Genomic DNA, 56,779 nt, shown 5'->3' with positions numbered 1-56,779 from the left:
CGTCCATGAACTTCTTCCACATCTGACCGGGCAGGCCACTACCGAAGATGGCCTTGCCCTCCTTGTTCTTGATGGCCACGTTGCCCTGGTCCTTGCCGACCCACACGGAGGTGGACAGCTGCGGCGTGTAGCCGACCATCCAGGCCTTCGAGTTCTGGTCGAGGCTGCCGGGGAGCTCGTGCGTACCGGTCTTGCCCGCGCACTCGCGGTTGCCGGCACAGCCGATCCTCGAGTAGGCGGGGATCTCCTTCAGCGACTCGGTGACGTTGTCCGCGATGTCGCGGCTCTTCTCCTCGACCGGGTCGAACGCCGGCACCGGCTGATCGACGTGCTGGTAGAGGACGTCACCGGTCGGGCCGGTGATCTTCGTGACGAAGAACGGGGCGCGGTACACGCCGCGGGCCGCGAAGGTCGCGAACGCCGAGGCCATGTCGAACGGCCGCACCTGGGCGCTGTCGGCGCCGATGGCGATACCGGCGGTGGGCGGGTTGCCGCCCTCACCGACGAGGGTCTGCTTGTCCTGGCCGCCGACCCGGACGGTCTTCGGGATGCCGGCCGCGTGGGCCGCGTCGGCCACGGCCTTCGTGCCCGTGCCCTGGGGACCCGCCACCATCTCGTAGAAGACGGTGTTGAGGGACTCCTTCATGGCCTGCTTGACCGGGCATTCCTTGCCGCAGGTGCTGTTGCCGGCGTTGCGGATCTCGACGCCGGCGATCTTGCGGGGCGTGGCGTCGTAGGTGTCGCCGATGCCCTTGCCGCGCTTCAGGTCCGCCACCAGGTCGAACGGCTTGAACGACGAGCCGGCCTCCTGGATCGTGCCCTTGGCGTAGTCGATGCCCTTCAAGCCGTCCTTGCCCGGGTAGTACGCCCTGACGGCGCCGGACTGCGGTTCGATCGCGCTGAGCGACGTGCGCAGCTCCGGGTCCTGGCCGTTCATGACGGAGTCCACGGCGTCGGTCGCGGCCTTCTGCATCTTCGAGTCGATCGTCGTGGTGACGGTGACGCCGACCTTCTGCGCCTTCTCCATCGTCATGCCGACGAGCTCGCCGTCGATCTCGTTCTGCACCTGCTGGCTGATGCGGGCGAGCGGGCCCTCGAGGCTCGCGGGCTGCGTCTGCTCGAACGGCAGCGGCGCCGGGTACTGGCGGGCGTCGTAGTCGGCCTGGCTGATCCACTTCTTCTGGACCATCTGGCCCATCACGAACTCCCAGCGCTTCTTCGCGTGCTCCTCGTCCTCGGACCAGGAGGGGATCTGGATCATGCCCGCGATGAAAGCGGCCTCGGAAGGCGTGAGGTCCTTCATCTGCTTGTTGTAGTAGACCTGCGCGGCGGCCTTCATGCCGTTCGCGCCACGACCGAAGTACACCGTGTTCATGTACGCGGTGAGGATCGTGTTGTGGTCCGACTCGTTGCTCATCTTGTAGGCCTTGACGAGCTCGGTGAACTTACGAGTCAGCGTCGCGTCCTCTTTGCCGGTCGCCTTCTTGATGTACTGCTGCGTCAGACCGGAACCACCCGAGCTGCCGCCGGTCGCCTGGATCCAGACGGCGCGGGCGATGGCCTTCACGTCGAAGCCGGGGTTGTCGTAGAAGTTCGCGTCCTCAGCGGCCATGACGGCCTGCTTGACGGGCTCCGGGAGCTCCTCGTACGTGAGCAGCGTGCGGTTCTCACCGGGTGAGGTGATCTTGCCCATCTCGGTGCCGTCCGAGTAGAGCAGGGTGATCGTCTTGTCCTGGTCGGCCGCGATCTCGTTCGGGCGCGGCCACTCGACGAGCGGGTACGCGACCGCGATGGCGATCACCGGACCCAGGAGCATCATGCCGATCGCGACGAACGCACCGATCCGGACGCGCTTCCAGATCCTCTTCTTGCGCAGACGACGCTCCTCCTCTTCGGTGAGCTCCGGCTCGTCGTCGTCGTAATAGTCGTCGTCGTCACTCACACCGGCCATGAGGAACTCGTCGTCAGGCTCGCGGTGGGTGATGAGCTCGGGCTCGCGCTGAGTCGGCCGGTTGACCGGCGGCATCTGCGTGGTGCGGTCCTCACCGGGGTTGCGCGGGGGCATACCGGGACGGCCGGGGCCACCGGGACCGCCCTGCGGGCCACCGGGACCGCCAGGACCACCGGGGCGGCGAGCACCGGGAGGCGGGGCGATCGGCATGCCGCCGGGAGGCGTCGGAGGACGGCCACCCGGACCGCCGGGGCCGCCGGGACCGCCCTGCGGCCCACCGGGACCGTTCACGGGCGGACGGCCGGGACCGCCAGGAGGCATCCCAGGACCACCCTGCGGACCGCCTGGTCCGTTCGGGCGGCGTGGGGGCTGCTGCTGTGGGAAACCACCAGGTGGCGTGCCACCCTGGGGAGGGCGCGCGAAACCGCCGGGTGGGGTGCCCGGTCGTGGCTGATTCGGGACATCGCGCCTCGTGCCGCCGCCGTCCGGGTCGTCCCCGGTCGGCCACTGCGGCTCGCCTCCGCGCTGCCGGTCATCATGCTGGTCGTTCACGTGAAAAGGCCTCCCAGACCGGCGTGCATCAGCACACGGTTCGGTGGTCGTACTTCATTCGGAGCAGTGTCACCTGTGGGTCATTCCGCCGCAGTCCTCCTGCGTGGCTTTTCCAGCCCACGCTTCCCCAGGACGTATGACTGCACCAGGTGGTTCCAACTGCACGTGCGACAAACTTCAACTAGGTACACGGAGAACTCGTCGAAGAGGTTCGCCATCTTCACCAGTTCTTCAGGTGTGCGCGCCGAGCCGGCCGCGTGCTTGAGCTCGTCACCGTAGACCCACGACACGTGGGTGAGCGGTTCCTTGCGGCACACGGGGCAGGGCACTTCGGTCGCCGTCCCGTGGAACTTCGCAGCTCGCAGCAGGTACGGGTTCGCGTCGCAGACCTCCATGGTGCCCGTGCGACCGGCATGGACCTCCGCCAGCAGCGCACGCCGCTGCAGCGAGTAGTCCACCACCTGCCGTTGGGTCAACACGTGACCAGAGTACGTGCCGACCGCTTTCCGATGGTGGGCCGTTCAGGGCAGCGAGGTCCGGCGCGGTATCACGGTGTGCCACATCCCACAGTTGCGAGGAGCCATCGATGTATCGAGCCGATATAATCGCCTCACCTATCGGTGCAGGTGCGAGGAGGTGACTCGTGTTCGAGTTCGCGCTGCTCGGCCTGCTGCACGAGGCGCCCATGCACGGCTACGAGCTGCGCAAGCGCTTGCATGACCTGCTCGGAGCGTTTCGCGCGTTCTCCTACGGATCGCTGTACCCAACATTGCGGCGACTCCAGCGGGCGGGCCTGATCGTGGAGGAGGGGCCGGAGGAGTCGGCTCTTTCTTGGGGACGTCGGGCTCGCAAGGTCTACGAGCTGACTCCCGAAGGCAAGGAGCGGTTCGCCGATCTCCTGGCCAACGCGGGTCCTCAGACCTGGGACGACGACTCGTTCGGGGTCCATCTGGCGTTCTTCTCGCGCACGCCGGCCGACGTCAGGATGCGCATCCTGGAAGGCCGCCGGCGGTGTGTCGAAGAACGCAGGGAAGGACTTCGCGAGCGGCTCACGCGCACGGGTGAGCAGATCGACCGCTACACCCGTGAGCTGCACAGCCAAGGCCTGGAGAGCACGGAGCGCGAGGTGCGGTGGCTCAACGAGCTCATCGCGCACGAAAGGTCCGAGCAGGACGACTAGCTTTTCATCGTTGATCAAGGAGGACTCGGCAATGGGCGAAAACCGCCGCACCGTTCGAGTGGCCATCGTCGGGGTTGGCAACTGCGCGGCGTCGCTGGTGCAGGGCGTCCACTTCTACCGCGACGCCGACCCGAGCACCCGCGTGCCCGGTCTGATGCACGTGCAGTTCGGTGACTACCACGTGCGCGATGTCGAGTTCGTCGCAGCGTTCGACGTGGACGCGAAGAAGGTCGGCACCGACCTCTCCGAGGCCATCGGGGCCAGCGAGAACAACACGATCAAGATCGCGGACGTGCCGCCGCTCGGCGTCGTCGTCCAGCGCGGGCACACCCTCGACGGCCTCGGGAAGTTCTACCGGGAGACGATCGAGGAGTCCGACGCGGAGCCGGTCGACGTCGTGGCCGCGCTGCGCGACGCCGAGGTCGACGTGCTGGTCTCGTACCTGCCGGTGGGTTCGGAGGACGCGGACCGCTTCTACGCCCAGGCCGCGATCGACGCCGGTGTGGCGTTCGTCAACGCCCTGCCCGTCTTCATCGCGTCGGACCCGGAGTGGGCGGAGAAGTTCCGCGCCGCCGGCGTCCCGATCGTCGGTGACGACATCAAGTCCCAGGTCGGCGCCACCATCACGCACCGCGTGCTGGCGAAGCTGTTCGAGGACCGCGGTGTCCAGCTCGACCGCACCATGCAGCTGAACGTCGGCGGCAACATGGACTTCCTGAACATGAAGGAACTGGAGCGACTGGAGTCCAAGAAGGTCTCCAAGACCCAGGCCGTCACGTCCCAGGTGGACCGCGAGATGGGCAAGCGCAACGTCCACATCGGCCCGTCGGACTACGTGGCGTGGCTCGACGACCGCAAGTGGGCCTACGTGCGTCTCGAGGGCCGCGCGTTCGGCGACGTGCCGCTGAACCTCGAGTACAAGCTGGAGGTCTGGGACTCCCCGAACTCCGCGGGCATCATCATCGACGCCGTCCGTGCGGCGAAGATCGCCCTCGACCGCGGCATCGGCGGCCCGATCCTCTCGGCGTCGTCGTACTTCATGAAGTCCCCGCCCGTGCAGTACTCGGACTCCGAGGCGCACGAGGCCGTCGAGAAGTTCATTCGCGGCGAAGCCTGATCCCGTGAAGGGCCGCTCTCCTTCCCGGAGGGCGGCCCTTCACGTTCAGCGCTTCGAGAGCCGCAGCTTCTGCCAGCTGCCGTCCGCGGTCCACCCGCCGTCGACGGGCAGCGCGACCCCGTTGATGTACCGCGCGTTGTCGCTCGCCAGGAACCGCACGGCCTGCGCGATGTCGTCGGGCGCCGCGAACCGGTTCATCGGCACGTGGTCGGTGATGTCCTCGTCGACGTAGTACCCGCCGGCCTGCGACTCGACGTCCATCTCGGTCTTGACCCAGCCGGGACACACGGCGTTGACCCTGATCCCCCGCCCGCCCCACTCGACGGCGAGCGTGCGCGTCAACCCGATCAGCCCGTGCTTCGTCGTGTTGTACGCGGCCCGGTCCGCCACCCCCTGCAGCCCGGCGACGGACGCGATGTTGACGACACTGCCGCTGCCCTGCCCGAGCATGACCTTGCCCAGCGCCTGGGTGAGCAGGAACGGCCCGGTCAGGTTGACCGCCATGATCCGTTCCCACTGCTCCAGCGTGGTGTCCTCGAACGGCACGATGCCGGCGATCCCCGCGTTGTTGACCAGCACGTCCACCCGGCCGTAGGTGCTGGTCACGTGATCGGTCAGGCGCTGGACGTCGGCGGCGCTCGCGACGTTGCCGACGATCCCGTCCTTGCTCTCCCGCAGGTCGAAGCCGACGACGGCGAACCCGTCCTCGCGCAGGACGTCCGCGATCCGCAGACCCATGCCCTGCGCCGTGCCGGTGACCACGGCAACTCGTTGCGTCATGCCCGCCACGCTAGGCAGCGACGGCCGTTCAGGCACAGACGCGTTCGTGTGTTCGGAGTCTCAGCGCCAGCTCGGCTTCCGCTAGGTTCGCCCGGTGCGCACCCTGCTCGTCGCCCTCCCCGGCCTGGTCCTCGCCGGCATCGGGCTGACCCACCCGCACCACCTCGACGCGTCGACCGCCGAGTGGTGGCAGAACATGCACGTCATCCTGGCGGTGATCTTCCCGCTCCTCGGTGCTGCGCAATGGGTCCTGCTCGACGACAGCCCGAGGTACGTCCGCTACCCGGCCCGCGCGGCGACCTTCGGTTATGTCGTCTTCTACGGCGCCCTGGACGCGCTGGCCGGCATCGGTGGCGGGGCGATGACGCTGGCGAACGGCGGCCGCACCGCCGCCGACGAGCCGTTGTTCAAGATCGGCAACCAGCTCGGCACCGTGGGCGCGTGGTGCTTCTTCGCGGCCAGCCTCGCGATCGCGGTGTGCGCGCTGCTCAAGGACCGCCTCAAGGCGATCCCGGGCGCGGTGTTCCTGCTGTTCGGCAGCTACCTGTTCCTCAGCAGCCACATCTACTGGCCGAAGGGCGTTCTCGCCTGCACGTGCCTCGCGATCGGCATGGCCGCGACGAGCTACGCCAGCGCGTCCGGCAGGTCGGCGATCGAGGACAGCACCGTCACCTGAGCCAGCACGTCCGCGGCGGGCGGGAAGTGCGGGTTCGGCACGGCCAGCACGGTCATGCCCGCCGCCAGCGCTGCCTTCAGGCCGTTCGTCGAGTCCTCGACGGCGTAACAGGACGCCGGTGAGACCCCGAGCTGCGCGGCCGCCGCGAGGTAGACGTCCGGCGACGGTTTCCCGGCGGCGCACGACTCCGAGGACACGGCGACGGGCACGGGCAGCCCGGTCACGTCCAGGAACACCTTGATCAGCACAGCGGGTGCGGACGACGCGATCGCCACCGGGAAGCGTGACGCCACGGCACGCACCGCGTCCACGGCGCCGGGAAGCACGGGCAGGTGTGCGGCGTAGGCCTTCTCCATCTCGGCGATCACGCCGGCGGACGCCTCGGAGGCCGACAGCCGCACGCCGACCGAGGAGACCAGGTACTCGCCCCACTCGGGCGTCGACATCCCCTGCATGTCACGGGTGGCGGTCGGCGTCCACGTGCCGCCGTGGGCAGCGGCGAACGCCTGGCGCACCTCGTCCCACACCTGCTCCGAGTCGATCAGCACGCCGTCGAGGTCGAAGATCACCGCATTCACGCCGTGAACCGTACCTTGTGGCGCATGATACTTCGCTATGCTAAGCAAAATCGGTTAGGATGGCGAAGTGAATTTCAAGGCTCAGCCCAAGCAGGTGTGGATCACGGCGTTCGCCGCGGTCATCGCCTTCATGGGGATCGGGCTCGTGGACCCGATCCTGTTGTCCATCGCGGAGGGTCTGCACGCGACACCCGCGCAGGTCACCCTCCTCTTCTCCTCCTACCTGGGTGTCCAGGTCGTGGCGATGCTCTTCACGGGTGCCGCGACGGCGCGGTTCGGGGCCAAGCGCACGCTCGTCGGCGGGCTCGCGCTGATCGTCGTCGCGACGCTGTTGTGCTCCGCGGCAGGCAGCATCGGGCAGCTCGTCGGACTGCGGGCCGTGTGGGGGCTCGGCAACGCGTTCTTCATCGCGACCGCGCTCAGCGTCATCGTCGGCGCGGCCAGCGGCGGGCAGAAGGCCGCGATCCTGCTCTACGAGGCCGCGCTCGGTCTCGGTCTGAGCGTGGGGCCGCTGCTCGGCGCGTTGCTCGGCAGCTTCTCGTGGCGCGGGCCGTTCCTCGGCACCGCGATCCTCATGGCCGCCGCTCTGATCCTTTGTGCAACGTTCCTGGCCAAGGACTCGCACCTGGAACGTCCGAGGATCAGCCTGCTCGACCCGCTCAAGGCGCTCAAGAACCCCGTCCTGTTGCGCACCTCGATCGGAGCGGCGCTCTACACGGCCGCGTTCTTCACAGTTCTCGCCTGGTCGCCGTTCGTCCTGCGGTGGGGTGCCGTCGAGATCGGACTGATCTTCTTCGGCTGGGGCGTGTGCGTCGCCGTGTCGAGCGTTTTCCTCGCTCCGCGGCTCGCGGACCGCGTCGGCGAGAAGAGCGCAATCATCGGATCTGTGCTGGCGTTCGCGGTGCTCATGCTGCTGATGGCGGTGCCCAGCAAGCCGTTGCTGGTGGTCGCGGTCATCGTGAGCGGCCTGGTGAGCGGCCTGCTCAACACCCTGTTCACCGGGACCGCGATGAGCGTCAGCGACGCGCCGCGGCCCGTGGCGAGTGCCGGGTACAACTTCCTGCGCTGGCTCGGTGGGGCTCTGGCCGCGACGTTCGTCAGTCACCTGGCGCAGCCGTTCGTCGTCGCCGCGGTCCTCTGCCTCGTCGCCGCCGGCCTGCTCACGTTCAACAGGACGGACACAAGGGACGTTCCGTCCGAAGCTGTCCTCGCGGGTGAACAACTTGTGGGTTAACAAAGCATGAACGGCGGCCTACGGTCGGTGGCGGTTCCCGCACCGACCGTAGGAGGCCACCACCATGATCCCTCTGCCACTCGTCAACCACCGCGTCGGCAGAGCGGCGGTGACATGCGAGTACCGCTGCGGGGACGCGTGCTTCCACGACGTCCCGAACACCTCCGACAACCCCTACTTCGGCGATCTGATCAGCCGCCGCACCGCCCTCAAGGCCGGTGCCGTGGTCGCTGCCGCCGCGACGGTCGCACTGCCCACGACCGCTGCCGCCGCCGAGCCGGAGGCTCAGGGCCACCGTCCGCCCAAGGGCCTCGACTTCAAGCCCGTCCAGGTCAACACCAAGGACGAGGTCGTCGTCCCCGAGGGGTACGAGCAGGGGATCGTGATCCGCTGGGGTGACCCGCTCTTCCCCGGTGTCCCCGAGTTCGACTTCGACAACCAGACCGCCGCGAAGCAGGAGAAGCAGTTCGGCTTCAACTGCGACTTCGCCGCGATCCTGCCGCTGGACCCGTTGGAACTGACCGGCATCATGGTCACCAACCACGAGTACACCAGCGAGACGTTCATGTTCCGCGGCTACGACCCCGCGAACCCGACCGAGGAGCAGGTGAAGATCGGCTGGGCCGCGCACGGCCTGTCGGTGTTCATGATCAAGCGCTCGCTGTTCTCCGGCCACTACAAGGCGAAGTTCAGCAAGTACAACCGCCGCATCACCCTGCACACGCCGTTCGAGGTGCGTGGTCCTGCCGCGGGCAGCGACCTGCTGAAGACCTCCGTCGACCCGACGGGCAAGCGGGTCCTGGGCACGATCAACAACTGTGCCGGCGGTGTCACGCCGTGGGGCACGATCCTGTCCGGCGAGGAGAACTTCAACCAGTACTTCGCGAACGCCGCCGGCCGCAACGACCCGAGGCTCACGCGGTACGGCGTCACCGGCAACGCGACCACCCGCAAGTGGGAACGCTTCGACAAGCGCTGGGACCTCGCCCAGGAACCCAACGAGGTCAACAGGTTCGGCTGGGTCATCGAGCTCGACCCCAACGACCCGGACTCGACGCCGGTCAAGCACACGCACCTGGGCCGCTTCAAGCACGAGACCGCGAACATCCGCATCGCCGACGACGGCAGGGTGGTCGCGTACTCCGGTGACGACGAGCGGTTCGAGTACATCTACAAGTTCATCTCGAACGGCAAGGTCAAGAAGGGCAACAGCAAGGCCGCGCGTCGCCACAACATGACGCTGCTCGACGACGGCACGCTGTACGTGGGCCGGTTCACCGGCGACAGTCCCGTGTCCGAGATCGACGGCACCGGAAAGCTGCCCAGCGACGGCAAGTTCGACGGCACCGGTGAGTGGATCCCGCTGGCGGCGGGCAAGAAGTCGTTCGTGCCGGGCATGACCGCCGAAGAGGTCTACGTCTTCACGCGCATCGCGGCGGACAAGGTCGGCGCGACCAAGATGGACCGTCCCGAGGACATCCAGTGCCACCCGCGCACCGGCACGGTCTACTGCGCGCTCAGCAACAACGTCGAGCGCGGTGTCACGGCGGGCAAGGAAGGCGCGACCGAGCCGAACCCGAGGGTGAACAACCGGCACGGGCAGGTGCTGGAGCTGACCGAACGCCGCGGCGACGCGCTCGCGCTCACGTTCAACTGGGGCCTGTTCCTGGTGTGCGGTTTCCCGGAGGACCCGAACACCTACTTCGGCGGCTACGACAAGTCGCAGGTCAGCCCGATCTCCAGTCCGGACAACGTCGCGTTCGACCGGCACGGCAACCTGTGGATCTCCACGGACGCCGACGGCAAGCTCGACGGGCTCAACGACGGCCTCTACGGCGTGCCGCTGGAAGGGCCGGAACGCGGGCACCTCAAGCTGTTCCTCACGGTCCCGCGCGGCGGCGAGACGTGCGGCCCGGTGATCGGCGAGCGGGTGATCACCGTGTGCGTCCAGCACCCCGGCGAGGTGGACGGCGCGAGTGCCGACAAGCCCGTCTCGAACTGGCCGGACAGGGGGACCGCGAGGCCTCGTCCGTCGGTCGTCGCGGTCTGGCGCAAGGGGCGTCGTCAACTGGGAGAGATCGGATGATCACGGCGCGTGCTGTGATCGTTCGGGAGTAGTACGAGTTCGCCTGTCGTTCACCTTCTGGACGGCAGGCGATCTCGTTGGGCTCTTAGGTTCGGCCAGTTCCCACACTGACCGATCTCGGAGGCCTGCGTGTCCTCACCCACCGATCGGGGCCGCCGCATGCTGCCCCTGCTCCCGACGAACCACCCGCTCGGACGTCAGGCTGTCACCTGCGAGTTCCGCTGCGGCAACGCCTGCGCGCACGAGGCGCCCAACTCGTCCGCGAACGCGTACTTCGGCGACGTCGTCAAGGAGGTCGTGAGCCGCCGCGGCATGCTGAAGGCAGGTGCGGTCTTCGCCGCCGCCGGTGCCGGTGCGCTCGCGTTCTCCGGTTCGGCCGCCGCCGCTCCGGCGCACCCCGACGCCGAGGCCCTCGGCCGCGGTGGCAAGGACCCCGGTGGTCTGAACTTCGAGCCGGTGGCGCCCAACACCCTCGACCAGATCTCCGTGCCGAAGGGTTTCCAGCAGGACGTCGTCATCCGCTGGGGTGACGGGGTGCTGGACGACGCGCCGGAGTTCGACTTCGACAACCAGACGCCTGAGGCGCAGGCCAAGCAGTTCGGTTTCAACAACGACTTCTGCGGACTCGTCCCGGTGCCGGGCTACCACGACAGCTGGCTCATGGTGAGCAACCACGAGTACACGACCGAGTCGTTCATGTTCAAGGACTGGTCGCCCACCACGATCACCGAGAAGCACGCCAAGATCGCGTGGGCCGCGCACGGCCTGTCGGTCGTGATGGTCGACCGCGACCCCCGCACGGGCAAGCTCTTCGTCTGCCCGGACGACAAGAAGAAGTACAACCGCCGGATCACGCTCACCACGCCGTTCGAGGTGAAGGGCCCGGCCGCCGGGTCGAAGTTCCTCAAGACCTCGGCCGACCCGACGGGCCGCAAGGTCCTGGGCACGCAGAACAACTGCGCCGGCGGCGTCACGCCGTGGGGCACGATCCTGTCCGGCGAGGAGAACTTCAACCAGTACTTCGCCAACGCGAGCCAGGTCACCGACCCGGACACGAAGGCCAAGTTCGCCCGCTACGGCATCAGCGGCGGCGCGTCGCTGCGCCAGTGGGAGCGCTTCGACAAGCGCTTCGACCTGGCCCAGGAGCCCAACGAGGCCAACCGCTTCGGCTGGATCGTCGAGATCGACCCGCTGGACAAGAAGTCGACGCCGGTCAAGCACACCGCGCTCGGCCGCTTCAAGCACGAGGGCGCGAACATCATCGTGGCCAAGGACGGCCGCGTGGTCGCGTACATGGGCGACGACGAGCGCTTCGACTACATGTACAAGTTCGTCTCGGACGAGAAGATGCAGAAGGGCGACTCGAAGCGCGCCCGCGAGCACAACAAGCAGCTGCTGGACAAGGGAACGCTCTACGTCGCCCGCTTCACGGGTGACAGCCCGGCCGCCGAGATCGACGGCACCGGCAAGCTGCCCGCCGACGGTGAGTTCGACGGCTCCGGCGAGTGGATCGCGTTGGCGCACAACGACAAGTCGTTCGTCCCGGGCTTCACCGCAGAAGAGGTCTACGTCTTCACGCGCCTGGCCGCGGACAAGGTGGGCGCCACGAAGATGGACCGCCCGGAGGACGTCGAGCCCTCGACCCACAACCGCCGGATCTACGCCGCGCTGACCAACAACACCGACCGCGGCAAGGCCGGCAAGGAAGGCCCGACCGAGATCAACCCGCGCAACGCCAACAAGCACGGCCACGTGCTGGAGATCGAGGAGCGCCGCAGCGACAACACGGCGACCACGTTCTCCTGGAAGCTGCTGCTGGTCTGCGGTGACCCGAAGGATCCCGGCACGTACTTCGGCGGCTTCGACAAGTCGCAGGTCAGTGCGATCTCCTGCCCGGACAACGTCGCGTTCGACACGCACGGCAACCTGTGGATCTCCACGGACGGCAACGCGCTGGCCTCCAACGACGGCCTGTTCGCGGTGCCGGTCGCCGGTCCTCGCCGCGGCCAGGTGAAGCAGTTCCTCACCGTGCCCAGGGGCGCGGAGACCTGCGGCCCTGTCATCACCGAGGACTTCGTGCTGGTGTCCGTGCAGCACCCCGGTGAGATCGACGGCGCGTCGGCGAACAACCCGCTCTCGCACTGGCCGGACGGTGGCACCTCGCAGCCGCGTCCGTCCGTCGCGGTGGTGTGGCGCAAGGACCGCAGGAAGATCTGCGACTGATCGTGTGGTCCGGCTCACTTTGATCTTGTGAACCGGTGCGGCCGCCCGTCCGTGTGATGGGTGGCTGCACCGCGGACAGCCGAAAACGGAAATAGTCCACTTTGGCTGTCCACTTTGGAGTGAGTCGTGAATGTTCGTCTTGTCGTTGGTGCTGCTGCTCTTCTGGGTCTTGCTGCGTGTGGCACCCCCACCGCCGGCACCGCGACCCCCACTCCCGTCGCTCAGGTCGAGGACGCGCCCGTCGCGGCTGCCGTCCAGGTCCCGGCGGGTCAGAAGCTGGTCGGCAAATACCAGGCCACGGGCGTCCAGACGTACTCGTGCACTGGCAACGCGTGGAAGGGTCTAGAGCCCACCGCGACCCTCGTGGACAAGAACGACAAGCCGATCATCATCCACTCCCGCGGTCCCGTCTGGATCTCCACCGTGGACGGCAGTGCGGTCGAGGCGACGCCGGTCGACGGTGCCAAGAACGACGTCAAGGGCGCTGTGCCCGAGCTCCTGCTCAAGACCAAGACCGCACGCGGCGACGGCCTGTTCGGCAAGGTCTCCTACGTCCAGCGCCTCGCCACCGAGGGCGGCGTCGCCCCGGCGGGCGGCTGCAAGGCCGGCGCCCAGACCTCCGTCGCGTACAAGGCGCTCTACACGTTCTACGCGCCCGCCAACTGAGACGGTACTGAACCGGTCCGATTCTCGGCCCGTACGCCCTGGCGTGATGAAACGTGCTGGCTTAGTCCTTGTCTCATCAACCCTTCTGGGCATCCTCGCGGGAGGCGCCGGCTCCACCGCCGCGCCGACCGCGGAGTCCCTGAACGGATCCGACGCGAGGGTCGCACCCGCTGTCGAGGTCCCGTCCGGCCACAAGGTCGTCACGAAGCTGCAAGCAAAGGGCGTGCAGACCTACACCTGCACGGCAGGAGCGTGGAAGGGCCTGGAGCCCGCCGCAACGCTGTCGGACAGGCTCGGCCGGGCCGTCGGCCTGCACTCGCGCGGCCCGATCTGGGTCTCCACCGTCGACGGCAGCGCGGTCGAGGCCGCACCGGTCGACGGTGCGCGCAACGAGGTTCCCGGAGCCGTTCCGGAGCTTCTGCTCAAGGCCAAGTCCACCAGGGGCGAGGGAACGTTCGCCGGCGTCAGCTACGTGCAGCGGCTCAACACCAAGGGCGGCGTCGCACCCGCCGGTGGCTGCACCGAAGGCGCCCAGACCTCCGTCCGCTACGAAGCCCTCTACACCTTCTCCGTGCCCGCCCTCTGAACCAGAGCGACGACCGCGGCGCTGACCATCGTGACGCCGACGACCCAGAGGCCGGTCTTCTGGGTGCCGGTGATGTCACGCAGCCAACCGGTCACGTAAGGGGCGACGAACCCGCTCACGTTGCCCAGTGAGTTGATCAACGCGATGCCGCCCGCCGCCGCTGTACCGCCGAGGAAACTCGTGGGAAGTGCCCAGAAGGTGGGCAGCGCGGCACAGACACCGATCGCGCAGACCGAGACCGCGACCATCGCGGCCACGGGGTTCTCCAGGTAGAGCGCGACGGGGATCGCTGCTCCACCCAGCAACATCGGCGCGGCGACGTGCCACTTCCGTTCTCCGGTGCGGTCGCCGTGCCTCGCCCACAGGATCATGGCGACCGCGCCGAGGACGTACGGAATCGCGTTGATCAGCCCGCGCTCGACGACACCCGCGTCGGGCGCCAGTCCCTTGATGATCGTCGGCAGGAAGAACCCCAGCGTGTACAGCCCGTACACGATCCCGAAGTACACGAAGCTCAGCGCCAGGATCCGCGGGTGCGTAAGGGCTTTCTTGAGCGGCCAGTGCTCTTCCTTCGGCTGCTCAACGGCTTCCGCGGGCTTGTCCGGCAGCCAGAACCACGTCACGAACGCGAGCCCGATCGCCGGCAGTCCCTCGACCAGGAACATCGTGCGCCAGTCCGTCCACTGGATCAGCATGCCGCTGAACGTGGCCCCGAGCGCCGTCGAGATCGGCACCGCCACCATGAACAGCGCGACGATCCGCGCCCGGTCCTTCTGCGGGTACCAGTACGTCAGGTACAGGATGATCCCGGGGAAGAACCCCGCCTCCGCCACACCCAGCAGGAACCGCAGCGCGATCAGCACGGTCCCGTTGGGCACGAACGCCATGGCCGTGGCGACGATCCCCCAGCTGAGCATGATCCGCGCGATCCACTTGCGCGCACCGAACCTGTGCAGCGCCAGGTTGCTCGGCACCTCGAGCAGCAGGTAGCCGATGAAGAACACCCCGGACGCGAACCCGAACACCGTCGCGGAGAGCTTGAGCTCCTCGGACATCCCGTTCGGCCCGGCGAACCCGATGTTGACCCGGTCGAGGTAGTTGATGAAGTAGAGCAGGCAGAGGTACGGCAGGATCAACTTCCTGGGCACTATGGTCCCCCCATGACTGATCGTCCGGTCGCCCTGGTCACCGGGGCATCCAGCGGAATCGGCTCGGCCATCGCCCGAAGTCTGGCGTCCACCCACGACCTGCTGCTGGGCGGGCGGGACGAGACATCACTCTCCGTCCTCGCCGCCGAACTGCCGGGCTCGCAGGCCTGGCCGTTCGACCTCGAGAACGTCGCGTCGTCGGACCTGGGCAGCGTCTCGCGCCTGGACGTGCTCGTCCACAGCGCCGGCATCGCGCTGCTCGGCCCGTTGGCCGACGCGACCCAGGCGGACTGGCGCAGAACCTTCGACGTCAACGTCTTCGCGGTCGCCGAACTCACCAACCTGCTCCTGCCGCAGCTGCGCACGGCCAACGGCCACGTCGTGCTGATCAACTCGGGCGCGGGCCTGAACGCCAACCCGGGCTGGGGCGTCTACGCGGCGTCGAAGTTCGCGCTGCGGGCCTACGCGGATGCGTTGCGCGGCGACGAGCCGGCGTTGCGCGTGACCACGGTGTACCCCGGCCGGACCGCGACGCGGATGCAGGAGGACGTGCGCCGCCAGGAGGGCGGCGACTACGACCCGTCCAAGTACATCGACCCGGCCTCGGTGGGGCGCGCCGTGGCGTCCGCCGTGCTGGCGACGCCCGACGCGCACATCACCGAGATCAACGTCCGGTCCCGGCCGCACTGAAGTTGTCCACAGGCTTGTCAACAGCCTGTGGCTAGAGGTTGACGCTCCGTGAGTAGTCGCGTGTATTGACTCTTTCATCAAGTGATTGAGGGCATGGGAGATGCCGCGAAGAGACCCTCTTCGCGGCATCTCCCAACTTTATTAGTGTCTGTCTTTAAGCTATACTGATGTCAGCTGTTGCGTTGGGATGATTCAACTGTTCGCGCAGTTGAATCATCCATTGAAGATGAACTCCGCCAGTCTCGTTAATCTGTCGAAGATCCAGCGTCCTGCTCCATGACTCAGGCCGCTGAGCAGTCCTGCGAGCGCCCAAGTTCTAGCTTTGGGCTGCTGACTTGGTGGTTTTAATCTTAGTCTCTTGTTGTTATTGATGATTTTTAACATTATATCTCCTAGTTTATTAATGCGCAGAGAGCGTGGACACGAGATTGTGTCCACGCTCTCTGCGGTATGTACTCAGTTTATCACGAAATGGCGTCGATCGCAACGCTTTTCGTTGTCCTGCATGCATTCTTCTGTGCATGCCAGGTGAACAGCGGAAATGGTGAATGTGTCAGACGCTCCGCAGTCGCCGCGCCACCGCGGCGACTCCGGCCTGAGCCTCCTGCCGATCCACCCTGGTCGACTCGCCACCCGCGACGACGTGGTCACCGGCGACCCACACGTCGGTGACCCGGCGCGACCCGGACCCCCACACGAGGTTCGCCAGCAGCTGCGAGTCCGGCGCGTCCAGCCCGGTGGCGAACGCGGGGTCGTCCGCGGCGACGTGCACGACATCGCCCCAGCGACCGGCCTCCAGCGCGCCGATGTCGTCGCGTCCCAGCGCGTCGGCACCGCCGCGAGTGGCCATCAGCAACGCCTGCGCGGCACCGAGCACCGTCGCGTCCATCTTGGAGACGCGGGCCAGGAGTCCGGCCAGCCGCGCCTCTTCCAGCAGGTCCAGGTCGTCGTTGGACGCCGGCCCGTCGGTGCCCAGCCCGACCGATACGCCCGCGGCCAGCATCTCGGGCACGCGCGCGATCCCCGAAGCGAGCTTCGTGTTGGAGCCGGGGCAGTGCGCGACGCCGACGCCGTACGCCGCGTAGAGCGCGATGTCGTCGTCGGACAGGTGCACGGAGTGTGCGGACAGCACGCGCCCACCCAGCACGTCCGACGCCTTCATCAGCGCGGGCACCGAACCGAACTCGGCGCGGGCGGCCTCGTCCTCGAACGGCGACTCGGCGACGTGCACCATGAACAGCGCGCCACGGGCCCGCGCCTCCGCTGCGATGGCCGTCAGCTGAGGAGCCGAGAGCGTGTAGGCGGAGTGCGGCCCGTAGGCCAGCTCGACCCGCTCACCAGGGCCGAAGCGCAGCCCGTCCGAGTCGATCCACGACGAGAGCTCGTCGGTCTGCGACTTCCAGTTCATGCCCGGCACGTCGAGGATCGCCCCGCCGAACACCACCCGGGAGCCGGCTTCGAGGACGGCGGCCGTCAGCTCGCGGCCGTGGAAGTACATCTCGGTGGACGTGGTGACGCCGTGCCGCAGCATCTCGACGGCGCCCAGCAGCATGCCCGTGCCGATGTCGGCGGGCGTCATCTGCGCCTCGTTCGGCCACATCTGCTCCTGCAGCCACCGCAGCAAAGGCAGGTCGGAGCCCAGGCCGCGCAGGACCGTCATCGGGCTGTGCGCGTGGGTGTTGACCAGGCCGGGCATCAGGATCCCCGACAGCGAGCGGACCTCGCCGTCGAAGTCGGGGGCATCGGAGAGGGCACCCACGTAGGTGATCCGGCCGTCGACGACGTCCACGACCGCGTCGCGCAACACGGCGCAGGACGGGTCGCAGGGCAGGACCACCGGGGCGTGCAGACGCAGTGACATGCGGAGAATCCTGCCACTGTGATGCCGATCACATGCATGCATACATCCGGACGGGATGGGAATCCCCGTTCTGTCGGGCGCGGGCCGACCCCCAGGGTCCGCCCCGGCCTAAAACTTCTCCCCAACCAAGGGGCCCGTTGCGTGCTGCGACGGGCCCTTTGTGCATCCACGAGCAACCAACGACTGGACAGGGACGTCACTTGATCATGTCGAAGAAGCCGTGCACGTCCAGTGGACAGTTCCGCCGCGCGCAGAAGCCCTCCACCCCCAAGCCGCCGACCCGGCGCTGAGTTGGCATGATCACACTCCACGGTACGGGCGTGATCATGCGGAGGCTTCAGTGGCCGATATCGACCCTCAGAACGACGACCAGTTCAGTGATGCCGAGATGACTCAGGAGTTCGAAGTCATCCGCGACGACATGTGAACTAGGAGATCGGCAGATCGGCGCGGACCGTCCACCCGGTTGGTTCGCGTCGGCCTGCGGAGAACGTCCCGCCCAGCAGCTCCGCGCGTTCGCGCATGCCGACGAGCCCGTAGCCTCCCGATCCGCCGACGGGCACGCCGGAAGCGACACCGTCGTCGAGCACGGCCAGGTGCAGCACACCGTCGCTTGAGGACAGTGACACGTCCACTGAGGACACAGCGGCTGCGTGCTTCTGGGTGTTCGTCAGCGATTCCTGCACCAGCCGCAGCACCGAACGGGCCAGTTCCTGCGGCACCGCGTCCTGCAGGTCGAACGAGAGCCGCACCGGCAGCCCGGATTCCGCGGCCAGCGCGCGCACGTCGTCCATCAACGACGAGGACGCGGCAGGGCCTGCGGACTCGCCATCTCGCATCGTGCCCACGAGTCGCCGCATCGCCGTCAGCGCCTCGGTGCCGGACGCGGCGATCGACGGCAGCACGTCCACGTCGCGGTTGAGCTGCCCGGCCTGCGCGTGCACGACGATCGCCGTCACGTAGTGGGCCACGACGTCGTGCAGTTCGCGCGCCAACGCCATCCGTTCGGAGTTCTGGGCCGCCGCGACGGAAGCAGCCAGCTGGGACGCGCGTTCGTTGTCCCTGGCACGGAAGTACAGCCCGGTGCCGACCGCCAGCACGAGCATGATGCACGCCCCGAACAGGTACGACGTGGCGTCCGGCTCCCATTCGCGGTACTCGACCGCCGACACGACGGGCCAGCCGAGGACCTCCGCGGTGACCATCGCCGCCACCACCAGCAGCGTGCCGGCGACCGCGCGCCCGTGCGAGGACTCCCGCACCAGGACCGCGATGGTCGCCATGGCGGCGCCGGTGATCGAGACGGTGACACCGCTGAGGAAGAAGTGCGGCTCGAACGCGACGCCGAGCAGCCGCATGTAGAGCGCCGCGCAGACGATCGCGAACGACGCTGCCAGCGCCGCGTCGAACGGCCGGCGCGGTGCCAGCACCGAGATGGCGCAGATCACCAGCGCACCGGGGATCTGCCACCAGCCGGCCGTGGTGCTGATGGACCCGGTCTCCGCGATGACGATGCCGGTGAGCGAGAGCGCCAGCGGCCACTGACGCTTGGCGAGCAGCCGCCAGTTCAAGTCCGTGCTCTCCACCCGAGCAACAGTAGGGCCGAAAGTGAGACCCCGCGTCCGACCGGGGGCTACCCCGGCATCAGCCAGAAGGCTGAGGGAGCGACCTGCGGAAACACCCTCACGGCGGATGCCGGATGACGGCGCGGTAACGGACTCTGGAGGAGCTGAAGTCGGGGAATGGAGGACGCCATGTTGTCAGTCGTGTTCACGTGGGCCGCCGCGGTGGTCGGCCTGTTGGTCCTTGCGTTGATGGCTCTCTCGGGCGTGATGATCGACTCGAAGAACTAGGCCCGAACCAGCGTGTGATGGGGAAGTCAGACGCTGGTCAGGGAGTGTTGCTGGCGGAGCAGCTCCGCCAGCCTGCTCGTCGGTTGGGGACGGGTCTCGTCCAACGCGGCCGTGAAACGCGCCGGAGAACCGTTCCGTGCGCGTGCCGCGGCTGCGGTGTCCAGCCGGAACGCGGGACGCGCCGCCGAAGGCCGTTGGCGCGAACGCAGCCAGGCGAGGCGGTGCAACGCCTCCGCGTGGTGGTCCGTGATGGTGACGGCCGCCTTGTCGAACGAGTGCAGCACTGCCGCGTTCAGGTGAACGGTCGCGAGGTCCCGCCACAGCGTGCGTTCGGACGAGGTGTCCAGACCCAGCGCCTCGGCGACCTCACGGGCAACGCCGTAGGCACCTTCCTCTGCCAGTGACCGCGTGCCGATCTCGGCGCCGACGAACCACGAGTTGAACGGGGCCGCGGGGTAGTGCACGCCACCGATCGACAGCCGCATGTTCGAGATGACCGGAACCGCGTGCCAGCGCAGGCCCATCTCGCCGAACCACGGCAGGGTCGGGTGCTCCAGGGGAACTTCGTGCACGATCTCGGACGGCAGCGTGAACAGCCGCGGTCCCTCGTGCTGCGTCTCCACCACCAACGGCAGCAGGTCGAAGCGTGAGCGCCGCACCGGCGGACGCCACCCCATGCCCTGCATGGTCTCGGTGAACTGGGTGTACCGCCGGTCCCCCATGCCGTCGGCGTACCCGGCGTACCGGATCAGCTGCTCGTTCCAGATCACCGGGCCGGGCGAACCGGGCGCGTCCGGCGCGAAAACCGTTACCAGCGGCCGAATTTCGCCGCCGTTCGTCGCGAGCCGCAGGTGCTCGACGCATTCGCCGGCCACCGCGGCGGCGTTGCGATAGCCGCGCAGATCGCGGACTTTCAGTCGGCGCCAGGGCACACCTGAGGTGCACCAGCCGGAATCTCGCAGCGCGATCCGCGCGCCGTACGCGAGTTCGTTGGTGGTGTGGCGGTAGGTTCCGGTCTCGGCGATCTCGGCGCGCACCTGGGCGATGCGGGCGGAGAGCGAGCCTGCGTCGGAGTGCGCCGCGTGGAACATGCGGACGAACTCCTCCGCGACGGGGAGGACGTCGGGGGTCACGCAGCGAGACGCTAAGGCCGGAAGAGCCTCACGCGTCACTGCCACTCGGGGCATTTCGGGTGATCAACACCGGCCACTCCAACGAGTGAAGGCTAGACCCACGGTGTTCACCCGATGGGCTTGAGGCCTCGATCAGGTGAGGTCGTTCCGCCTGAACATCAGGTCGTGCGAGACCCGATCCTCGTTCACGGCACGCTGCTCGAACTTGGTGATCGGACGCCAGTCCGGCCGCGGCGCCCAGCCGTCGTGGACGTTCGTCAGCAGGCGCTCGCCGGAGCAGACCTCCAGCATCTGGTCCGCGTAGTGCTCCCAGTCCGTCGCGAGGTGCAGCACGCCGCCGGGCTCGAGCCGCGACGCGACCAGCGACACGAACTCGGGCTGCACGAGCCGGCGCTTGTGGTGCTTCTTCTTCGGCCACGGGTCCGGGAAGAAGATCCGCACGCCGTGCAGCGACGCGGATGCGATGTGCTCGGTCAGCAGGTCGACGGCGTCACCGCGCAGCACGCGCAGGTTGTCGAGCCCACCGAGGTGCTCGCCGCGCAGCAGCAGCTGGGCCAGGCCCGGCTTGTAGACCTCGACGGCGACGTAGTTGAGCTCCGGTGCGGCGGCCACGAGCTGCGAGGTGGTCTCGCCCATGCCGGACCCGATCTCCAGCAGCACGGGAGCGGAGCGGCCGAACCACGAGTCGAAGTCCAGCGGCCCCTCGGGCAACGACTTCACGTCGTTGCCCATCTTCTCCCAGTACGTGTCCCAGGCGCGCTCCTGTCCCACGGTCATGCGCTCGCCGCGCTGGACGAAGCTGACGATGGAACGGGGGAACTCAGGCCTGGTCACGACCGGAGAGTCTAAGCAATCAGTTCGATGTCCTCGATCTGAGTACGCAGGTCATCGACCGTGAAGTCGATGGGCTGGGAGTGACCGGGTCCGTGGTGGGCGGGAACCAGGTGGATCCAGCCGCGGTGAGCCGCCGTGAACTGCACGGTCGTCGGAGTGGCCGGACCGTAGACACCGCTCTCGGACGGGACGAACTCCCAGTAGCCGACCTCGCCGTGGTCGACCCACGGCACGAAGACCCAACCGGGACGGGACGCCAGCAGTTCGGTCACCGCGTCCTCGACGGCGTGACCTTCTGCGCGGGAGGAGAGCTTTCCGCGATCTAGCGCACGAAGCCACCACGGCGCGGGCGCGTCGCCCACGGCGTTGACGGCGCGGTAGGTCGCGAGGACCTGCTTCTCGTCCGCCTTGTTCACCCAGGACCGACGAAGTTCTGCCGGTGCGTTGGCCAGTTCAGAGGAGTTCGGAACTTCGAGCGCATCAGACCACTCGAGGCTGAGCATTGCTTCGACACGGACCGCCACAGGCCACCTCCGGCACGGGGATAACCCCATTGAACGCGACGTCAAACGCCGAAGTTGTCCAATTCGCCCCTTTTCACGGGTTGTTAACAGCGTCCTTACGCACAGTGTGACGCCAGGCACGTTGCGCCGTGAGGTGGAAACACGATGTAGCTGACGTGCCCCTGCTCCAAGCGCTCACCGTCGCGCTGCCGTTGCTGCTCGCCGCGCAGTCGATCGAGGAGCAGGAGTGGCACCTCGACGCGCTCGACGTCTACTCGGCGCAGGCCCAGGCGCGTGGTGACGGCGTGGTCGTCGCGGTGATCGACTCCGGGGTCGACGCCAAGCACCCCGATCTCGCCGGGCAGGTCCTGCCGGGAGCGGGCTTCGGCAGTTCCAAGGGCACCGACGGCACGACCGACACCGACGGCCACGGCACCGGGATGGCCGGGATCATCGCCGCGTCCGGCAAGGGCGGTGGGGCGCTCGGCATCGCGCCGGGAGCCAGGATCCTGCCGATCGCCAGTGCCGACGAGAAGGAGCAGTTCGGGCTCGACGTCGTCGCCGAGAGCATCAGGTGGGCGGCCGACCACGGCGCCAAGGTCGTCAACATGTCGCTGGGCTTCTCGAGCTCGATGACGCCGACGCTGGTCAAGGCCGTGAACTACGCGATCGAGAAGGACGTCGTCCTCGTCGCCGCCACCGGCAACGAGGGCAAGGAGGTCTCCGCGCCCGCCAACATCAACGGCGTGATCGCGGTCGCCGGCACGAACAGGGCGGGCAAGCCGTGGGCGTCGTCCAACGTCGGCGCGGACACGGTGCTCGCGGCCCCGGCGGAGGGCATCGTGACGGTCGCGCCGGTGAGCGTCTACGCCAGCGGGTACGCCGAGATGGACGGCACGAGCGCGGCGTCGGCGATCGTGTCCGGGGTCGCGGCGCTGGTCCGCGCGAAGCACCCGGACATGCCGGCGAAGGACGTCGTCAACGCGTTGGTGAAGACCGCGACGGACCTGGCGGAACCCGGCCGTGACGCGACGACCGGGTTCGGCATGGTCAACCCGATGGGCGCGCTGACCGCACAACTCCCGCCGGTGGAACGCAATCCGCTGCTGCCACCGCCGAAACCCTCGACGGCACAACCGACTCCGACGCTCGCGGCCCAGCGTCCCCAGCAGCCGGCCGCGCAGGACCGGCTGCCGTTCATCGCCGCCGTCTCCGGCGGCACCGCGCTGATGACCGGGCTGCTGATCGCGTTGCCCGCCATCAGGTCACGGCGCCCCAAACCCGTTGTCAGTGCGCGTGATACTCCACAGATTCCTTGGTGAGCTGCATGAAGGCCTCCTCCAGCGAACCGCGCTGAGGGCTGAGCTCGTGCAGCACGATCTGGTGCTCCGCCGCGAGCTCACCGATCTGCTGCGCCGCGATCCCCTGCACCACCAGGCTTCCGCTCACCGAGTCCTCGGTCACCGTCGCGTGCGCGGCGAGGATCTCGCGCAGCTTCGCGGCGTGCGGTGACCGCACCCGGACGGTGTCCTGGGTGGCGTCGGCGATGAACTGCTCGGTGGTGGTCTGCGAGATCAGCTGGCCCTTGCCGATCACGATGAGGTCCTGGGCGGTCTGCGCCATCTCCGAGAGCAGGTGGCTCGACACGAACACCGTGCGGCCCTCCTGCGCGAGCCGGTGCATGAACTGCCGGATCCAGAGGATGCCCTCGGGGTCGAGGCCGTTGACCGGCTCGTCGAACAGCAGCACCTCGGGGTCGCCGAGCAGCGCGCCGGCGATGCCGAGCCGCTGCGACATGCCGAGCGAGAACCCGCCGGCGTTCTTGTGCGCGACCTCGGTGAGGCCGACGATCTCGAGCACTTCCTGCACCCGGCTGACCGGGATCTTGTTCGAGACCGCGAGCCACTTGAGGTGCGAACGCGCGGAACGGTTGGGGTGCACCCACTTCGCGTCGAGCAGCGCGCCGACCTTGCGCAGCGGCTGCTTGAGCTCGACGTAGTGCTTCCCGTCGATCTTGACGTCTCCGCCGGTGGGCGTGTCGAGGCCGAGGATCATCCGCATGGTCGTGGACTTGCCGGCGCCGTTCGGGCCGAGGAACCCGGTCACGCGTCCAGGCCGGACGGTGAACGACAGGTCGTCGACTGCCTTCGTCTTGCCGTAGTGCTTCTGCAACCGCACTGCTTCGATCATGACCTCTCCCGGTTCGCTCGAAAGAACTGACAGGGACCTGGGTCACCCCCCGACGGATGACCCAGGTCCCTCTCCCCCTTTATTCGGAACAGGTCACGCGTCCCGCCGCTTCGCGACGATCAGTGCGACCACCAGCAGTGCGACCGCGATGCCGGCGAAGTAGGCCAGCGATCCCCACTGGCTCAGCTTGAAGTCGACGCCTGCCCCCGCCTGTTCGGCCGCGTTGTCGCCGCCGAGCTGGAGGAAGTGGTTGGCGTTCATGAACGGCAGCCACGCCTGGATCTTCACGCCGGCCTTGGGGATGATCCCGATCAGGCCTTCGAGCAGCATGTTCCAGACCAGCAGGATCGCCACGGCGCCGGCGGTCTGGCGGACCAGGATGCCGACCGCGATCGCGATGATCGCGCCGATCCCGTAGAGCAGGCCGACGCCCGCCACGTGCCGCCACTCGCCGCTCGTGTTGATCGCGAGGTCGGAGGCGGGCGACAGCAGCTTCGCCATGCCGACAGAGCCGAACGCGATGATCTCGCCGAGGACACCGGCGATGAACGCCACCACGACGGTCTTCGCGAGCAGCGCGGACGTCCGGTTCGGCACCGCGAGGAACGTGGCGCGGATCGTGCTGAAGCGGTACTCGGTCGTGACCGCGAGGGCCGCCATCACCAGCACGACGGACAGCGCGAGCTGGCTGCTGCCGAACTGCGTGACGCCGAGGGTGAGCTGGCCGTTGTCGGTGGAGGCCGCGATGATCGCGGTGAGGCCGACACCCAGGACCAGGGCGAGCGCGCTGCACCAGTACGGCGAGCGGGTCGAGAAGAGCTTGATTCTCTCAACTGCCAACAGGGTCATCAGACTCACTTCCCGATCTCTGCGTGGTACTCGACAGCATCGCCGGTCAGCTGCATGAACGCCTCTTCGAGCGAACCGCGCTGGGGGCTCAGCTCGTGCAGGACGACACCGTTCGCAGCCGCGATGTCCCCGATCTGGTCGCTGGTGGCACCCGATACGGACAATGCGCCGTCCGCGCCGTCACGAACCGTGAAGCCCTTGTCGACGAGCAACGGGCCGAGCTTGAACAACTGAGGGCTGCGCACGAGAACGGAGTTGCCCGTCGCGCCGTCGATGAACTCCTGCGTGGTGCTCTGCGTGATCAGCTTCCCCCGGCCGATCACCACGAGCTCGCTGGCCGTGAGCGCCATCTCCGACAGCAGGTGGCTCGACACCAGGACCGTGCGGCCCTCGGCGGCGAGGTTCTGCATGAACGTGCGGATCCAGAGGATGCCCTCCGGGTCGAGGCCGTTGACCGGCTCGTCGAACAGCAGCACCTTCGGGTCGCCGAGCAGTGCCGCGGCGATCCCCAGCCGCTGCGACATGCCGAGCGAGAACCCGCCCGCGTTCTTGCCGGCGACCTGCGTGAGCCCGACGGCCTCCAGCACCGCGTCCACGCGGGCCTTCGGCAGGTTGTTGGACTTCGCGAGCCAGCGCAGGTGAGCACGGGCGGAACGGTTCGGGTGCACCCACTTGGCGTCGAGCAGCGCACCCACGGTCTGAAGTGGACGGTTCAGCTCGGTGTAGGGCTTGCCGTCGATCAGCACGCGGCCTGCCGTCGGACGGTCGAGCCCCAGGATCATCCGCATGGTGGTGGACTTACCGGCGCCGTTCGGACCGAGGAACCCGGTCACTCGTCCAGGTTGGACGGTGAACGACAGGTCGTCGACCGCGACCGTCCTGCCGTATCTCTTGGTGAGGCCGACTGCCTCGATCATTGGCTTTCCCCTCTCGGTGATGTGATTACTCTGCGGCTTCGAGGGGTCCTGCCACATCGGCCTGGGGTCTGCGCTCTGCGTCAACTTCCGTCGCCAGGTGCCGCTACCTCCGTCGTAGTTGAATGAGCCACATGGGATACACGGAAGCCCCGGACGGCTGGTGGCGCGAGTTCGTCCTGGCCAAACCAGCCAGGACCGGCAAGCTCGCGGTCACCCGCAAGGACGGATCACCGCACGTCGCCCCGGTCTGGGTGGACGTCGACGGCCCGGACGTCGTCTTCCTGACCGCGCGCGACACGGTCAAGGGCAAGTCGATCCTGCGCGACGGCCGAGTGGCCCTGTGCTTCGACGACGAGACGCCGCCGTTCAACTTCGTCACCATCACCGGCCAGGCCGTGGTGGACGAGGACCCCGAGCAGCTGAAGTACTGGGCGGGCCGCACCGCCGCGCGCTACATGGGCGACGACCGCGCCGACGAGTACGCCGAGCGCAACGGCGTGCCCGGCGAGATGGTCGTGCGGGTGAAGGTCGACAAGGTCGTCGCCGTGCAGAACGTCTCGGACTAGACCTCGATGGTGGCGAGCGGGTCGACGCCGTAGTTGCGCGCGTACCCGTTCTCCACCCCCACCAGCAGGTCGACCACCTCGAAGTAGGTGTCCCAGAACGGGGACTCGCGCAGCGCTTCCACGAGCAGTTGCCACGCCTCGTGGTCGCGTGCCTCCCACACCCACACGTCGGTGACGCGCGTCGAGTAGAACTCGGTGTCGTAGAAGCGCGACCGCACGCCCTCGGCCTTCCCCTCGATGACGGGGAGGATCTCGGTCTCGAACGCCTCCATGCGCTGCGGGACGGTCAGGGTGAGCCACTTCGGGGTGGTCTTGACGAGCATGAACGCGGTGATGCCTGCTTCGAATGTCATGCCACGACGGTAGAAATGCGCGAGGGTTGCTCGCCACGCAACTTTGACAAGTCAGAGTTGCATACCATGCAAAGATGCCTGATCAGCTCGATCTGAACCTGTTGCGGGTGTTCGACGCTCTTCTCCAGGACGGCAGCGTCACGGCAGCAGCCGAGCGGTTGCACCTGTCCATCCCGGCGACCAGCAGGGCCCTGGCGCGGTTGCGGCGGGCGATGGGCGACCCGGTCCTGGTCCGCGCGGGGCGCGGGCTGGTTCCGACACCGTTCGCGCAACGCATCGCGCCGCGGGTCCGTTCGCTGCTGGACGAGGCTTCCGCGCTGATCAACGCCAGGGACCTCGACCTCGCCGAGCTGCGCAGAACGTTCACCATCCGCGTCGCGGACGGGGTGGTGGCGCCGCTGGTCAACGCCGTTGCCGCGCAGGCACCCGGCGTGGTGCTGCGGTTCGTGCCCGAAGGCGACGAGAGCGTCGAAGCGCTGCGGGACGGGTCGGTCGATCTCGACATCGGTGCGGGCAACGACACCGAGACCGACATCCGCTCCGTCGTGCTGTTCCGGGAGAAGCTCGTCGGCATCGTGCGCACCGACCACCCGTTGAAGAACCGGCCGACTCTCAGGCAGCTCTGCCGCCACCCGCACGTCTCGGTGTCCCGCCGAGGTCGGTCGAGTGGCCCCATCGACACGTCGTTGCAGGCCGCCGGTCTGCGACGACACGTCGCCGCGGTGGTCCCGTTCTTCTCCGCCGCGGCCCAGCTGGTGGCGTCGAGCGACCACATCGGCCTGGTCCCGCAACGCCTCGCCGAGCACTACCCGGGTGGCCTGCGCTGGTTCCCGATCAACGCCGACCTCCCGGAGATCGAGGTGCGCATGCGCTGGCACGCGCGGCTCGACGCCGACCCGGCCCAGCGCTGGCTGCGCGAGACCATCCAGTCCTGCGTCTAGGGGAAGTAGCGGTTCAGCACCTGGGCGGCGCCGTCCTCCAGCACGGTCGGCGCCACCTCGTCGGCGGTCGCCTGCACGTGCGCCGGCGCCTGTCCCATCGCGACTCCGAGTCCTGCCCACGTGAGCATCTCGACGTCGTTCGAACCGTCGCCGATCGCGAGCGCGTCCGCGGCCTTGATGCCGAGCGAAGCACTGAGCTCGTCCAGCGCCGTGCCCTTCGAGACGTTCGGCGGCACCGCGGTCAGCCAGGCCTCGGTGTGGTCGACGGACCACTCGACCCCCGGCAGCTCCAGCTCCCTGACGGCGAACGACAGCTCGGCCGGCGTGCGGTCGAGCCACCGCATGACCAGCCGCGAGGTGGGCACGGACGCCAGCTCCTCGAACGTCACCTGCGTCGTCACGCCCCACAGGTCGCCCGGCAGGAACGCGCCCAGCGACAGGTTGCCGACGCCGAGCTGCTCGACGGCGAACACGGACTCCGGCAGCAACGCCTGCAGCGCCCTGACGGTCGGGCCGGGGTCGAACGTCACCCGCCTGGTCACCTCGGCGACGGCCGGGTCCCACCACACGGCGCCGTTCGAGCAGACGGCGAACGAGACGGGCAGCTGCGGGACGATCTCGCGGATGCCGATGAGGCTGCGGCCGGTGCAAAGCACGACGTGAGCGCCGTGCTCGCGTGCGCGTGCAACGGCGGCCTTCACCGCGGGCGAGATGTCGTTCGAGCCGACGGCGGTCAGGGTTCCGTCGATGTCCAGCGCCACGAGACGCGGTCTCCAGTTCACGTGGTGCCACACTATGCGAAGGTTAGTGAACTATGGTTCACTAACTGGGTGGCACGACCTCGCACGATCACCGACGAACGGATCCTGAACGCCGTCGCGGCCGTCATCGACCGGCGCGGACCGGAGTTCACCGTCGCGGACGTGGCGGCGGAGGCCGGGGTGTCGGTCGGCGCGGTGGCGAAGCGGTTCGGGTCCAAGAGCGGACTGCTGCAGGCGCTCACGAAGGCGGGCACCGACGAGGTCGTGCGGCGGATGCGCGAGGCGGGCAGCGTCCGGGCCGCGCTGATGATGTGGTTCGACCGGCTGGCCGACCCGCAGGTCGCGACGAACAACCTGGCACAGCTCGGGGTCGACCTGATCGACCCCGACCTGCGCGCGTTGCTGGCGAAGCACTACGCGGCGCTCGAAGGGGAGCTGGAGGTCCTCTGCGCGGCCGAGGGGTTGCCGCCCAACGCGGCCAGGGTCCTCGCCGCGCTGGTCTACGGGATCTCGATGGACTGGTCGGTGCGGCCGCGTGGCGACCTGCTGGAGCGCATGGGCGAGGACATCGATCTGGTGCTGGAAGGGATGCGCTGAAATGGCTACCTGGGCGGAGTTCGCGGCGGAACAGCCCGACATGGCCGCGTTCGTGCAGGGCAGGTTCGCCGCGGACCGGCACGCGCTGGTCGCGACGCTGCGCAAGGACGGCTCGCCGCGCATCAGCGGTGTGGAACCGGACTTCACGCGGGGCGAGCTGTGGGCGGGCATGATGCCCGGTTCGTTGAAGTCGAAGGATCTGCGGCGCGACCCGAGGTTCGCGTTGCACTGCATGACCACGACCGCGTCGATGACGGAGGCGGGCGATGCGAAGATCAGCGGCACCGCCGAGTTCTGGACCGACAAGGCCGACTACCTCGAGGACCTGTTCGAGCGCACGGGCTGGCAGCCGAAACCGGAGGAGATCGACCTTTTCCGGTTCGACGTCACCGAGGTCGTGCAGCTCACCGTCGAGGGCGACGAGATGGTCGTCCTCTCGTGGCACGAGGGAAGGGGAACTCGCCGTGTCAGCAAGAAGTAATCCCGATCTGAGCGGGAAGGTAGCGGTCGTCACCGGCGCCACGCGTGGTGCGGGGCGGGCGATCGCCGTGGAGCTCGGGGCGGCAGGGGCGACGGTGTTCGTCGCCGGCCGGACCACGCGGGAGCAGCAGTCGGAGGTCGGCCGGTCGGAGACGATCGAGGAGACCGCCGAGCTCGTGGACGCCGCGGGCGGCAAGGGGATCGCGGTCCGGTGCGACCTGACGAATCCGTCCGATGTGGACGCGCTGGCCGCGCGGATCGACAAGCTCGACATCTTCATCGACAACGCCTGGGGCGGCGAGAACCTCGTCGAGTGGGGCAAGTTCTGGGAGCACGACCTCGACCAGCAGCTGCACATGTGGCGCAACGGCGTCGAGACGCACCTGGTCGCCATCCACAAGCTGATGCCGGTCCTGCTGAAGTCCGACGACGGCCTCGTGGTCGAGGTGACCGACGGCGAGGACGGCGAGGCGTACTTCGTGAACCTCTCCTACGACGCGGTGAAGAACACCGTGCGCCGCTTCGGCGAGGTGCTGGCGAAGGACCTCAAGGACCACCCGAACGTGACGGCGGTGGCGGCCACACCGGGGTTTCTGCGCTCCGAGCAGATGCTGGAGTCGTTCGGCGTCACCGAGCAGAACTGGCGCGACGCGATCGAGAAGGTGCCGGACTACGCGCTGTCCGAGACGCCGCACTACCTCGGCCGCGGCCTCGCGCACCTCGCCGCGGACAAGGACCGCAAACGCTTTGCGGGCCAGTGCCTGTCGTCGTGGAGGCTCAAGCGCGAGTACGGGTTCACCGACCTCGACGGCTCGCAGCCCGACTGGGGCCACTGGTGGGACGACGTGGTGAAGCCACGCATGGCGGGTCAGACGGTGGAAGCCGACCCGGAGAAGTACCGCTAGGCGTCGCCGGGGCGGACGAGACCGGTCTCGTAGGCCAGCACCACGGCCTGCACCCGGTCTCGCAGCTCCAGCTTCGCGAGGATCCTGCCGACGTGCGTCTTCACCGTCGCCTCCGACAGGAAGAGCTTGCGGGCGAGCTCGGTGTTCGACAGGCCCTTCGCGATCAGCACGAGCACCTCGCGCTCGCGTTCGGTCAGCACGTCGAGCACCGAGGCGTCCCGCAGCTCACCGCCGCCGTCGCCGAGGAACCTGCCCAGCAGCCGCTTGGTCACCGACGGCGAGACCACCGCGTCGCCGGAGGCCACCGCGCGCAGGGCCGACACGAGGTCGGACGGCGGGGTGTCCTTCAGCAGGAACCCGCTGGCCCCGTTGCGCAACGCCGACAGGGCGTACTCGTCCATGTCGAAGGTGGTCATGACCAGCACCTTCGCCGTCTCGGCCTCGGTGATGCGCTTGGTCGCCTCCACGCCGTCGAGCACGGGCATGCGGACGTCCATCAGGACGACGTCGGGGCGCAGCTTGTCGGCCATCTGCACGGCGTCGAGGCCGTCGGCGGCCTCGCCGATCACGTCGATGTCTTCCTGCGCGCCCAGCACCATGCGAAAGCCCATCCGCATGAGTTCCTGGTCGTCCACCAGCAGTACCCGAATCACTCGATCACCCTATGCGGCTAGCGGGAATGTTGCGCGGACGCGCCAGCCTCCGCCGGGGTTGGGGCCGGCCTCGAACTCGCCGCCGAGCACCGCCGCCCGTTCCCTCATGCCGATCAGGCCGTTTCCGCCGGAGACCTTCACGACGTCGTGGGGGGTGCCGAAGCCGTTGTCGGTCACTTCCAGGCGCAGTTCTTCTGCCGAGCGGGCCATGCGCACCATGGCGGTGGTGCCGGAGCCCGCGTGCTTGATGATGTTCGTCAGGGCTTCCTGCACGATCCGGTAGACGCTCAACCCCACGCCCACGGGCAGGTCGTCCACGTCGCCGGTGATCTCCAGGCGCACCGGGACCCCGGCGGCACGGGTGTTCTCGGCCAGCTCGACCACACCGCGCGCGTCGGGCTGCGGAGCCCACTGCGTCTCGGCGTCCTCGCTGCGCAGCACGCCCAGCAGGCGGCGCATCTCGGTCAACGCCAGGCGGCCGGTCTCGGCGATCGTGCGGACCGCGTTCTCCGCCACCTCGGGCTGGGACCTGATCGTGTAGGCGGCGCCGTCCGCGTGGACGATCATCACGCTCACCGCGTGGGCGACGACGTCGTGCAGCTCGCGGGCGATGCGCGAGCGCTCCTCGCCCACCGCGATCCTGGCCTGCTGGTCGCGTTCGGTCTCGAGAAGTACCAAGCGCTGCTCCATCTCGCGCTGGTAGGCGCGGCGGGCGCCGATGAACTCACCCATCGCCCAGCTGAAGCCGAAGATCACGAAGACCAGGAACACGAAGAAGACGGCCTGGATCTCGCCGACCTGGAAGACCGCCCAGAGCAGCGTGCCGGCGAGCAGCCAGCCCAGGTAGATCAACGCCGTCTTGCGGTTCGTGTTGGCGACGAGCGTGTACAGCGCGATGGCCAGCGCGAAGTCGGACATGCGGACCGGGACGCCGTTGACGCCGCCGTGGGAGAAGAGCTGCAGGAACCCGCCCGCGAGGATCAGGTAGCTGGTGCCGAGCGGGTGGTACCGGCGAAACGGCAGCGGCCCGAGCATCAGCAGCGTCACCGCGAGATAGGCGGAGAACGACACCCCCTGGTCGACCAGTGTGGCCGCGATGCCCATGTCGAAGAGCAGCAGAACTCCGGCGATCAGGGAGTCCCCGAACGCCGGATGAGCCTTCATCCACAGACTGAACCGCCGCACTGGACAAGGTTAGGTGCGGGCCGAACTTCCGCGCGTCGCGCCACGGGTTGACGCTGCGTACGACTTCAGTGTGAGTTATTGTGTCGAGGGGTTGGTACAAAGTTCGGGGGTCTGCCATGTTGTACGACGCTTTGTGGTCCGCCGGCGTGGGCCTGGTGTTGCTCGTCGTGCTGTGGCCGACGAAGTCGACCGGCAAGCGGCTGCTGAAGAGCTGGAAGGTGCAGGACCCGACGCCGGCGCAGATCGACGACGCGATCCGCTACCTGAAGCGGCGGCGACTCCTCTACCCGTGGCTCATCGTCGGGCTGACTCTCCTGCCGATCGAGACCGGCCGCGGTGTCGGCTCGCTCGCGGCGATCGTGCTCGGTGGCACCCTGCTCGCCGAGCTGATCGCGACGCAGCTGCATCGTGAGGGGTCGCAACGGGTGGCCTCGCTCGCGCCGCGTGGTCTGTTCGACATCGCCTCGCAGTACGTGTTGATCGCTTACGCGGTCATCGTGCTGATCGCCGTCGTCCTGCTCCTCGCCGACCTCCGGATCAGTCAGCTGCCGGCGCTCGTGGTGTCCGTCGCCGCGGTGACGGCGGTCGTCTGGGCGGCGGTCGTCCGGCCGGCGGACGGTGACGAGGTGGTCGACCGGGCACTGCGCACCCGCAGCGTGCACGTGTCGATGGGGCTCGGTGCGGCACTGGCCGGCGCACTGGTCGGCCACGCGCTCGCCTTCGTCGGCCTGCTCGCGTGGATAGCGATGGCCAACACGAACTACGTGTCGAAGAAAATCTTCTGGTGACAGGTCCCAGAATCGTCGTCGACGTCGAGAACGGTGTCTCGCCCTGGCGTCAGGTGCGCGACCAGCTGGTGAGGTTGATCGGCGGTGGTGTGCTGCCGGTCGGCTCGCGGTTGCCGACGATCCGCCAGCTCGCCGCGGACCTGGGGCTCGCCGCCGGCACCGTCGCACGGGCGTACCGGGAGCTGGAGACCGAAGGCGTGCTCACGACAGGACGAAGGCAGGGCACCGTGGTGGCTGCCCTGCCTTCGCATGCACCGGACCCGCTCTCCGCCGCTGCGGCGGAGTTCGTCGCCATCGCTCGGTCACTCGGCGCCAGTGAGGGGGAGGCACTGAACGCCGTGCGAGCCCACTACGTGGGTGAGTAAGGCGACTCGATCTTGGGTGCGGGTCGCGGTTCGCCTACGTGTGCCTGACGTTCTTCTTGCCGCTCTTCGTAGATGCGGTGCTCTTCTGCCATCTGGTCAGCGAGTTGCTGCTGCATCTGGCGGTCCCGGATCCTGGCCAGGATCGCCATCGTCGCGCCATGGGCCGCTGCCAGCAGCAACAGCACGACGCCCAGCTTCACGACCACGTTCTTCACCGCGCTGCCGGTGTCGACCTCGATGGTCGACACGATCGCCAGCAGGCCGAGCACGACGAGGTGGAACAGCACGGCCGTCAGCTTCATCATGCCGCCGGCCTGCTCGTCGTCGTACGCGGCGCGCCTCAGATATCCCTTGCCGCTGTGGTAGATCAGCTGGCCGTCGACCACGACCAGGACGATCCCCAGCACTAGGAACGTCACGTAGCTGTCACCCATGCGCTGTGGCTACCCGCGCACGCACGCGCACAAACCGTGGCACGATCAGTGCCCGTGACGGCGTTGCAGGGACAACAACTGGCCGGACCGCTGTGCGCGGCGGTGGCCAATTTGTGCGTTGCGCTGCAGCCGCAGGTGTCCGCGCGGACCGCCGCCGGTTTCCAGGAGGTGCTGCGCCGGCTGCACGCGCCGTTGCAGGTCGCGGTCGCCGGCCGGATCAAGTCCGGGAAGTCGACTCTGGTCAACGCGTTGATCGGACGCCGGGTCGCGCCCACGGACATCGGCGAGTGCACCCGGCTCGTCACGCGCTACCAGTACGGCACGGTCGACCGCATCGAAGTCGTGCTGCGGGACGGAAGACGGCAGGTGCTGCCGTTCGACGCGAACGGCATGATCCCCGCTTCCCTTGGCGTGGAAGGCGTCTCGCACATCGAGGCGTACCTGACGAACGCCGTGCTGCGCGACTTCACCGTCATCGACACGCCAGGGCTCGGTTCGCTGGACGCGGCCTCGGTCGCCCGCACCGAGGAACTGCTGGATCCCGTGTCGCGCAACGCGGTCGCCGGCGCCGAGGCCGTTCTGTACGTCGTGACGCAGGGCGTGCGCGCGGACGATCATTCGACGCTGGCCGCCTTCACCGCCGCGACCGCGTCGCGTGAGGCAGGGCCGGTCAACGCCATCGCCGCGCTGAACAAGGTCGACAACGTCGCGCCGGAGACCGTCGAGGGCGCGGAAGGTGACGTCTGGCGGGCCGCGCAGATCCTCGCGGCGAAGCAGGCCGACCTGCTCAAACCGCGGGTCGCGGACGTGCTCCCGGTGATCAGCCTGCTCGCCGAGTCCGCGGAGACCGGGGAGTTCACGTCGGCGGACGCGGAGGCGTTGCGGGCGCTGGCCGCACTGGACCCCGACACCCGCACGATGATGCTGATGTCCGGCGACCTCTTCACGTCGTGGGAGTGCGACGTCGCGGCAGGCACGCGCTCCCGGTTGCTGGAGAAGCTCGACCTCTACGGCATCGGCCAGGCGCTGCAGGCGCTGGACGCCGAGCCCGCGCTCACCGCGGGAGCGCTCCGGCGCGTGCTGTTCGACGCGTCCGGGTTCGCCGCCGTCCGCGGCCGGTTGGACGCGGTCTTCCGGGCCCGCGCCGACGGCATCAAGGCCGCCGCCGCGCTGGCCTCGGTCACGTCGCTGGCCTCGGGCGACGCCGGCGAACGGCGGCGCGTGCACGACGCGATCGAGGTCCTGCTGGCCAGGCCGGAAGCCCATCAGCTGCGGCTGCTGGAGGCGTTGACGCTGGTCTCGTCCGGCGCGGTCACACTGGCGACCGACCTGACGGAGGAGGTGCTGCGGGTCGGCAGCACCCCGGACATCGCGGCTCAGCTCGGCATGGCCGGCCGGCCCGGCTCAGAGCTGGTCGCGTTCGCGCTGGAACGCGCCGGTTGGTGGCGTTCGTTCGCGTCGTTCGGCGCGACGCCGGCGCAGGCTCGAGTGGCGCATGTCGTCCACCGGGCGTATTTCCTCATTTGGCAGCAACTACGTGCTGGGGGGCACCGATGAGCGTGAACGGAACCGAACCCGCTGATCTGGCGTCGGATCACGGTGTGGAGACCATCACCGACGAGCTGCTCGACCAGGCGCTGGCCGAGCGCCGCGCGCTGGTCCAGCTGTGCCTGTACGCGCTGGACCGCGCCAGTGCGGGCGTGGTCGCACGCATCGAGGAAGGCCTGTCGTCCATAGGCGTCGTGGCGCTGCGGGCGGACGGTGAGCGGTTCGACCCGTCGCAGCACGAGGCCGGCGGCACCCTCCCGACCGACGACCTGGCGTTGCAGGGCCTGGTCGCTGAGACCGAGGTGCCCGGCTTCTGCGATCGCGGCCGCGTCCTGCGGGCTCCGATCGTGACGGTCTACACGGCCCGATGAGCAACCTCTCGCAGACGGTCCGGCAGACGCGCGAACGTCTGGTGTCCGTAGTACGTGAGCTCGACCCGTCGATGGCCGACTGGGTGACTCGCCGCGCGGTCCCCGAGGTGTCGTCGGTCGTGATCGTCGGCGAGACGAACCGCGGCAAGTCGTCGCTGGTCAACGCCCTGCTGTCGTCCCCAGGTCTCTCCCCGGTGGATGCGGACGTGGCCACCTCCACCTATCTCGTCTTCCAGCACGGCCCGTCCTGGGCTGCCCGCGCCTGCTACCCGGGCCTGCTCGCGCCGGTCGGCTTCCCGCTGCCCGCGTTGATCAACTGGGTTTCCGCTGCCCACGACCTGCCCGAGGGCGAGCTGCCCCCGCGCTACGTCGAGGTGGACGCCCCGATCCCGTTGCTGGAACGGATGTCCGTTGTGGACACTCCGGGTGTCGGCGGCCTGGAGTCGGTGCACGGCGAACTGGCCCTGGAGGCCGTCACCTCGGCCACCGCCCTGGTCTTCGTCGTGGACGCCTCGTCCCCGTTCACCCGCGGCGAGCTCGACTTCCTCAAGCGCGTGGGCGACCGCGTCGAAACCGTCGTCTTCGCCCTGACCAAGACCGACCAGTACCGCGGCTGGCGCCAGGTCCTGGACGCCAACCAGGCCCTCCTGGCCGAACACGCCCCCAGGTTCGCCGACGCCACCTTCTACCCGGTGTCGTCCCGGATGTTCGGCATGGCCGCCCAGGCCCCGAACCCCGACGCGGCCGCCATGCTCCGCGAACGCTCCGGCATCTCCGTCCTGCAGACCGCTCTGCAGGAACTGGTCACAGGTCGCGCCGGCATGCTCGCCGAGGCCAACGCCCTGCGCGCCCTCTCGACCGTCCTGGCAGAGCTGGAAATCCGCTTGGAGCACGAGAAGCGCGCCCTGTCCGTGGGCGAGGACGAGGCCGTGGTCCTCCGCGCCCGCCGCGAGGAGCTACAGACCGAACGCCGCTCCTCCACCCGAGGCTGGCAGGTCCGCCTGCGCGGCGAGGTCCAGCGCGCCCGCATCGAGAACTCCCACGAGATCTCCCGCCAGATGCGCGACCTGCAGACCTGGTACCGCCAGTCCATCGACGCGGCCGACCGCACCGCCCTCGCCACCCTGCCGCAGCAGGTCGACACGGCGTTGCAGGTCGTCTCCGGCCGCATCTCCACGGCCCTGTCCGTCCGCCTCTCCCAGGTCACCGACGCCGTGCTGGCCACTCTGTTCAGCGCGGAGGAACTCACCCTGATCCGCGGCCAGTTCGCCCGAGGTGAGCAACCGCCGGTCGTGCTGCGCCCGAAGGAGAAGCGCCCGCCGACGGCCGAGGACAAGCTGCTGGTGTTCATGGGCGTCTCCGGCGGCCTGGGCGCGGGCAAGCTGGCCGTCATGCCGCTCGCGGGTCTCGGCATCGCCGTCCTGAACCCGATCGTCCTGCCGGTGACCATCGCCCTGGGCCTCGGCGCGGGCTGGTGGATGGCCCGCACCCGTACCCACACGGCGGAAAAGCAGCACGTCAAGCAGTGGCTCTCCGACGCCATCGCCGACGCGCGCTCCACAGTGGACCAACTCGCCGCCGAGCAGCTGATCGAGGCCGAGCAGGCCCTCTCGCTCGCCCTGGACGAGGCTCTGGCCAAGCGCATCGAGGCCATCGAGGCGGAGCTGCGCGAGGTCGACAGGGCGTTGCGGATGGAGGCCGGCGAACGCGGGCGCGAGCTGCAGGCCGTGACGCGGCAGCTCGCCGAGGTGGAGCAGGGGCGTTCGAAGGCCGAGGAGCTACTGGGCCGGATCAGGTCCGTGCGGGACCGAGCCTAGAAACGCCCGCCACGCGCTCGCAGACACGGCAAAGCGCGGTCCTTCCGCGTTTTTGGAGTCCCGCACATCGACCTCGGTGGTGCTGAGACGAACCTCCACACAGGCATCGCCCCCGCTCGAGCTGAAGCTGCTCTTGCGCCATGCGGTCAATCAGGGGCCCCTAGAAGGTCAATCAGCGCTGCACGAGTGTCTTGGACGTTATACGCGAGGTCCTGGATCTGCTCGAAGAGCTTTCGCATGGGTTCCGTGAAGGATGCTTGATCGTAATAAGTGGACGGACCGTAGATCGTGGAGGCGAAGGTGACCGGATCAGCCTTGTCGAACTCCAGCGCGATGAGGCCACCGCCGTTGCCGGGGTTGTCGACCGCTCCCAGAGGAACGATGCGGATGTTCAGAGTGCTGTGCTGCTCCATCAGTTCCAGCAGATGAAGGGCTTGGCGTCGCATCACGGAGTCGTCGCCGACCACGTGCAGCAGTGAGTCCTCCGTGAACACGATGTTGATCTGCTCCGCAGTGCTGGTGAGCACCTGCTGCTGCATCTCCAGGCGGAAGGCGATCCGCTCCGCGGCATCGGATCGCACCGCGGTGTTCGCACCGATGGCCGCCTCGACATAGCTCTTCGACTGGACGAGGCCGGGGATGATGCCGCACTCGTACCAGCTGATCCGGCGCGCCGCGCTCAGAAGATCCATGAACCGGGGAAACGAGTTGGGCAGCGCGTCGACATAACCCGCCCGCGGCTGTCGGCGCCTGCTCGCCTTGCCGAGTTCGAGCAGGGTGGCACGCTCCTCGCCCTGCACCCCGTAGAAGTCGAGCAGCCGGGTGAGTTCGGCCGAGTCGAGTGCTCCCTTGCCGTTCTCCACCTGACTGAGCCTGGGTGCGCTGCGGCCGATGAGGTCTGCCGCCTCCTGCTGGGACCTGCCTGCCTTCGTGCGCAGACGTTGCAGGGCCAAGCCCAGCTGGAGGCGTTCCACGGTCTGCCTGGCCTGACCCACGTGGCTGCCGCCCTTCATACGCTTAGGCGAGCGACTTTAGCCTCAAGCAGGACTAATGTTAAGTCTAATAGAGGCGTTCTGGGGCGAAGATGAGGTTGACCATGGGCGTCAAGCGCGAGTGGCTCCTTCGCTGCAGGGACAGCTACGCGGACCGGGCGGTGTGCGAGGTCAGCGTGAGCGCGGGAGTCGTGGAGGTCGCCGGACCCGACGGCGTGGCCTTCTCGTTCGCCGGTCAGGAGATCCGGGAGTTCCGCGCCGCCCTCGACGCGGCCATCGACCAGTGCGAGGTCGACGGGCACGCCCGCCGCAAGGTTGGCGGCGGAACCAAACCGGCATAACGTGGGTCATACCGGTACATGAGCAAGTAGGAGGTGTGTCCCGGTGTACATCGACGAGAACGGTGCGGCCGACGCCGAGCTGAAGGTCACCGTCGAGGATGAGGAGTACACCGCCGACGTCACCTTCGACCTCGACCAGGACGGCGTGAACGACTCCGCCGTCGTCGAGACCGATGACGGCGGTCATCTCGCGTTCACCGACACGAACGGCGACGGTGACGCCGATCTGATGAGCACGTTCGACAAGGACGGCAATCTCCTGAGCCAGGCTCGGTTCGAGGAGAATTCCGGTGAGTGGGTTGCCGTCGGCCCGAACGACCCGCACCAGGAAAAGACGAATTCCTCGCCCAATCAGGCGATTGTCGTGGACACCGACGAAGGTGAACGAAACGTCGGGCAGGCCACCGAGGACACCGACGGGGACGGCAAGGCCGACACCGCGATCGTGCGGGACGACGACGGGGACACGTGGTTGTTCACCGACGCGAACGGCGACGGCAAGGCCGACGTGGCGACGGAGATCACACGATCCGGCGAGGTCACGATGTCCGAGCACCGCGGCGACGACTGGGTCGAGGTCGAACACGGGCACATCGAGTCCGACGGCCGGTACGTGACCGACTCGAAGAGCGGCATTCTGGACGAGTCGGACGACTGGCTCGAGGAAGAACGGTTCGACGGGGTCGTCCGAATCGATTCCACAACGGGTCAGTGGATCAGTCCGAACTGACGCAGAACTGAAGCGCAGGTCACAGGCCCCGGTGTGGTGAGAACCGCACCGGGGCCTCTTGTGTTTTTCCCACCTCAAGCCCGCCTTAACGCCGTCCGAGTGCTGAATCGATTACAGAATCGGTTTTGTGAGGGAAGCGACAGGCTGGGGGTGCTTTACCTGCCATTCATCCGGCTAACCTCGGTCCATCCCCTTCCACGTACGCCCGGCCCCACCGGGCGTCGTGAGCTATTCCCGAGGACGACGAAGTCCTGCACCGGACCACCACGTGCTCGGGTTGCCGAGGCGTTCAGTCAGGAGACGAGACGAGATGACGGCAGTGACCATTCCCGGTCTCGAACACGCACCTACCAACCACGCGCGTCTGCTCGCATGGGTTCAGGAAGTCGCTGAGCTGACCTGCCCCGACGAGGTTGTTTGGGCTGACGGGTCTCAGGGCGAATGGGACCGTCTCACGAAGAAGCTCGTCGACGCCGGCACGTTCGTGCCGCTCAAGAAGAAGCCCAACTCGTTCTGGGCGGCCTCGGACCCGACGGACGTCGCGCGCGTGGAAGAGCGGACCTACATCTGCTCCGTGCGCGAGGAGGACTCGGGCCCGACGAACAACTGGATGGAACCTTCGGAGATGAAGGCCATCATGACCGAGCTCTACCGGGGCTGCATGCGTGGCCGCACGATGTACGTCATCCCGTTCTGCATGGGCCCGCTGGACGCGGAGAAGCCGATGCTCGGTGTCGAGATCACCGACTCGGAGTACGTCGTCGTCTCCATGCACATCATGACCCGCATGGGCACCAAGGCGCTGAATCTGTTCGGTGAGGACGCCCCGTTCGTCCCCGCGCTGCACTCGCTCGGCGCTCCGCTGGAGCCCGGCCAGGAAGACGCGCAGTGGCCGTGCAACGACACCAAGTACATCTCGCACTTCCCGGAGACCCGCGAGATCTGGAGCTTCGGCTCCGGCTACGGCGGCAACGCCCTGCTCGGCAAGAAGTGCTACTCGCTGCGCATCGCCTCGGCCATGGCGCGCGACGAGGGCTGGCTCGCCGAGCACATGCTGATCCTCAAGCTCACCTCGCCGGAGAACAAGGCGTACTACATCGCCGCCGCGTTCCCGTCGGCCTGTGGCAAGACGAACCTCGCCATGCTGGAGCCGTCCATCCCCGGCTGGAAGGTCGAGACGCTCGGCGACGACATCGCCTGGATGCGTTTCGGTGAGGACGGCCGCCTGTACGCGGTGAACCCGGAGAACGGCTTCTTCGGCGTCGCGCCCGGCACCGACTACCACACGAACCCGAACGCGATGCGCACCATCGCCAAGGGCAACTCGCTGTTCACGAACGTCGCGCTGACCGACGACGGCGACATCTGGTGGGAGGGCATGGGCGAGCCCCCTGCCCACCTCACCTCGTGGAAGCACCAGGACTGGACGCCGGACAGCGAGGAGCTCAGCTCGCACCCGAACTCCCGTTACTGCACGCCGATCGAGCAGTGCGACATCAAGGCGCCGGAGTGGGAGGACCCGAACGGCGTCCCGATCTCGGCGATCTTCTTCGGTGGCCGCCGCGCCACGACGATCCCGCTGGTCACGGAGTCGCGCGACTGGCAGCACGGCACCTACATGGGCGCCACGCTGTCGTCGGAGACCACGGCCGCCGCGGTCGGCAAGACCGGCGTCGTGCGTCGCGACCCGATGGCGATGCTGCCGTTCATCGGCTACAACGCCGGTGACTACTTCCAGCACTGGGTCGACCTCGGCAAGCGCGCCGACGCCGACAAGCTGCCGAAGATCTTCTACGTCAACTGGTTCCGCCGCGGCGAGGACAAGCGCTTCCTGTGGCCCGGATTCGGCGAGAACTCGCGCGTGCTGAAGTGGGCCATCGAGCGCCTCGAGGGCAAGGCCGCCGCGGTCGAGACCCCCATCGGTTACGTGCCGACCGCCGACGACCTGGACCTCGAGGGTCTGGAGGCGTCGCGTGAGGACATCGAGGCCTCGCTCGAGTTCAACGCCGACGAGTGGCGTGCCGAGATCCCGCTCGTCGAGGAGTGGTTCGCGAAGATCGGCGAGAAGGTCCCGACCACGCTCCGCGACGAGCTGGCCAACCTGAAGCAGCGCCTCGGCTAGTTTCTACTGCACGCGGGGACCTTCCGTACCGTCAGACGGTACGGAAGGTCCCCGCGTGCGTTCCGGGTAGGCGCGGAGAGTGACTGGGTTACTTGGGTGGGGTACTACTGATCGTGTGACGCAAGACGACTTCCTCGGCGGCCTGAACTTCGACGGTTCGAAGCGCGATGTGGAGGTCGGCCCGACGACGGGCATCGTGCGCTACTACCCGGTGCCGCCCGCCCCGCCGGCCCGTCCGTCGCGGTGGCGTTACGTGCTCGTGTTCGGCATCGGTTTAGCCATCGGCGTGGTCGCCGGCGTGGTCCTGTGCAGCAAATTTCTCTGAGTCGGCGCAGCTCATCGTCCACTTGAAACGAAGTTGTCCACAGGTGTGGACGGGTTTGTGCACATGTTGTGGATGGTTGTGGACAAGCCTGGGGAGTTGTCCACGGCCGAAGAAAACGGTCTTGCTCCAGGAATGAACCTGGCCCCTTCCGGGAACGTCCTAAGTGTGTGATGGCGGTCACAAAGATCGTCACCGGGACGGAGAGGGAGGTGTGCCGTGGGGATCGCAGGAATCGCGATGCTGGTGCTGTCCCTGGCCGCCGTGCTGATGGTCGTGGTCGCCGGGTCAGTTCGGGAGCGGGTTGTCCCGGATGCCGAGGAGGGTGCCGCTGAAGGGCTTGGTGGCCTCCGCGTAGCAGACGGCGTTGGTCCAACCCTCTGACCAGGCCTGGGAGCCGGGGTTCCGCCACGCGGGGAACACGTCCGTGCGCTTGGTCGAGCCCAGGTAGCCGTGCACGGCCGTGGTGCACTTGTCCTTCGCGATCGCGTTCATCTGCTCCTTGGACGGAGCGGGGTCGGTCGCCTTGCCCAGTGACACGACGCCGGAGGGCACTGCCTCCGCCATGTGCGCGGTGGCGGTGCAGACCACGACCTTGACCTCCTGGTCCTTGGACGGCGAGCCCTGGGTGCAGGTCTGGAAGGTGCCGAAGCCGTTGTCCTTCAGCACGTTCTTCACGGAACCCTTGCGCGCCAGCGGCTTCTCGTCGGGACTGATCTCCACGACGGTGCACAGCCGCCAGCGCTGGCCGTCCTTCCAGCCCTGCTCGTTCGGCCAGAACGCCCAGACCCGCAGGCGCGTCGAGTCCGCGTCGCCGCTGCCCAGGTACTCGGTCAGCGTCTGGCGGCACGGCGGGAGCGCCGCCTTGCGCAGCGCCTGCGTGTCCGGGTAGGCCGTGGGCAGGCCGGTGAGCTCACCGACGCTCATGACCTCTGCCTCGTGCGACTCGGTGCACTGCAGCACCTTCAGCTCGTAGGCGTTCATGCACTGCCCCGCCTTGGGCAGGGTGGGCGCGGAGGCGGAGGCCGTCGACGGCAGGGGTCCTGGGACCGCCTGCCCTCCCACCTGAATCGCGCACGCGGACAGCGTCAACGCGCTCAGGACAATTGCCACCGCCAGCCGCACACGGGTCACACCACAGAGACTAGGGCCTTGACCTGATCGGCGATGTCCCGACGCTGCTTTTCGAAGGCCGCATCCGTGAGCGCGGCCGGGTCGGCGGGCTGCCCGAGCACCGGCGTGTGCAGGTGACCGCCGAGGACATTCGTTGCGCCGTAACCGATGCGCAGCCGGTTGGCCCGGTACATGCTCTCGTTGGACAGGTAGTCACCGCCGCCACCGGAAGCCGCGACCCTGCCGGGAGTCGGGTCGTCCGTGCGGCACGACTGCTGCGAGCCGACGACGACCCACTCGCAGAACGCCCTGTTGTAGTTCACGGTGAACGGCCCGGTGCCCGCGTCGATCATCTTCTGGAACGGCAGCGAGGTCTCGATGAACTCGGTGGCCGGCTGCGGCCAGCCCGCCGCGTTCGGGACGCTGCCGTACGAGCCGATGTTGTTGTTGTCCGCGAAGCCACCGCGCCAGCGCGCCGCCCACCGTTCGACGTCGAACCGGCCGGGCCTGCCCTGGCTGATCGTCACGAACGCGTCGGGCTTCTGCGGCAGCGCGGATCCGTAGAACTGCTCGACGACACCCTCGTCGAAACCGCCCCACAGCACCGGAAGCACCGCGGCCTGCAGCACGACCTTGCCGCTGGGCGTGGAGATCTCGCGGCCGTCGAGCTGCAACGCCGCCGCACCGGCCGGGTTCGCGCGCCGCACGTTCACGCCGGTGAGCTGGAACGGGTCGAAGCCGGTCACGACGATCTTGCGCGCGCCGGGCCTGGACGGGAACGCCGAGTCGCTCAGACCCCGTGACGCCCAGTCGAAGCGCTGGATGAGCTTCGCGCGGTCGTTGGGCGCCATGGAGAACCGCGGCGTCCACTGGCGCAGCGCGGTGCTGAGCTGCAGCCGTGCCCAGTAGAGCGGGCGGTCGTCATAGGCGTCGTGCGTCACGGGTGTTGTGCTCTGCGCGCGGGAGACCGCGGCCTTCCACAGCGCGTTGCCTTCGCGTTCCACGAACTGCTGCGCCTGCTTCGGCGCGATCTGACGGCAGAGCTTGGCGGTGAAGTCCGTGACGCGGGTGTCGAACCCGGCGAGCTTCACCAGCGCGGGGCCGACGGCGGGGCCGCCCGTGACCAGCGTGTCGTCGAGCCGTTGCTCCTCGACGGTCAGCAGGGCGGTGGTGTCGTAGCAGTTCGCGTCCTGCGCGTGGGCGACGGCGGGACTCAGGGTGAGGGCGAGTGCGGTCAGTCCGACCAGTCCGGCGATGGTTTTCACGGCTTCGATCCTCAACGCAAAGGGCCACCCGCCGTAACCGACGGGTGGCCCCTAGTGTTGACGACTGCGTCTCAGTGGGCAGCGACGGGCTTCACCCGCGGGCTGTCCTCGTCGACGTGGTAGTCGGACGGGTCGGTCTGGTCCGTTCCGTTGAACCACTTGGCCTTCTTGGCGATCAGCGTGATGACCACCGCGACCAGGAGGTTGACGAACAGCGCGACGATGCCCGCGTAGATCTGCGTCGTCGAACCGCCGAACGGGTGCCAGCCGAAGATCGAAATGTTGCCCATCGGCAGCGCGGAGCTGGCGAAGTGCGCCTTTCCGGGCGGGGGAGCGCCGATGTTGTAGAGCAGCCACATGCCGTAGCCCATGCCCGCGATCCACCCGGCGACCAGCGCGTGGACGTGGAACCAGCGCGTGTACAGCGCGATCGCCACCGCCGGCAGCGTCTGCAGGATCATCACCCCGCCCATGAGCTGCAGGTCGATGGAGTACTGCGGGTCGATCAGCACGATGAACGCCACGGCGCCGAACTTCACGACGAGGCTGGCGAGCTTGGCCTGCTTGGCCTCCTCCGCCGGGGTGGCGTTCTTCTTGAAGTACTCCTTGTAGATGTTGCGCGTCCACAGGTTCGCCGCCGCGATCGACATGATCGCCGCCGGCACCAGCGCGCCGATGCCGATGGCCGCGAACGCGATGCCCGCGAACCACGACGGGAAGTTCGCGCCGAAGAGCTCGGGGATGATCGTGTTGTTGTCGGCACGGCCGGTCGCCTGGTTGACGAGCGGCTTGGTGCCCGCGCTGATCGCGACGAAGCCCAGCAGTGCCAGCAGACCCAGCAGCAGCGAGTACGCCGGCAGCGCGACCATGTTGCGCTTGATGACGTTGCGGCCGCGGCTGGCGAGGATGCCGGTCAGCGAGTGCGGGTAGAGGAACAGCGCGAGCGCGCTGCCCAGTGCCAGCGTGGCGTACTGCAGCTGGTTGGTGCCGGTCAGCAGGATGCCGTCGGTCTTGTTCGGCGTGGCGTCGAACTTGGCCTGCGCGTCGTTGAAGATCTCGCCCCAGCCGCCGAACTTCGAGGGCAGGTAGACGATCGCCACCAGGATCACCAGGTAGATCAGGATGTCCTTGACGAACGCGATCAGTGCCGGCGCCCGCAGACCCGACTGGTAGGTGTAGAGCGCGAGGACCAGGAACGCGATGAACAGCGGCAGGTGACCCATGATGCCGCTGCCGTTGAGGCCCATGCTGCGCAGCACCGCTTCGAGGCCGACGAGCTGCAGCGCGATGTACGGCATGGTCGCGACGATGCCCGTGATCGCGATCAGCAGCGCCAGCCAGTGCGAGCCGTAGCGGCCCTTCACGAAGTCGGCGGGCGTGACGTACCCGTGCACGCGGCTGACCGACCACATCCGCACCAGCGGCAGGAAGACCAGCGGGTACAGGATGATCGTGTACGGCAGGGCGTAGAAGCCGATGGCACCCGAGCCCCACATCAGCGCGGGCACCGCGACGAACGTGTACGCGGTGTAGAGGTCACCACCGACCAGGAACCACGTGATCCAGCTGCCGAACTTGCGGCCGCCGAGACCCCACTCGTCGAGGTGTTCGAGCGTGCTGCCCTTCTGCCACCGCGCCGCCAGGAAGCCCATGACCGTGACGACCAGGAAGAGGACGCTGAAAACGATCAGCTCGGTCCACTGCATCAGTTCGCTCCCTCGTCCAGGTCGTCCACGCCGAGCTTGTCGGGCTTGCCGGTGACCACGGGCTCGTCCTTGGTCTTGACGTAGACGAGGCCGACGCACAGGACGCCGAGCGGGACGAACAGGAACTGGTACCAGTAGAAGAACGGCAACCCGAAGATCCTGGGCCCGTCCTGGTTGAACCACGGCGTGATGAGCATGAACAGCGGAAGTATCAGCAGCAGGTTCCAGTTGCTCCAGCGCAAGCCGGTCTTGTGATCCGACGGCATGGTGGCCCTCCGTGTACGCGGTGTTGCGCGGATGTTAGGCCTGATGAAGGGTGCCGTCAGCCTCGTGATCGCAATAGTTGCCTTCGGCTTAACGCTCTCTTAGGACTAATAGGCCGCAAGGCGGGCGACGAGGTCCTCTTCTGCCGCGTCGAAGTACTCGTGAAGCTGGTCCACTGCCTGGGCGATGTCGCCGCTGTTCAGCAGGTTGACGATCCGGAGGTTCCAGGGGACGTACGTCTGGTAGAAGTCGTTGATCTCCTGTGCCACCCGGAACGCCAGCATGAGCTCCGCGAAGAGCCGGTCGGACTCGTCGCTGAGCCGGACGCTGCCCGCGAGCCCGACGATGCGGCGGTGGAACTGGATGTTCGCCTGCCCGGCCTTGGTCCAGTCGTTCTTCTCCGCACGTGCCACGGCCTGCCGGACCGGTACCCGCACGGCCTCGCGCTGGGCCTCGGTGACGTCGTTCCACCGCAGGACGGCGCCGCACTCGATCACCCGGCGCGCGGCGTAGAGGTCACGCACGTCGTCGCCGGTCGGACGGCGGACGAAGACACCGCGGCTGTGCTCGTGCACCAGGATCCGGTCGCGCGTGAGCAGCCGGAACGCCTCGCGGAGCGTGTTGCGGCTGACGCCCAGCGCCCCGCCGATCGCTTCCTCGCTGAGCCTGAGCCCGGGCTCCAGCTCACCGTCGAGGACCCGTTCCCGCAGCATGTCGGCGACCTTCTGCGCGGTGCTCGCCCGCTCCAGGTCGGCTTTGCCCTGAGCCAGCGTCGACACCCACGTCTCGGTCACCTTCCCAGTCTATTGGCGTAATCGTTCGATTGCACTATCGTTGAATCGTTCAACAATCCTACGATCCACCGAGACGAGCGCGCATAGGAGGACAGTCATGGACCTGAACGCGGATCTGGGCGAGGGCTTCGGCCACTGGACCCTCGGCGATGACAAGGCACTGCTGGCTGTCGTGACCAGCGCGAACGTGGCGTGCGGCTACCACGCGGGCGACGCGGACACGATGCGCGAGACCTGCGCGCTCGCCGCGGACGCCGGAGTCGCGATCGGCGCGCACGTCGGCTACCACGACCTGGCCGGCTTCGGCCGCCGCTTCATCGACGTCGCCCCGGACACGCTGACCAACGAGGTCCTCGCCCAGCTCGGAGCCCTGTCGACGTTCGCCCGAGCCGCCGGCACCCGCGTCTCGTACGTGAAGCCGCACGGCGCGCTCTACAACGCCCTGGTCCGCCACGAGGCCCAGGCCGACGCCGTGGTCGACGCGGTCCGCCTGTTCGACCCGACGCTGGCGGTGCTGGGCCCACCCGGTGCCGTCTGGCTGAAGCGCGCCTCGGTGGCGGGCCTGCGGGTGTGGCACGAGGCGTTCGCGGATCGCGCCTACACGGCGTCCGGAACCCTGGTGCCGCGTGGCGAGCCCGGCGCTGTGCTGCGCGACCCGGCCGAGATCGCGGCCCGATGTGTGCAGCTGGCGACCGAGGGGTGGGTCCGGAGCGTGTCCGGGCGGCCCGTCCGGATCCAGGCGGACTCCATCTGCGTGCACGGGGACACGCCGGGCGCGGTGGGGATCGCCCGCGCGGTCCGTTCGGCACTGGAGGGGGCGGGTGTCGCGGTGGGACGCGTGGAGTCGCCGCTGCGGCACACGCGTCAGGCGGTCTGACGCACCAGCGCCGCCGCTCCGACCAGCCCTGCAGAGCCCCCGAGCTCCGCCGCCTTCACCTCGAGTCCCGCCAGGTAGGACAGCCCGGCGTGCGTCTTCAACGTCCGCCGCACCGGCTCGAACAGCAGCTCCCCGGCCTGCGCCACCCCGCCCCCGATGACCGCCAGCTCCAGGTCGCACACCGCCGCGGCTCCGGCGATGGCCATCCCGACGGCCCGGCCGGCGCGTTCGAACGCCTCCAGCGGGATCTCCTCGCCGGACAGCGCGGCCGCGGCCAGCAGAGCGGCGTCGGCGTGGTCCGGCGCCCGCCAGCCGATGCGGCGTGCCCAGTCCACCATCCGCGGGCCGCCGGCGATGGTCTCGACGCACCCGCGGCCGCCGCACGTGCAGAGGTCGCCGTCGGGTTCCACGACGATGTGGCCGATGTGCCCCGCGTTGCCGGTGCGGCCGCCGAACGGACGTCCGCCCAGCACCAGCCCGCCGCCGACACCGGTGGACACGACCAGTCCGACCATGAACGTGCTGCCCTGGCCCGCACCGCGCCAGTGTTCGCCCAGCGCCATGCACACGCCGTCGCCCGCCAGCTCGACCGGGACGCCGGGGAACAGCGACGCCACCGCCGACCGCAGCGGGAACTCCTGCCACGACGGCACGTTGATCGGCGAGACGGTGCCGGCGACGGTGTCCAGCGGGCCTGCCGAGGCGATGCCCACGCCGGCGACGACCGCGTCCTGGACCACCGTCGAGATCACCGAAACGACGGCGTCCCAAGGGTTCGAGGACGGGGTCGGCACGCGCGAGGAGCGCACCACGGAGCCGTCGGGGTCCACCAGGGCGGCAGCGATCTTGGTGCCGCCGAAGTCCAGTGCCAGCACCAGATCAGTCACGGTGACGCAGCTTAACCAGCTACTTCGAGGCGGATGGGCGCAGTGGTCCTGACCAACTCGCCGGCGGCGACGCGGACGACCGCGGACCAGTTGTCCGGCGTGGCCCAGGACGGCGCTGCGAACGTGAAGTCGAGCGCCAACCGGCCCTGGGCGGGCAGCATTCCCCTGACGCAGAACGGACCGGCGAGCTCCCACGAGTCACGCGGCGACAACAGCCGGGCCTGCACCGGCAGATCACCGTGCGCCCCTGAGGCCACCACCACCCGGACCAGCGCCGATTCCCCGGGCTCGACCGACACGACCGACGGCGAGGAAGCCACCCACAGCACCTCGACGGGCTCGTCGGCGTCCCACTCCGGAACGGTCAGCAGCGCGACGTCGTAGACCTCGAACGGCAGGCCCTCCAGCGTGGCGCGCACCGGGTAGCAGCCGGGCGTGAGCGGCGGCTCCAGCGACAGGTCGGCCGAGACGTGGCCACCGGCGGGAAGCGACACCGGCAGCGACTCCCACGACGCCGACCAGCCGTCGGGCAGAGAAAGCCGGACGACGCCGGAGAACTCCGGGCCGTCCGACATGGCCACCACCCGCAGCCGGGTCGGGCCGAGCACCTCCAGGCGGACGTTCGCGGGCAGGCCGCCCAACGGCGCGGGCTCGTGCAACCAGTAGCGCGCGAACACCGGCGCCTCGGGTGAGACAGGCCCCAACGGCGGCCCGGCCAGCGACAGCCGAGGCGCCACGGATGGCAGCGTGCCGCTGGCGGGTGACCGCGACCCGAGCACCGCGAACAGCGACGACGGGCCCAGGTGGCCGACCTCGTGCCACAGCGTGATGGTCGTGGAGCCGACCATCTTCTCGCCGACCTCGCTGTGCCAGACGCTGATCGGCCCGATCAGACGCGGAGCCTCCAGCGCAGGACCGTCCACGGCGACAAGGGAAGCGATCGGGTCGTACGACAGGACGTAGTGAGTGGACGCGATCTCGGTGCCGTAGCCGCGCTTCCAGCCGTGGTCGACGTCGTCCTCGACCAACGAGTAGGTGCGCCATCCGCGGGCGGGCACATCGCGTGCCAAGAACGTCACGGTCACGCCGTCGACCAACGTCGGCAGCACCACACCGTCGAACTCGACGTGCACGTTCAGCGCCTCAGGCAGATGCACGGACACGATGTCGGTGCACGGCGAGGACGACGGGTTCCAGACCGTCACCGACGAGTCCACAGTGGACGTCAACGCCGCGAGCGACCGCGCGACGACCTCGGACCGCAGGTCGAAGGCCTCGCGCGGGTGTGCCAGCGCAGCGCGTTCGAGTGCGGCGGAAGGAAAGGCGGCCCCGGTCAGCCGAGCCGCGTGCGAAGCGAACAAGGCAGCAGGCGAGTCGTCGAGCGGCGCGGGTGGCACGGGCACGGACCCGCGCACGTAGTAGTCGCGTGGCAGCGAGCAGAAGATCCGCGGCCACGTGTAGCGCGCGCTCCAGTCGTGATGGATCGCGGTCAGCCACGGGTTCGGAGCGTCCCGCGCGGACCCGACCGGCATCATCACGTGCGGGGACGAGGTACCGGCGCGCATCTCCAGGAACGACGAGTAGACCGACCGCTCGGCCTCGGCCAGCGAAGACGCCACCAGCGACGGCCCGGCGGGCAGCGACGCGAGCAACGGCGCCACACCGACCACATTGGACTCGGACCCGACGACCTCGACCCTGCCCTCGGAGATCAGCCGCAGCAGCACCGAGCGGTGCTCCGGGAACATGTCCCAGTACGGCTGCAACAGCTCCACCGACGTCACGGCGAACCGGTAGGCGGGATCGGTCAGCGCCAGGTCCAGATGGGCGCGCACCACGTCGAACGGCGCGTCACCCGCAACGTGTCCGACGAGGTGCACGGTCCACCCCGGCGAGCCCACGACCAGTGAGAACGTGCACGTCTCCTCGCCGGCGGCAGACCGCACCACGGCCTGGGCGGGCACCACGGCGCCCGGTGAGTGCGCGGAGACGTCGACCCCGAGCTCGTACCCGAACGGCCCCAGCACCAGCGATCCGCCGTGCCGCGGCGAGTGCAGCCCGGGCCCGGAGACGTGCGCGTGCACCGGCCCGGCCTGCTCCGGCGAGCTCAGCCGCACCACCTGCAGCAGCGCGGTCCGAGGCCCGACGAACAGCTCGGTGGACTCGGCGGCGATCACCAAAAGATCGCACCACCGTTCATCACCGGGCGAAATACCCCGATGGTGGAGTTCTACCGTTTGAGCATCCGCGTCAGACCGGCCGCCACGGTCGTCGCCAGCACCCAGCCCGTCACGATCAGCCCCGACGCGATCCACTGCGACGCTCCCGGCGTCTGCCAGCGGTTCTTGTTGCCGAAGTCGACGATCGGCACCACCAGGTCGATCGTGTAGAGCCACGCGTTCCACGGCAGGTGGTCGTCGTCGTTGATCTCGATCAACGGTCCCTTGACCTGGAACCAGATGCTGCCGACGACCCACGCCGCGATCAGCCACCCGAGCGCACGCGCCGGGCGGTAGCCGTAGCCGACCATCGACCGTTGCAGGAAGCTCCACACCAGCACCAGCGGGCCGAAGAACCGCATGCCCTCGGCGACCGCGCGGTACCGCAGGCGTTGCTTCTCGATCAGCACGGTCGAGGCGTGCTCCTCGTTGCCCGCCGCGGTCAGCATCTCGGCGAACTGGTCGTACGGGCGCGGGTGGTAGCTGCGCCGCATCGCCTGCCGCAGCCAGCGCAGCCGCTGCTGCACCTGGTCGTCGTCGCGCAGGTCGATCGGGTAGGCGAGCGAGTCGTAGCGGAAGTCGTCGAGGTCGATGAAACCCGTGGCGTTCCAGAAGTTCTCGTTGTCGTCCAGCGACGTGCAGCGCGCCTGCCGCAGCGTCACCAGGCCCTTGGGCGGTGACACGACGTTGAGCATCAGCTCCTGGACCTGCATGCCCATGGCGTTCAACGCGTGGCTGTCGAGCTTGTACCCGAGCACCGCGCCGTTGAAGTTCGCCATGCGCCCGATCACCGCGCGACGGCACCGCACGCCGCCGTGCGCGACGAACTCCTTCTCACCGCGCGCGCAGATGAGGTCACGGCCGATCGTGGCGCCGCCGATGTCGAGCGACGGCTTCTCGCGCGGCTGGTGCCGGTACTTGCCCGGCTTGATCAGCCGGCTGCCGCGCAGGTCGAGGTTCGCGCCGACGGTGATGCCGCGCAGCTCCAGGCCGCCCGCGACGTCGGACTCGCGCACCACGAAGTTGCTGCCGATCTGGGAACGGTTGGCCAGCAACGCGTCCGCGGCCGGATTGTCCACAGTGGCCCGTTCGATGGTGATGCTGCCGCGCACGTGCGTGTCGACCATGCGCAGCTGGCCCTTGATCCGGATGCCCCTGCCGACGACGTCACCGCCGATCTCCGCGCCGTCGACGTGCAACGCGCGCCCGGAGCCGGTCGGGTCGGTGCCGACCGCGGGAGGCGACACAGCGTCTAAAACGGCGTCCGCCAGCGACAACGTGCCGCCGATCTTCGCGTTCACCGCGCGGATGGTGCCCTGGCTGGTGAAACCGCGGTCGAGCTCCAGGTCTCCGGAGACGTCCACGCGGTCGAGGATCAGCGTCGCGGACGGGTCGTCGTGCGGGTCGTTGGTGTCGGCGAACTGCGATCCGCGCGAGAGCATGGCGCCGCTCAACGACAGCGTCGAGCTGATCCGGGAGTTCGACAGGAACACCACGCCGTGCGAGGTGAACGCGCCGAGGAAGTTGCCGCCGACCTGCATTCCGTTGCCGTTCAACGTGAAGCCGTCGGCGTTCTCCAGCACCGAGCTGCCGAGGTTGACGTTGCCGCCGATGCGCGAGCCCGCCAGCCGGATCTCGCCCTCGGCGATGATGCCGAACCCGAGCAACGCGCCGGCGATCGTCAGCCGGTCACCGTGCAGGCACAGTCCGCCGGGAACGCTGAAGCTGCTGTCGCGCAACAGGACCGAGCCCGCGATCTCGGCATCGGTGAGGTCGACCAGCCCGGTCAGGCGACTGCCGAGCAACGAGACGTCGTTGCCGCTGTGGAGGTTGCGCGCCTGCAGCCCCGGCAGGTCGCAGTCGGTGAATGAGATGCCGGCCAGGTTCGCCTGGCGCAGGTCCGGTGCCGCCTCGAACTGGCAGCGCTCGAACTCCAGCACGTAGGGCACCTCGACCGCGCGCAGGTCGAGCACGTCGGTGACCACCCGGTCCACCACGCGGATGACGGGTGGGGTGCTCGGCTTGCGCCGAGGCAACCTCCACCCGCCTCCACCAGCGTTCTCGTTCTCCCCCAACAGCCCCCGCAGCACGTCCGCCGCGGCGACTCTCCCCCTCGCCACCGGACCAGGCTAGGCCGGGTCGCGGGGGCCGTGGTGCGTCGGGTCGAGCACGCGCGCCAGGAACTCCTGGGTGCGCGACTCCTGCGGGTTGCCGATCACCTCGGCCGCCGGGCCCTCCTCGACGATGTAGCCGCCGTCCATGAAGATCACCTTGTCGGCGACCTCGCGGGCGAACTGCATCTCGTGCGTCACGACCAGCATCGTCATGCCCTCGTCGGCGAGCTGGCGCATCACGCCCAGCACGTCACCCACGAGCTCGGGGTCGAGGGCCGAGGTCGGCTCGTCGAACAGCATCACGTCGGGGTCCATCGACAACGCGCGGGCGATCGCCACGCGTTGCTGCTGACCGCCGGAGAGCTGCGCGGGCATCGAGTTGGCCTTCTCCTTCAGGCCGACCCGGTCCAGGTTGCGCAGGGCGATCTCCTGCGCCTCCTTCTCGCCGCGCTTGAGCACCTTGCGCTGCGCGACCGTGAGGTTCGCGAGCACGTTCAGGTGCGAGAACAGGTTGAACGACTGGAAGACCATGCCGATCTTCGTGCGCGCCAGGTCGATGTCGACGTCCTGGTCGGTCAGCTCGACGCCGTTGACGACGATCTTGCCGTCGTTGGGCTCCTCGAGCAGGTTCACGCAGCGCAGCAACGTCGACTTGCCGGAACCGGACGGGCCGATGATGCAGACCACGTCACCGCGGTTGACCGTGACGTCGATGCCCTTGAGGACGTCCAACGTGCCGAACGACTTCTTCAGTCCGGTGATCTCAACGGAAATCTCGCTCACAGGACGGACACCTTCTTCCCGCCGGAGCGGCGCTCCAGGTACCGCGACAGGTACCCGAGAGGCAACGTGATGATCAGGTAGCACAGACCGACGACGAGGATCGGGGTGAGGGACGGGCTGCGGCTCAGCGTCTCCCGCCCGAACTTCGTCAGCTCGTACTGGTCACGGGCGAGGCCGATGATGTAGATCAGCGAGGAGTCCTTGGTCAGCAGGATCAGCTCGTTGGTCAGCGGCGGCAGGATGATCCGGAACGCCTGGGGGATCACGATGGTGATCATCGCGCGGCCCTGGGACATGCCCAGCGAGCGCGCGGCCTCGACCTGACCCTTCGGCACGGCCTGGATGCCGGCGCGGATGGTCTCCGCCATGTAGGCGGCACCGACGATGCCGAGCGCCAGCATGACCGTGGAGTAGATGTCGAACTGGATCTGGAACGCCAGCGGCACGCCGAACGCGAGACCGATGAACACCAGCAGCGCGGGGATACCGCGGAAGAACTCGATGTAGACGGTCGCGATCCAGCGGTACGGCGCGATCGACGACAGCTTCATCAGCGCGAGCACGAGGCCCAGCGCGAGGCCGAACGCGAATCCGAGCGCCGTGTAGATGAGGGTGTTCTTCAACGCGATGGTGATGACGTTGGGGAACATGTCCCCCATCGTCTTGAAGTTGAAGAAAGCCGTGCGGATCTGTTCCCAGTCGGCGAGGAACGCGATCACCAGGGCGATGACGACGAGCAGCGTGTATTGCGAGTACCGGAAGTATTCGGCCCGCTTGCGCTTGGACAGCGCCATGGTCTGACTCCTAGCGGATGTGGTTCGGACACGAACGGGGCGGCGTCACCGCCGCCCCGTCGTTGGTGGAGCTACTTCTTCTCCGGCTTCTTGCCGAACCACTTCTGGTAGATCTCGTCGTACTTGCCGCTCTCCTTGGCCTTCTTCAGGACCTCGTTGACCTTGGTGGTCAGAGCGGTGTTGCCCTTCTTGATGCCGATGCCGTACTGCTCGTTCGTGTTGAACTCGGCGGAGACGGCGGTGTCCGGGAACTCCTTGACGTAGTCGAAGAGCACGCCGTTGTCGTTGATCGCGGCGTCGACGGCGCCGGTGCGCACGGCGGTCTCCATCAACGGGAGGTCCTCGAACTGGATGACCTCGTAGCCGTTGGCGGCCTTGTTGTCGTTCGCGTAGATCTCACCGGTCGTGTCCTGCTGGACGCCGATCTTCTTGCCCTTGAGGTCCGCCAGGGCCTTGATGGGCGAGTCCTTCTTGACCAGCAGCGCCTGCGTGGCCTCGAAGTACGGGTCGGAGAAGTCGATCGCCTGCTTGCGCTCTTCCTTGATCGTCATACCGGCGGCCGCGAGGTCGCACTGGTTGGCGTTGAAGCTCGCGCCGGACGTGATCGTCTCGAACTGGGTGTCGAAGATCTCCTGCTTGACCTTCAGTTCGTCGGCGATCAGGTCGACCAGGTCGACGTCGAAGCCGACGGTCTTGTCGCCTTCCGTGTACTGGAACGGCTTGTAGGACAGGTGGGTGCAGGTGACGAGCTTGCCTTCCTTGACAAGCTTGATGCCACCGTCGGTGGTGCCACCACCGCTGTTGGTGCTCGTCGCGCAACCGGCGAGCGCGGTCAGCGCTAGGGCCGCTGCGGGCAGCAGGGCGAGCACGTGCCTGGATCGACGAGCCACTGCGTCACTCCTCGTAACTGTCGCGGACGAGTGAACGGGATCCTGCCACTCGGGTGACGTGGTGGACAGCACGTGCGTGTTACAGGCCACTGCCTTGCAATGATCCTGCGTCAAATCACTGATTCGATCGCAAAATCTTGCGCGATTTGGCTCAGATCACACAACTTATTCACGTATTGCGCACGAATGATTACGATACGCGAGTGTCTCCTTGATCAGGATTTGATCACGACGGTGCTGGTCAGCGTGTTCTTTCGGTCATCAGACCGGCCACGAGAGCGGTCCAGCCGGTCTGGTGCGTCGCGCCGAGACCTTCACCCGTGTCCCCGTCGAAGTACTCGCTGAAGGTGACGTGCCTGCGCCAAAGCGGTGACTCGGAGGCCTCGATCCGCTTGCCGTCCGACGGCCGGCGCCCGTCGTGGTCGGGCAGGAAGAGCCCCACGAGCCGGTCGCTCAGCTCGTCCGCCACGGTGCCCGCGGTGACCCAGCGTCCGGAGCCCGTCGGCATCTCGACCTGGAACATGCCGTCGTGGAACGCGCAGACCGTGCGCAGCGCCTCGACCAGCAGCGCGTTGGTCGGCAGCCAGACCGGCCCGCGCCAGTTCGAGTTGCCGCCGAACATCGGCGTGTGCGACTCGCCCGGCTCGTAGCCCATGCGGTGGTCCTGGCCGGCGACGTTGACCTCGAGGCCCTCGCGGTGGGCGGCGGACAGGCTCCGGATGCCGTGCGGCGACAGGAACTCCTGCTCGTCCAGCATCCGGTGCAGCACGCGCTTGAGCTTGCCCTCGTCCAGCAACGACACGAAGGCGCCGCGCTCGTAGTGGAAGGTGATGAACTGCCGCAGTTCCGGCCGCCGCTTGAGCAGGTGCTCCAACCGGCTGGTGAACCCGTGCAGGTCGCTGAGCACCCACGGTTCGAGGACGGCACTGGCCAGCAACGGGATCAGGCCGACCATCGACCGCACGCGCACCGGCTCGGACTCGATGTGGCCGTCGGGCCGTCGCCGCGAGACGCGGTCGTAGCAGAAGCCGTCCTCGTCGTGCCAGATGCCGCGGCCGTGCGACCCGAAGTGCGTGAACGCCTCCGCGATCGACAGGAAGTGCTCGACGAACTTCGTGGCGACGTCCTCATAGGACTCGTCGTCGCGCGCCAGCTCCAGCGCGATCTGCATGAGGTGCAGGCTGTACGCGGCCAT

General features: G+C 68.2%; 57 protein-coding genes (2 of these 57 cut by a window edge). 25 read left to right on the top strand and 32 right to left on the bottom strand.

Translation table 11 applies throughout. The features are described from left to right. Window positions 1-2,272: the 5' portion of a transglycosylase domain-containing protein gene (locus ACSHWB_RS13470; RefSeq protein WP_439662371.1), read on the bottom strand. Its footprint begins 260 nt before the window's first position; the window shows 2,272 of its 2,532 coding nt (coding positions 1-2,272); the start codon lies at window positions 2,270-2,272; the stop codon falls past the left edge of the window. Between the two features lie 311 nt (window positions 2,273-2,583). Next, complete coding sequence (locus tag ACSHWB_RS13465; protein ID WP_439662370.1) at window positions 2,584-2,982, bottom strand: DUF5318 domain-containing protein; 399 nt, start codon at window positions 2,980-2,982, stop codon at window positions 2,584-2,586. Between the two features lie 164 nt (window positions 2,983-3,146). Here ACSHWB_RS13465 and ACSHWB_RS13460 point away from each other — a divergent pair, with 164 nt between their 5' ends. After that, window positions 3,147-3,683, top strand: coding sequence for a PadR family transcriptional regulator (locus tag ACSHWB_RS13460; RefSeq protein ID WP_439662369.1), 537 nt, complete (start codon window positions 3,147-3,149; stop codon window positions 3,681-3,683). A gap of 31 nt (window positions 3,684-3,714) precedes the next feature. Continuing rightward, entirely contained in the window at window positions 3,715-4,800 is a 1,086-nt protein-coding gene (locus ACSHWB_RS13455) for an inositol-3-phosphate synthase (protein ID WP_439662368.1), read from the top strand. Between the two features lie 45 nt (window positions 4,801-4,845). On the opposite strand, the gene ACSHWB_RS13450 is transcribed toward ACSHWB_RS13455, so the two are convergent. Then, on the bottom strand, window positions 4,846-5,580 hold the full coding sequence (locus ACSHWB_RS13450; protein ID WP_439662367.1) for an SDR family NAD(P)-dependent oxidoreductase: 735 nt from the start codon (window positions 5,578-5,580) through the stop codon (window positions 4,846-4,848). A gap of 94 nt (window positions 5,581-5,674) precedes the next feature. Between ACSHWB_RS13450 and ACSHWB_RS13445 the strand changes: the two genes are divergently transcribed. Next, complete coding sequence (locus ACSHWB_RS13445; protein ID WP_439662366.1) at window positions 5,675-6,256, top strand: hypothetical protein; 582 nt, start codon at window positions 5,675-5,677, stop codon at window positions 6,254-6,256. On the opposite strand, the gene ACSHWB_RS13440 is transcribed toward ACSHWB_RS13445, so the two are convergent. After that, window positions 6,205-6,834: an HAD family hydrolase gene (locus ACSHWB_RS13440; RefSeq protein ID WP_439662365.1), complete on the bottom strand. Its 630-nt coding sequence runs from the start codon at window positions 6,832-6,834 to the stop codon at window positions 6,205-6,207. The two genes, ACSHWB_RS13445 and ACSHWB_RS13440, sit on opposite strands and share 52 nt — an antisense overlap. 67 nt (window positions 6,835-6,901) lie before the next feature. Between ACSHWB_RS13440 and ACSHWB_RS13435 the strand changes: the two genes are divergently transcribed. The 5 genes from ACSHWB_RS13435 (at window position 6,902) to ACSHWB_RS13415 (ending at window position 13,629) form a co-directional block, all read left to right on the top strand. Next, window positions 6,902-8,068 (top strand): MFS transporter, encoded by a 1,167-nt coding sequence (locus ACSHWB_RS13435; protein WP_439662364.1) that lies wholly within the window; start codon window positions 6,902-6,904, stop codon window positions 8,066-8,068. A gap of 64 nt (window positions 8,069-8,132) precedes the next feature. Beyond that, the gene (locus tag ACSHWB_RS13430; RefSeq protein ID WP_439662363.1) at window positions 8,133-10,154 is read left to right on the top strand and encodes a PhoX family protein; all 2,022 of its coding nucleotides are present in this window, start codon (window positions 8,133-8,135) and stop codon (window positions 10,152-10,154) included. Between the two features lie 159 nt (window positions 10,155-10,313). After that, window positions 10,314-12,377 (top strand): PhoX family protein, encoded by a 2,064-nt coding sequence (locus tag ACSHWB_RS13425; protein WP_439664589.1) that lies wholly within the window; start codon window positions 10,314-10,316, stop codon window positions 12,375-12,377. A gap of 126 nt (window positions 12,378-12,503) precedes the next feature. Beyond that, window positions 12,504-13,043: a DUF3455 domain-containing protein gene (locus ACSHWB_RS13420; RefSeq protein ID WP_439662362.1), complete on the top strand. Its 540-nt coding sequence runs from the start codon at window positions 12,504-12,506 to the stop codon at window positions 13,041-13,043. 46 nt (window positions 13,044-13,089) lie between these two features. Then, window positions 13,090-13,629 carry a DUF3455 domain-containing protein gene (locus ACSHWB_RS13415; protein ID WP_439662361.1) on the top strand — a complete coding sequence of 180 codons (540 nt, stop codon included), beginning with the start codon at window positions 13,090-13,092 and terminating at the stop codon, window positions 13,627-13,629. Here ACSHWB_RS13415 and ACSHWB_RS13410 read toward each other — a convergent pair. Next, a complete protein-coding gene (locus ACSHWB_RS13410; protein ID WP_439662360.1) occupies window positions 13,602-14,777 on the bottom strand; it encodes an MFS transporter in 1,176 nt (391 codons plus the stop codon). The genes ACSHWB_RS13415 and ACSHWB_RS13410 overlap by 28 nt on opposite strands. 12 nt (window positions 14,778-14,789) lie before the next feature. Between ACSHWB_RS13410 and ACSHWB_RS13405 the strand changes: the two genes are divergently transcribed. After that, a complete protein-coding gene (locus ACSHWB_RS13405; RefSeq protein ID WP_439662359.1) occupies window positions 14,790-15,467 on the top strand; it encodes an SDR family oxidoreductase in 678 nt (225 codons plus the stop codon). Between the two features lie 553 nt (window positions 15,468-16,020). Here ACSHWB_RS13405 and ACSHWB_RS13400 read toward each other — a convergent pair. The 5 genes from ACSHWB_RS13400 to ACSHWB_RS13380 all read right to left on the bottom strand — a co-directional run bounded on the left by ACSHWB_RS13400 (window position 16,021) and on the right by ACSHWB_RS13380 (window position 21,672). Next, a complete protein-coding gene (locus ACSHWB_RS13400) occupies window positions 16,021-17,328 on the bottom strand; it encodes an amidohydrolase family protein (protein ID WP_439662358.1) in 1,308 nt (435 codons plus the stop codon). A 428-nt stretch (window positions 17,329-17,756) separates the two neighbouring features. Further along, a complete protein-coding gene (locus ACSHWB_RS13395; RefSeq protein WP_439662357.1) occupies window positions 17,757-18,914 on the bottom strand; it encodes a sensor histidine kinase in 1,158 nt (385 codons plus the stop codon). Between the two features lie 293 nt (window positions 18,915-19,207). Then, complete coding sequence (locus ACSHWB_RS13390) at window positions 19,208-20,314, bottom strand: nitric oxide synthase oxygenase (protein WP_439662356.1); 1,107 nt, start codon at window positions 20,312-20,314, stop codon at window positions 19,208-19,210. 132 nt (window positions 20,315-20,446) lie between these two features. Next, the gene (gene trmB / locus ACSHWB_RS13385) at window positions 20,447-21,091 is read right to left on the bottom strand and encodes a tRNA (guanosine(46)-N7)-methyltransferase TrmB (RefSeq protein ID WP_439664588.1); all 645 of its coding nucleotides are present in this window, start codon (window positions 21,089-21,091) and stop codon (window positions 20,447-20,449) included. Window positions 21,092-21,159: 68 nt separating this feature from the next. Then, window positions 21,160-21,672, bottom strand: coding sequence for a hypothetical protein (locus tag ACSHWB_RS13380; protein WP_439662355.1), 513 nt, complete (start codon window positions 21,670-21,672; stop codon window positions 21,160-21,162). A gap of 155 nt (window positions 21,673-21,827) precedes the next feature. On the opposite strand from ACSHWB_RS13380, the gene mycP reads away from it, so the two are divergent. Further along, window positions 21,828-22,973, top strand: a complete 1,146-nt coding sequence (gene mycP, locus ACSHWB_RS13375; RefSeq protein WP_439662354.1) for a type VII secretion-associated serine protease mycosin — start codon at window positions 21,828-21,830, stop codon at window positions 22,971-22,973. Here the strand turns inward: mycP and ACSHWB_RS13370 are convergent. The 3 genes from ACSHWB_RS13370 to ACSHWB_RS13360 all read right to left on the bottom strand — a co-directional run bounded on the left by ACSHWB_RS13370 (window position 22,939) and on the right by ACSHWB_RS13360 (window position 25,607). Further along, entirely contained in the window at window positions 22,939-23,841 is a 903-nt protein-coding gene (locus ACSHWB_RS13370) for an ABC transporter ATP-binding protein (RefSeq protein WP_439662353.1), read from the bottom strand. The genes mycP and ACSHWB_RS13370 overlap by 35 nt on opposite strands. A gap of 93 nt (window positions 23,842-23,934) precedes the next feature. Further along, a complete protein-coding gene (locus ACSHWB_RS13365) occupies window positions 23,935-24,690 on the bottom strand; it encodes a hypothetical protein (protein ID WP_439662352.1) in 756 nt (251 codons plus the stop codon). Window positions 24,691-24,695: 5 nt separating this feature from the next. Beyond that, on the bottom strand, window positions 24,696-25,607 hold the full coding sequence (locus tag ACSHWB_RS13360) for an ABC transporter ATP-binding protein (protein ID WP_439662351.1): 912 nt from the start codon (window positions 25,605-25,607) through the stop codon (window positions 24,696-24,698). A 131-nt stretch (window positions 25,608-25,738) separates the two neighbouring features. On the opposite strand from ACSHWB_RS13360, the gene ACSHWB_RS13355 reads away from it, so the two are divergent. Beyond that, a complete protein-coding gene (locus ACSHWB_RS13355) occupies window positions 25,739-26,173 on the top strand; it encodes a PPOX class F420-dependent oxidoreductase (protein WP_439662350.1) in 435 nt (144 codons plus the stop codon). Here ACSHWB_RS13355 and ACSHWB_RS13350 read toward each other — a convergent pair. After that, window positions 26,170-26,526: a darcynin family protein gene (locus ACSHWB_RS13350; protein ID WP_439662349.1), complete on the bottom strand. Its 357-nt coding sequence runs from the start codon at window positions 26,524-26,526 to the stop codon at window positions 26,170-26,172. The genes ACSHWB_RS13355 and ACSHWB_RS13350 overlap by 4 nt on opposite strands. A 74-nt stretch (window positions 26,527-26,600) precedes the next feature. On the opposite strand from ACSHWB_RS13350, the gene ACSHWB_RS13345 reads away from it, so the two are divergent. Beyond that, window positions 26,601-27,467 (top strand): LysR family transcriptional regulator, encoded by an 867-nt coding sequence (locus tag ACSHWB_RS13345; protein WP_439662348.1) that lies wholly within the window; start codon window positions 26,601-26,603, stop codon window positions 27,465-27,467. On the opposite strand, the gene ACSHWB_RS13340 is transcribed toward ACSHWB_RS13345, so the two are convergent. After that, window positions 27,464-28,249 carry an HAD family hydrolase gene (locus ACSHWB_RS13340; protein WP_439662347.1) on the bottom strand — a complete coding sequence of 262 codons (786 nt, stop codon included), beginning with the start codon at window positions 28,247-28,249 and terminating at the stop codon, window positions 27,464-27,466. The two genes, ACSHWB_RS13345 and ACSHWB_RS13340, sit on opposite strands and share 4 nt — an antisense overlap. A gap of 48 nt (window positions 28,250-28,297) precedes the next feature. Between ACSHWB_RS13340 and ACSHWB_RS13335 the strand changes: the two genes are divergently transcribed. The 3 genes from ACSHWB_RS13335 to ACSHWB_RS13325 are packed head-to-tail and all read left to right on the top strand — an operon-like array spanning window position 28,298 to window position 30,210. Continuing rightward, complete coding sequence (locus ACSHWB_RS13335) at window positions 28,298-28,825, top strand: TetR/AcrR family transcriptional regulator (protein ID WP_439662346.1); 528 nt, start codon at window positions 28,298-28,300, stop codon at window positions 28,823-28,825. A gap of 1 nt (window position 28,826) precedes the next feature. Then, window positions 28,827-29,306 carry a pyridoxamine 5'-phosphate oxidase family protein gene (locus ACSHWB_RS13330; RefSeq protein WP_439662345.1) on the top strand — a complete coding sequence of 160 codons (480 nt, stop codon included), beginning with the start codon at window positions 28,827-28,829 and terminating at the stop codon, window positions 29,304-29,306. Continuing rightward, entirely contained in the window at window positions 29,290-30,210 is a 921-nt protein-coding gene (locus ACSHWB_RS13325; protein WP_439662344.1) for an SDR family oxidoreductase, read from the top strand. The genes ACSHWB_RS13330 and ACSHWB_RS13325 overlap by 17 nt, the downstream gene beginning before the upstream one ends. On the opposite strand, the gene ACSHWB_RS13320 is transcribed toward ACSHWB_RS13325, so the two are convergent. Both ACSHWB_RS13320 and ACSHWB_RS13315 read right to left on the bottom strand, forming a co-directional pair. Beyond that, window positions 30,207-30,863 (bottom strand): response regulator transcription factor, encoded by a 657-nt coding sequence (locus ACSHWB_RS13320; RefSeq protein WP_319976447.1) that lies wholly within the window; start codon window positions 30,861-30,863, stop codon window positions 30,207-30,209. The two genes, ACSHWB_RS13325 and ACSHWB_RS13320, sit on opposite strands and share 4 nt — an antisense overlap. A gap of 9 nt (window positions 30,864-30,872) precedes the next feature. Beyond that, window positions 30,873-32,048: a sensor histidine kinase gene (locus ACSHWB_RS13315; protein WP_439662343.1), complete on the bottom strand. Its 1,176-nt coding sequence runs from the start codon at window positions 32,046-32,048 to the stop codon at window positions 30,873-30,875. A 116-nt stretch (window positions 32,049-32,164) separates the two neighbouring features. Between ACSHWB_RS13315 and ACSHWB_RS13310 the strand changes: the two genes are divergently transcribed. Both ACSHWB_RS13310 and ACSHWB_RS13305 read left to right on the top strand, forming a co-directional pair. Next, the gene (locus tag ACSHWB_RS13310; protein ID WP_439662342.1) at window positions 32,165-32,836 is read left to right on the top strand and encodes a hypothetical protein; all 672 of its coding nucleotides are present in this window, start codon (window positions 32,165-32,167) and stop codon (window positions 32,834-32,836) included. Next, window positions 32,833-33,201 carry a GntR family transcriptional regulator gene (locus ACSHWB_RS13305; protein ID WP_439662341.1) on the top strand — a complete coding sequence of 123 codons (369 nt, stop codon included), beginning with the start codon at window positions 32,833-32,835 and terminating at the stop codon, window positions 33,199-33,201. Before ACSHWB_RS13310 ends, ACSHWB_RS13305 begins: the two co-directional genes overlap by 4 nt. Here ACSHWB_RS13305 and ACSHWB_RS13300 read toward each other — a convergent pair. Next, window positions 33,186-33,635, bottom strand: coding sequence for a hypothetical protein (locus tag ACSHWB_RS13300; RefSeq protein ID WP_439662340.1), 450 nt, complete (start codon window positions 33,633-33,635; stop codon window positions 33,186-33,188). The genes ACSHWB_RS13305 and ACSHWB_RS13300 overlap by 16 nt on opposite strands. A gap of 54 nt (window positions 33,636-33,689) precedes the next feature. Between ACSHWB_RS13300 and ACSHWB_RS13295 the strand changes: the two genes are divergently transcribed. From ACSHWB_RS13295 to ACSHWB_RS13285, 3 genes are read left to right on the top strand one after another with little or no spacing between them, the layout of a single operon-like run. Then, the gene (locus ACSHWB_RS13295) at window positions 33,690-35,192 is read left to right on the top strand and encodes a dynamin family protein (protein WP_439662339.1); all 1,503 of its coding nucleotides are present in this window, start codon (window positions 33,690-33,692) and stop codon (window positions 35,190-35,192) included. Then, entirely contained in the window at window positions 35,189-35,554 is a 366-nt protein-coding gene (grpE, locus tag ACSHWB_RS13290) for a nucleotide exchange factor GrpE (protein ID WP_439662338.1), read from the top strand. The genes ACSHWB_RS13295 and grpE overlap by 4 nt, the downstream gene beginning before the upstream one ends. Continuing rightward, window positions 35,551-37,371, top strand: a complete 1,821-nt coding sequence (locus ACSHWB_RS13285; RefSeq protein WP_439662337.1) for a dynamin family protein — start codon at window positions 35,551-35,553, stop codon at window positions 37,369-37,371. Before grpE ends, ACSHWB_RS13285 begins: the two co-directional genes overlap by 4 nt. Here the strand turns inward: ACSHWB_RS13285 and ACSHWB_RS13280 are convergent. Together ACSHWB_RS13280 and ACSHWB_RS13275 are read right to left on the bottom strand one after the other, a co-directional pair. After that, window positions 37,333-37,470, bottom strand: a complete 138-nt coding sequence (locus ACSHWB_RS13280; protein WP_439664587.1) for a DUF397 domain-containing protein — start codon at window positions 37,468-37,470, stop codon at window positions 37,333-37,335. The genes ACSHWB_RS13285 and ACSHWB_RS13280 overlap by 39 nt on opposite strands. Before the next feature lie 47 nt (window positions 37,471-37,517). Further along, the gene (locus ACSHWB_RS13275; protein WP_439662336.1) at window positions 37,518-38,384 is read right to left on the bottom strand and encodes a helix-turn-helix domain-containing protein; all 867 of its coding nucleotides are present in this window, start codon (window positions 38,382-38,384) and stop codon (window positions 37,518-37,520) included. A 71-nt stretch (window positions 38,385-38,455) separates the two neighbouring features. On the opposite strand from ACSHWB_RS13275, the gene ACSHWB_RS13270 reads away from it, so the two are divergent. The 4 genes from ACSHWB_RS13270 to ACSHWB_RS13255 all read left to right on the top strand — a co-directional run bounded on the left by ACSHWB_RS13270 (window position 38,456) and on the right by ACSHWB_RS13255 (window position 41,881). Beyond that, window positions 38,456-38,704: a hypothetical protein gene (locus ACSHWB_RS13270; RefSeq protein ID WP_439662335.1), complete on the top strand. Its 249-nt coding sequence runs from the start codon at window positions 38,456-38,458 to the stop codon at window positions 38,702-38,704. Between the two features lie 43 nt (window positions 38,705-38,747). After that, entirely contained in the window at window positions 38,748-39,434 is a 687-nt protein-coding gene (locus ACSHWB_RS13265; RefSeq protein ID WP_439662334.1) for a DUF6802 family protein, read from the top strand. Window positions 39,435-39,744: 310 nt separating this feature from the next. Then, complete coding sequence (locus ACSHWB_RS13260) at window positions 39,745-41,556, top strand: phosphoenolpyruvate carboxykinase (GTP) (protein WP_439662333.1); 1,812 nt, start codon at window positions 39,745-39,747, stop codon at window positions 41,554-41,556. A gap of 115 nt (window positions 41,557-41,671) precedes the next feature. After that, window positions 41,672-41,881, top strand: a complete 210-nt coding sequence (locus ACSHWB_RS13255) for a hypothetical protein (protein WP_439662332.1) — start codon at window positions 41,672-41,674, stop codon at window positions 41,879-41,881. 285 nt (window positions 41,882-42,166) lie between these two features. Here the strand turns inward: ACSHWB_RS13255 and ACSHWB_RS13250 are convergent, their stop codons facing one another. The 5 genes from ACSHWB_RS13250 to ACSHWB_RS13230 all read right to left on the bottom strand — a co-directional run bounded on the left by ACSHWB_RS13250 (window position 42,167) and on the right by ACSHWB_RS13230 (window position 47,020). After that, entirely contained in the window at window positions 42,167-43,012 is an 846-nt protein-coding gene (locus ACSHWB_RS13250) for a septum formation family protein (protein ID WP_439662331.1), read from the bottom strand. After that, complete coding sequence (locus tag ACSHWB_RS13245; RefSeq protein ID WP_439662330.1) at window positions 43,009-44,256, bottom strand: hypothetical protein; 1,248 nt, start codon at window positions 44,254-44,256, stop codon at window positions 43,009-43,011. The genes ACSHWB_RS13250 and ACSHWB_RS13245 overlap by 4 nt, the downstream gene beginning before the upstream one ends. Before the next feature lie 71 nt (window positions 44,257-44,327). After that, window positions 44,328-45,962, bottom strand: a complete 1,635-nt coding sequence (mctP, locus tag ACSHWB_RS13240; protein WP_439662329.1) for a monocarboxylate uptake permease MctP — start codon at window positions 45,960-45,962, stop codon at window positions 44,328-44,330. After that, entirely contained in the window at window positions 45,962-46,228 is a 267-nt protein-coding gene (locus ACSHWB_RS13235; RefSeq protein ID WP_439662328.1) for a DUF3311 domain-containing protein, read from the bottom strand. Before ACSHWB_RS13235 ends, mctP begins: the two co-directional genes overlap by 1 nt. Window positions 46,229-46,333: 105 nt before the next feature. Beyond that, window positions 46,334-47,020, bottom strand: a complete 687-nt coding sequence (locus ACSHWB_RS13230) for a GntR family transcriptional regulator (protein ID WP_439662327.1) — start codon at window positions 47,018-47,020, stop codon at window positions 46,334-46,336. Window positions 47,021-47,117: 97 nt separating this feature from the next. Between ACSHWB_RS13230 and ACSHWB_RS13225 the strand changes: the two genes are divergently transcribed. Further along, on the top strand, window positions 47,118-47,897 hold the full coding sequence (locus ACSHWB_RS13225; RefSeq protein WP_439662326.1) for a LamB/YcsF family protein: 780 nt from the start codon (window positions 47,118-47,120) through the stop codon (window positions 47,895-47,897). Here ACSHWB_RS13225 and ACSHWB_RS13220 read toward each other — a convergent pair. The 7 genes from ACSHWB_RS13220 to ACSHWB_RS13190 all read right to left on the bottom strand — a co-directional run. Further along, window positions 47,885-48,784 carry an ROK family protein gene (locus ACSHWB_RS13220; protein WP_439662325.1) on the bottom strand — a complete coding sequence of 300 codons (900 nt, stop codon included), beginning with the start codon at window positions 48,782-48,784 and terminating at the stop codon, window positions 47,885-47,887. The genes ACSHWB_RS13225 and ACSHWB_RS13220 overlap by 13 nt on opposite strands. Window positions 48,785-48,795: 11 nt before the next feature. Continuing rightward, window positions 48,796-50,961 carry an NEW3 domain-containing protein gene (locus ACSHWB_RS13215; protein WP_439662324.1) on the bottom strand — a complete coding sequence of 722 codons (2,166 nt, stop codon included), beginning with the start codon at window positions 50,959-50,961 and terminating at the stop codon, window positions 48,796-48,798. Between the two features lie 53 nt (window positions 50,962-51,014). Continuing rightward, window positions 51,015-53,123, bottom strand: coding sequence for a hypothetical protein (locus tag ACSHWB_RS13210; RefSeq protein ID WP_439662323.1), 2,109 nt, complete (start codon window positions 53,121-53,123; stop codon window positions 51,015-51,017). Window positions 53,124-53,132: 9 nt separating this feature from the next. Further along, the gene (locus ACSHWB_RS13205; RefSeq protein ID WP_439662322.1) at window positions 53,133-53,900 is read right to left on the bottom strand and encodes an amino acid ABC transporter ATP-binding protein; all 768 of its coding nucleotides are present in this window, start codon (window positions 53,898-53,900) and stop codon (window positions 53,133-53,135) included. Beyond that, a complete protein-coding gene (locus ACSHWB_RS13200) occupies window positions 53,897-54,694 on the bottom strand; it encodes an amino acid ABC transporter permease (protein WP_093595366.1) in 798 nt (265 codons plus the stop codon). The genes ACSHWB_RS13205 and ACSHWB_RS13200 overlap by 4 nt, the downstream gene beginning before the upstream one ends. A 71-nt stretch (window positions 54,695-54,765) precedes the next feature. After that, window positions 54,766-55,584, bottom strand: a complete 819-nt coding sequence (locus tag ACSHWB_RS13195) for an ABC transporter substrate-binding protein (protein WP_439662321.1) — start codon at window positions 55,582-55,584, stop codon at window positions 54,766-54,768. A gap of 241 nt (window positions 55,585-55,825) precedes the next feature. Then, window positions 55,826-56,779 carry the 3' end of an MGH1-like glycoside hydrolase domain-containing protein gene (locus ACSHWB_RS13190; protein ID WP_439662320.1) on the bottom strand. The gene runs 1,701 nt beyond the window's last position, so the window shows 954 of its 2,655 coding nt (coding positions 1,702-2,655); the start codon falls outside the window, past its right edge; the stop codon is at window positions 55,826-55,828.

It is taken from the genome of Lentzea sp. HUAS TT2 (genome assembly GCF_051853195.1).
In the GTDB taxonomy this organism is placed as follows: Bacteria; Actinomycetota; Actinomycetes; order Mycobacteriales; family Pseudonocardiaceae; genus Lentzea.
Note: the sequence above shows the minus strand (reverse complement) of the source record. Positions and strands in the feature narration are given on the sequence as shown.

Coding starts and splice junctions, on each gene's coding strand:
- ACSHWB_RS13455 (WP_439662368.1), top strand. CDS start 3,715: ATGGGCGAAAACCGCCGCACCGTTCGAGTGGCCATCGTCGGGGTTGGC.
- ACSHWB_RS13450 (WP_439662367.1), bottom strand. CDS start 5,580: ATGACGCAACGAGTTGCCGTGGTCACCGGCACGGCGCAGGGCATGGGT.
- ACSHWB_RS13430 (WP_439662363.1), top strand. CDS start 8,133: ATGATCCCTCTGCCACTCGTCAACCACCGCGTCGGCAGAGCGGCGGTG.
- ACSHWB_RS13425 (WP_439664589.1), top strand. CDS start 10,314: ATGCTGCCCCTGCTCCCGACGAACCACCCGCTCGGACGTCAGGCTGTC.
- ACSHWB_RS13415 (WP_439662361.1), top strand. CDS start 13,090: ATGAAACGTGCTGGCTTAGTCCTTGTCTCATCAACCCTTCTGGGCATC.
- ACSHWB_RS13405 (WP_439662359.1), top strand. CDS start 14,790: ATGACTGATCGTCCGGTCGCCCTGGTCACCGGGGCATCCAGCGGAATC.
- ACSHWB_RS13400 (WP_439662358.1), bottom strand. CDS start 17,328: ATGTCACTGCGTCTGCACGCCCCGGTGGTCCTGCCCTGCGACCCGTCC.
- trmB (WP_439664588.1), bottom strand. CDS start 21,091: ATGACCGTGGGACAGGAGCGCGCCTGGGACACGTACTGGGAGAAGATG.
- ACSHWB_RS13370 (WP_439662353.1), bottom strand. CDS start 23,841: ATGATCGAAGCAGTGCGGTTGCAGAAGCACTACGGCAAGACGAAGGCA.
- ACSHWB_RS13365 (WP_439662352.1), bottom strand. CDS start 24,690: ATGACCCTGTTGGCAGTTGAGAGAATCAAGCTCTTCTCGACCCGCTCG.
- ACSHWB_RS13360 (WP_439662351.1), bottom strand. CDS start 25,607: ATGATCGAGGCAGTCGGCCTCACCAAGAGATACGGCAGGACGGTCGCG.
- ACSHWB_RS13355 (WP_439662350.1), top strand. CDS start 25,739: ATGGGATACACGGAAGCCCCGGACGGCTGGTGGCGCGAGTTCGTCCTG.
- ACSHWB_RS13350 (WP_439662349.1), bottom strand. CDS start 26,526: ATGACATTCGAAGCAGGCATCACCGCGTTCATGCTCGTCAAGACCACC.
- ACSHWB_RS13345 (WP_439662348.1), top strand. CDS start 26,601: ATGCCTGATCAGCTCGATCTGAACCTGTTGCGGGTGTTCGACGCTCTT.
- ACSHWB_RS13330 (WP_439662345.1), top strand. CDS start 28,827: ATGGCTACCTGGGCGGAGTTCGCGGCGGAACAGCCCGACATGGCCGCG.
- ACSHWB_RS13310 (WP_439662342.1), top strand. CDS start 32,165: ATGTTGTACGACGCTTTGTGGTCCGCCGGCGTGGGCCTGGTGTTGCTC.
- ACSHWB_RS13300 (WP_439662340.1), bottom strand. CDS start 33,635: ATGGGTGACAGCTACGTGACGTTCCTAGTGCTGGGGATCGTCCTGGTC.
- grpE (WP_439662338.1), top strand. CDS start 35,189: ATGAGCGTGAACGGAACCGAACCCGCTGATCTGGCGTCGGATCACGGT.
- ACSHWB_RS13285 (WP_439662337.1), top strand. CDS start 35,551: ATGAGCAACCTCTCGCAGACGGTCCGGCAGACGCGCGAACGTCTGGTG.
- ACSHWB_RS13275 (WP_439662336.1), bottom strand. CDS start 38,384: ATGAAGGGCGGCAGCCACGTGGGTCAGGCCAGGCAGACCGTGGAACGC.
- ACSHWB_RS13270 (WP_439662335.1), top strand. CDS start 38,456: ATGAGGTTGACCATGGGCGTCAAGCGCGAGTGGCTCCTTCGCTGCAGG.
- ACSHWB_RS13260 (WP_439662333.1), top strand. CDS start 39,745: ATGACGGCAGTGACCATTCCCGGTCTCGAACACGCACCTACCAACCAC.
- mctP (WP_439662329.1), bottom strand. CDS start 45,962: ATGCAGTGGACCGAGCTGATCGTTTTCAGCGTCCTCTTCCTGGTCGTC.
- ACSHWB_RS13235 (WP_439662328.1), bottom strand. CDS start 46,228: ATGCCGTCGGATCACAAGACCGGCTTGCGCTGGAGCAACTGGAACCTG.
- ACSHWB_RS13225 (WP_439662326.1), top strand. CDS start 47,118: ATGGACCTGAACGCGGATCTGGGCGAGGGCTTCGGCCACTGGACCCTC.
- ACSHWB_RS13200 (WP_093595366.1), bottom strand. CDS start 54,694: ATGGCGCTGTCCAAGCGCAAGCGGGCCGAATACTTCCGGTACTCGCAA.